This is a genomic window from Gaetbulibacter saemankumensis DSM 17032, assembly GCF_000425645.1.
GTDB lineage: Bacteria > Bacteroidota > Bacteroidia > Flavobacteriales > Flavobacteriaceae > Gaetbulibacter > Gaetbulibacter saemankumensis.
Genome location: NZ_KE384430.1, coordinates 346,028 through 403,698, shown reverse-complemented (window position 1 = coordinate 403,698; position 57,671 = coordinate 346,028). Strand labels below are relative to the sequence as shown.

Genomic DNA, 57,671 nt, shown 5'->3' with positions numbered 1-57,671 from the left:
TCTTGGAAATTGGATGATATGTATGCCGATAAAATAGTTGAGCGTATTTTGAATTCGGTTGAACTTAAAAAATCAGAGAGCTAATGTTTGAAGGCATCGAATTTGTAAATAAAGAGTTTTTCTGGTTATTGTTGGCATTGCCACTAGCCATTTTATGGTATATTATTAAAAACCAAAAGCAGACACCAGAATTAAAAATATCTAGTTTAAAAGGTTTTAAGCTTACCAATAGTTGGTTGCCAAAATTAAAACATGGTTTATTCGTATTACGAATTTTAGCTTTAGTTTTATTAATTATGGCTTTGGCCAGACCACAAACGGTTGATGTTTCAACAAGAACTAAAACCACTCGCGGAATAGATATTGTAATGGCTATAGATGTTTCGGCGAGTATGCTGGCGAAAGATTTATCACCTAACCGTCTTGAAGCTTTAAAAAATGTAGCAGCCGAATTTATTAAAGGCCGTCCAAACGATCGTATAGGTTTGGTAGAGTATGCAGGAGAAAGTTATACCAAAACACCAATTACCAGCGATAAGGCTATTGTATTACGTTCTTTGCAAAGTATAAAATACAATACGGTTATAGAAGGGGGAACGGCTATAGGTATGGGATTGGCAACATCCGTAAATCGTTTAAAGGATAGTAAAGCGAAGAGTAAAGTAATTATCTTATTAACTGATGGTGTTAATAATTCCGGTTTTATAGATCCTAAAATTGCAAGCGAATTGGCCGTAGAGTATGGAATTAAGACTTATACAATCGGATTGGGTACAAACGGTATGGCTTTATCGCCAGTAGCTATCGATCCAAGAACCGGGAATTTTCAATACGGACGTATTCAGGTTGAGATTGATGAGGAGCTTTTAAAAGAAATAGCTGAAGCTACCGGGGGTAAATACTTTAGAGCAACTAACAATAAGAAGCTCGAAGAGATTTACGAAGAAATTAATAAACTGGAAAAAACAGATATAGAAGAATTTAAATATTACAACTACGATGAGAAATACCGCGCTTTAGTAATATTGGCTGGTTTGTTATTACTGTTAGAACTACTCTTGCGGTATACGGTGTTTAGAAGTTTTATTTAGGTTTCAAATTAAAAGGGAATTCGTGTCACATGTAAAACACGAACAATAAAAAAGATACATGTATCAATTAGAAGAAAAAATATGGTTTTGGGTATTAGCAGTTATTCCAGTAATAGTGCTGTTCTTTTTGGTGCTTCAAATATGGAAATATAAAACCCAGAAAAAATTTGGAGATAAAGAATTATTAAAGCGTTTAAGTCCTAATACTTCCATTTTTAAGGGTGTTTTAAAAGTAGTGGTTTTAAGTTTAGCCTTCGCATGTTTAGCCATTGCTCTGGTTAATCCGAAGGTAGGAACTAAGCTGGAAACAGTAAAACGTGAAGGGGTTGATATTGTTTTTGCGGTCGATGTTTCTAAAAGTATGTTAGCAGAAGATATTGCGCCAAATCGATTAGAAAAGTCCAAGCAGTTGGTTACGCAGATAATTAATAATTTGGCAAGCGATCGTGTAGGTATTATAGCCTATGCAGGTAAAGCCTTTCCGCAGTTGCCAATTACTACCGATTATGCGTCAGCGAAAATGTTCCTTCAGAATATGAATACCGATATGTTGTCTTCACAAGGAACGGCCATTAGTGAAGCTATTAAGTTGGCGACAACTTATTTTGATGACGAAGAACAAACTAATCGCGTACTTATTATTATTTCAGATGGTGAAGATCATGGTGATGCCGCCGCTTCTGTTGCAGAACAAGCCAATCAGGAAGGTATTCGCATTTTCACCATTGGGGTTGGAGATGTAAAAGGAGGACCAATACCGGAAAAGCGCAATGGAGTCGTGTTAAATTACAAAAAAGATAGCCAGGGTGAAACGGTAATTACTCGTCTAAATGAGGAGACATTAAAGAATATTGCTGCTGAAGCTAATGGTGTTTATATAAATGGAAGAAACACTAATGAAGTGGTAGAAAGCATTCGAGAGATTTTAAATAACATGGATAAAACAGAATTTGAAAGCAAACAATTTGCAGATTTTAAAGACCAGTTTCAGTGGTTTTTAGGCTTTGGAATATTCTTTTTATTACTGGATATATTTCTGTTGGACCGTAAGACAGCCTGGTTACAAAAACTTAATTTGTTTAACGAAAACAATAATTAAGAGTCTAAAAGTCATTGGATTTAGAGGGTTATATTTTATAATATTTTTAACTGTCAAAAATACAGGGTTTTATACCTTAGAATTATAAAATTATTATGAAGAATATAGTATTAATCATTTTAACGTTAATTACATCGCTTGGATATGCGCAGGATGCAGCTATGGAAGAAACAGCAAAATTAGCTGCTAAAAGGGCTAATGCATATGTATACGAAGGAAATAATTTATTAAGTGATGAGGATTTTATTTCCGCAGAAATGGCTTATAGAAAAGCGGTTTCAGAACAACCTGCATCTGTTGCAGGAATCTATAACCTCGGTAATTCATATATAGAAAAGGGTAATTTTGAAGAAGCCTTATATCGCCATCAACAGGCAGCAAAAGTGGCGACTTCAAAAGAAGAAAAACACAAGACTTTTCATAACATTGGAAATATTCTGATGAAAAATAAGAAATGTAAAGAAGCGGTGGAAGCTTACAAAAATGCTTTGAGGAACAACCCTGCCGATGAGGAAACACGATATAATTTAGGTCTTGCTAAAATATGTGCCGAACAGCAACAAGATCAGAATCAGGACGACCAGGATAAAGACAATAAGGATAATCAAGATAATCAGGATAACAAGGATCAAAATAAAGATCAGGAAAACAAGGATAATCAGGATAATCAAGACAAGGAAGGCGACGATAAAAAGGATAATCAGGACGAAGGAGATCAGGATAAGAAAGATGGTGAAGACGAGAAAGATGATGAAGGAAAACCTAAAGATGAAAAAGAAGATCAAGGTAAAGGAGATGAGGAAAAGAAAGATCAGCCACAACAAAAACCTCAGCCTGGTAAATTATCACCACAACAGATAAAAAACCTATTGGAGGCCATGAATAATCAGGAAGAAAAAGTTCAGGAAAAGATGAATGCTGAAAAGAAAAAGGGCGTTAAAGTGAAAACTGAAAAAGATTGGTAATCCAAATAAAATTATAATAACGATTGTTGAATTAAGTATAAGTCAAAATTCGTTAATTAATCATGAAATTTATAAAACACACGATATTATTTCTCATTGTATTGACAACCAGTATGGTTGTAGCACAAGTGAAATTTGAGGCGAAAGTAAGCAAAGAACGATTAGGCGTTAACGAACGCTTACGTATCGATTTTGAAATGAATGAGGATGGCGATAATTTTAACCCGCCAGATTTTTCCAATTTTACGGTTGTAGGAGGGCCTAATCAGTCGGTAAGTAATTCCTGGGTTAACGGAGTGCGTTCTTATAAAAAGACCTACAGTTACTTTTTAGCTCCTAAGCAACGCGGTAATTTTACTATTCAGCAGGCAACCATTACTATTGATGGTGAAGTTTATAAAACTTTGCCTGTTAAGGTTGAAGTTACGGCAGCAGTCGATATTCCAAAGGATCCACACAATCCCGATTATATTGCCTCCGAGAATGTACATCTGGTAGCTGAAGTTTCAAAATCAAATCCTTATTTAAACGAAGCGATTACTGTAGTTTATAAGTTATACGTCTCGCCAACCGTAGCAGTCGATAATTGGAATGAACTGGATAGTCCGAGATTTAACGATTTTTGGAGTCAGAATATCAATACTCAAAATCAAAAGGTTGAGAATGGCATGTACAATGGGAAGGAATATCGATTCCTAGTACTACGAAAAACTGTATTGTATCCGCAGAAAACCGGGAAATTAAATATTGAGCCTTTAACCCTGGATATTGCTTTGCGTGTGCCAACAAACAGGCGTGATATTTTTGGAGGTATGCTAATGACACGTGTTAATAAAACGGTTTCAGCAGGAAATAAAACTATTAATGTAAAACCATTACCTGAAGCGGGGAAACCTTCAGATTTTACAGGAGCTGTTGGAAATTTCAATTTTGATGTGAATGCGAGTAAAAAGGAATTGAGCGCCTCGGAATCTCTTCAGTTACAAGTGAAAGTAAGAGGAAATGGAAATTTAAAATTATTCAAGCTTCCTAAGGTGTCTTTGCCGAGTTCTTTAGAGGTTTACGAGCCAGAACATAAGGAAGATGTTACAACAAATCTTTCCGGAATGCAGGGTAGTATTTCCGATAGTTATACCATCGTTCCTCAATATAAAGGCAAGTACCCTATACCGAGTATTTCGTTTTCATATTTCGATTTGAAGACTGAAAGCTATAAACGTTTGTCTTCAGAAGAAATTATTGTAGATGTATTGGATGGTCCAACAAATACTGCTGAAACGACCTCTGGCACTAGTAATTCAACCATTGGGAAACAACCTGTTGTTTTAAATAATGAGCAGTTTGCTTATATAAAAACTGATGCCACGTTTAGTAGCATGAACACCTCTGTGTTTTTTAAAACAAAAATGTTCTGGAGTTTATTGTTATTACCGTTTTTGGCTATTCCTCTGGCAATAGTTATTCGTAAGAAAAAGGCAGTTCGCGATGCAGATGTTTATGGTAATAAAATTAGAAAAGCCGATAAGCTTGCTAAAAAATACTTAAGTCATGCGAAGAAATCTTTAGGTTCTAAAGAGGCTTTTTATATAGCCTTAGAAAAAGCCTTGCATAATTATTTAAAAGCAAAATTATTTATTGAAACAAGTGAGTTTAGTAAGGAACGTATCAGTGATTTGCTTTCTGAAAAGGACGTGGAAGCGTCTGTTATAAAAGACTTTTTAGGTATTCTTGAAAGTTGTGAATTGGCACGTTATAGCCCTATCGATAATGTGACCATGCAAGAAGATTATGATAAGGCCGCTAAAACTATTTCATTAATTGATAAACAAGCACGTTAAGATGAAAAAGTTATTATACATATTATCGTTTTTGTTCGGTTTTGGAGTTTTTGGACAGAATCAAGAGCTGTTTAAAGCAGCCAATACCTTATATAATGAAGGTAAGTATGCTGAAGCTATAGATAAATATGAAGCTATTTTAGCGACTAAAAATGAATCGGCAGCATTATATTTTAATCTTGGTAATGCGCATTATAAACTAAATAATGTAGCGCCTAGTATTTATTATTATGAAAAGGGTTTGCAGTTAGAGCCTAACGATGATGAGATAAAAAATAATCTGGCATTTGCCAGAAATATGACTATAGATGCTATTGATGTACTTCCTGAAGCGGGTTTGCCAAAATTAATAAAGAATATAACCCATAGCTTTTCTTTCGATGCTTGGGCTAAAGTGGCCGTAGTACTCGTATTTGTGTTCGTAATTTTATTTTTAACCTACTATTTCGCTTATACTTCGTTGAGAAAGCGACTGGCATTTGTTGGTAGTTTAATAGCTTTAGCCTCGGTTTGTGTGTCTTTAGCCTTTGCTTTTCATAAATATAACTTAGATAAGCATGATAAACCTGCTATTATTTTTGTTCAGGAGAGTAAAGTGAAAAGTGAACCTAACAATCGTAGTGAGGAGGCTTTTAGACTTCATGAAGGTACTAAAGTACAGGTAATAGATACGGTTGCCGACTGGCAAAAAATAAAACTAGCCGATGGTAAAACGGGCTGGGTTTCTAAACAAGATATCAAGTCACTCTAAGGATTTTTAGTTTATCTTTATCCTGCTAAATTTTGTAATATGAATCTGGATAAAGTATTCGATAATAATGAACAATGGATTAAAGATAGGCTATCTCAAGATTCTGAATATTTCGAAAAATTGGGTAAAGGTCAAAATCCGGAATTATTATTTATTGGTTGTTCAGATAGTCGGGTTACGTCCGAAGAGTTAATGGGACTTGGGCCTGGTGAGGTGTTTGTACATCGTAATATCGCCAATATGGTTACAGGTACCGATTTAAATGTGATGTCGGTAGTGGAATATGCCGTGGTTCATTTAAAAGTAAATCATATTGTTGTGTGTGGGCATTACGCTTGCGGAGGTGTTAAAGCAGCTATGCAATCTGCAGATTTAGGGATTCTCAATCCCTGGTTACGAAATATACGTGATGTTTACCGCATTCATAAAAAAGAACTCAATGCTATTCAGGATGAAGATGTGAAATACAATCGCTTAGTCGAACTTAATGTGCAAGAGCAATGTGTCAATCTTATTAAAACGGCTGCGGTACAAAAAGCTTCACGTCAGAGAGGTTTAAAAGTGCATGGTTGGGTATTCGATGTGCATACGGGAAAGCTTATCGATTTAAAAATCGATTTTGAAAATATCCTAAAAAGTATCAGGGAAATCTATCATTTAGATTAATTAGATAATTGTATTTCGTGGGTCGTTTTCTTCCTCACCAATAGATTTTTTGTTTAATATGCTAGGGAATAATGTCGGCGCTAAAGCTTTGATTGGAGCGTAAAGCTCGGAATCATTTAAAGTATCTTCATCGGCAAAAGGCAAGCTTTTATTCATTGTGTCAAATACAATAAGTAACACGCTAAGAATTAAGCCAATTTTTAAAGCACCGAATACGCTACCCAAAAGTTTGTTTAAAATACCTAGAGCTGCAAAATCGGCTAATTTGGTAAGTGCTTTACCTGCTAGTGAAATAGTAAGTACAATGATGATAAAAGTTATAGCGAAAGCCACAATATTAATGGTTTTTTCGTCCCAATCTGTCAATTCGTATAAATAGTTTCCAGCAAAATCACTAAAGTGTATAGCTCCGTAAACGCCTGCAATTAAAGCTAGCAACGAGGCAACTTCAACAAATAAACCTTTTAAAAAACCGCGTATTAAACCAAATAATAGTAAGGCTAATAAAACAATATCTAAAACACTCATGGGTCATCGAATTTTGTCAAATATAAGTTAACTTTGCGACTTGTAATATTAAAGTATTTATTCAGTAAACAATTATGGCAAGAGACGAAGAATTAAAGCAACGATGGGAACTGGTTGTAGATAAATTATCCAATCAGTTTGCCGATGGAGACCGCTTGGATTTGGATGCCATCATTTATTTAATAGGTGTTCAGGAACTTGGTCAGCCACATTTACGCTTTAAAAAGGATCATAAATTGGATCTCATGCATATTGCCATTTGTCGATTACTTGAACCCTATGGGTATTACGAATTCGACTATTTCGATGACGATAAATGGCCCCATTATAAAGTAAAGGATAGCCTGCCTCATTTAAAAGCTGGTGAGCAGGCCATTTTAATGAAAGAGGCCATAGTAAACTACTTTTTGGAAAGCGAGTATATCGAATAGGTTTTTGGGCGTTCCCCTGCGGGTCGCGCTTTACATTTCAATCTTTTTGTTAGAAAACAAAAAGGATTTTCATTACAATCGCTAACGCATATACCTAAGACCTGGTTTTCATTATAAACTCGTGGTAAGCCTAAGTCATTTCAACAAAAAATAGTAAATTTGCCATCATTTTAAGGATGTTATGATAGATAAGATAAAAGAGCTTGTAGCCGAAGCGGAATCATTTAAAGCACAATCTAAAGAAGAGGTTGAGGCATTTAGAATAAAATATTTAGGTAAAAAAGGATTGCTTAATGAGTTTTTTGCTGAATTTAAGAATGTAGCAAACGACCAAAAAAAGGAATTTGGTCAAGCTATTAATACCTTAAAAAAAACGGCTGAGGCTAAAGTTAATACCTTAAAAGAAGAACTTGAAAGTAAGGAAGAAGTAAAAGGTGTTTATGGTGATTTATCACGTCCTGGTGAGCCTGTAAACCTTGGAGCCCGTCATCCTATATCTATTGTTAAAAATCAAATTATAGATATTTTTTCAAACATTGGTTTTAACGTGAGTGAAGGACCGGAAATTGAAGACGATTGGCATAATTTTACTGCATTAAACTTACCAGAGTATCATCCGGCACGTGATATGCAGGATACCTTCTTTATTCAAACAAATCCAGATGTGCTATTGCGTACGCATACCAGTTCGGTACAAGTGCGTTATATGGAAAATAATCAACCTCCTATTAGAACCATTTCACCGGGTCGTGTTTATAGAAATGAAGCTATTTCTGCACGTTCGCACTGCTTTTTTCATCAGGTAGAAGGTTTATATATAGATAAGGATGTAAGTTTTGCCGATTTAAAACAAACCTTACAATATTTTACAACACAATTATTTGGTAAGTCTAAAATTAGATTACGTCCGTCGTACTTTCCTTTTACGGAGCCAAGTGCTGAGATTGATGTGTACTGGGGTTTGGAAACCGAATCTGATTACCGAATAACAAAAGGTACCGGTTGGTTAGAAATTGGAGGTTGTGGTATGGTCGATCCTAATGTTCTTGAGAATTGTAAAATAGATTCTAAAGAATATACAGGTTTTGCCTTTGGTGTTGGCATTGACCGAATTGCCATGTTATTGCATCAAATTAATGATATTAGACTTCTAAGTGAAAACGATGTAAGGTTTTTAGAGCAGTTTAAATCTGCATTCTAATTCAGTTAAAATATAATTTTTAAGCCGATGATTATCATCGGCTTTTTTTTGTTCAAAAAACTTAACTTCGTTTAGTTCGGTTTTATCCGAACTATTTTTATTTTTACACAAAATTTTGGAAAGAATGGTATGTAAAGAACGAGAAGCACTGGTAGAAAAATTAGGGGTGTTTCTGGAAAATAAAGAACAACTGGCTCCTGTAGCGGCCCGAATTATGGCATATATCATTTTAAAAGGAAACGCCGGAACAACTTTTGAAGATTTGGTAACCAATTTATGTGCCAGTAAAAGTACGATTTCAACACATTTAAATTATTTAGCCGACCTAAAGAGGTTAAACTATTTCACAAAATCAGGTGATCGAAAAAAATATTATCTAATCAATAGAGAATCTGTGGTTCAAAATATTGATAAAATGGTTGGTATGTGGCATGAAGAACTGGATTTGCATAAGGAGATAAAAGCTTACAAAGAAAAAGCAAACAAACATTTACCAATAGAAGAGCAATTTGATATGGCTTTTCATGACATCTTTATGGTTTATTTAAAGGATGTTATAAATTCTGTCGCTGTGCTCAGAGATAAAATAATAAATAACCACTTAAAAAAACAATAAATTGAAAATGATAAAGAATAACTATTTTATATTGTCCACGGCATTGTTCATGATGTTTTTCGTTGCCTGTGGAAAAGGTAATAATCAGGGATCCCAAAGAGAATCTCAGGCATTACCCGTTCAAGTAGCTGCGGTTCCTCAAAAAGATGTTATTACCTATGTTAAATATCCAACAACTATAGAGGGGACTATAAGCAGTGAGGTGCGAGCTAAAGTTTCTGGATATATTCAAAAAGTATTAGTTGATGAAGGTGAGAAGGTAACTAAAGGACAGGCATTATTTAAATTAGAAACCCAGTCCTTAAGTCAGGATGCTGAGGCTGCAAAAGCTAATATGAATGCGGCTAAAGTTGAGGTAGATAAATTAATTCCCTTAGTAGAAAAAAATATTATCAGCCCAGTGCAGTTGGAAACGGCAAAAGCGAAGCTGGCTCAGGCAAAAAGTAATTATAAAAGTATTGTAGCTAATATCGGTTATGCAACGGTAACCAGCCCGGTAAATGGCTATGTAGGAGCCATTTCTTATCGCGAAGGAGCTTTAGTCAGTGCAAGTAGTGTGAAGCCTTTAACGACTGTAGCAAGCATGAATCAAGTTTATGCATTCTTTTCTATGAATGAGACAGCGTATTTAGATTTTCTTTTAAACACGGAAGGCGAAACCCGTCATGATAAAATTTTAAACTTTCCAAAAGTGAGTTTGCAATTAGCTAACGGACAAATGTACAATCTTAAAGGAGCGATTCAGACAGTAACCGGTCAAGTAGATCAAACTACAGGAGCGGTAAGTTTTAGAGCGATGTTCGAAAATCCTAATTTAATATTGGCCAATGGTAGTAGTGGTAGTATTGAAATTCCAACGACTTACCATAAAGTATATGTCGTGCCACAATCGGCTACATACGAACAACAGGGGCAAACATTTGTTTATATGCTGAATTCCGACAATACCGTATCCTCGAAGTTAATTACTGTAAAAGATAGAACTAACACACTTTATATTGTTGAATCAGGTATTAGTGCGGGTGATAAAATTGTGGTAAGTGGTATTGGTAAATTAAGAAATAAGATGCCAATTATTCCTAACGAGGTGGCTTTCGATAGTGTAGTAGAGCCAATAAAACCATTATTCCAGTAATATTTAGAAAGAAAGATAATCATGTTAAAAACATTTATAGAAAGACCGGTTTTATCAACCGTAATTTCCATTATCATTGTTATTTTGGGGGTTTTGGGTTATGCCGCATTACCGGTCGAACAGTATCCTGATATTGCACCACCAACCATTCAGGTAACTGCGACTTACCCGGGAGCGAACGCAGAAACTATTTTAGAGAGTGTTATCATTCCAATAGAAGAACAGATTAACGGGGTTGAGGGGATGACCTATATGACTTCTTCGGCAGATAATAATGGTACCGCGAATATTACCGTATTTTTTAATCAGAATATAGATCCTGATATTGCCGCCGTTAATGTACAGAACCGTGTGGCTCGGGCTAATCCGCTATTGCCACAAGAGGTAAAACAGACAGGGGTGCTAACTCAAAAGCAGCAGACATCGGCATTGATGTTTTTTTCTGTGTATTCTGAAAATGAAGACTATAATGCTACATACGTTCAGAATTATTTAAAAATTAATGTAATTCCAGCTATACAGCGTGTTAATGGGGTAGGAAATGTGAATGTATTTTCTAACCAGGATTATGCCATGAGAATCTGGTTAAAACCCGAGAGATTAGCGGCTTATAATTTAATTCCGGCAGAAGTTATGGCGGCATTAAAAGAGCAAAGTTTAGAAGCTTCGGCAGGCGCTTTAGGTCAGAATGATGGTCAGGCATTTACTTATAATATTAAATATAGTGGACGATTTAAAACGGAAGAACAGTATGAAGATATCGTTATTAAAGCTTTAGATAATGGTGAATATTTAAGACTGAAAGACGTAGCTACGGTTCAAATGGATGCACAGGGTTATGAATCTTTTGGGTTTACCGAGGGTTACCCAAGTGTAAATATGGGGATATACCAGACGGCAGGATCGAATGCTCAGGAAATTATCAAGGAAATTAAATCGGAGTTAATTCGTTTGTCAGCCGATTTTCCTGATGGCGTCAAGTATGTGATTAATTATGATACTAATGATTTCTTAACCGCATCGATGAATAAGGTTAGGAATACCCTTATTGAGGCTTTCTTATTGGTATTCTTAGTGGTTTTTATCTTTCTTCAGGATTTTCGCTCTACATTAATTCCGGCAATAGCAGTACCCGTAGCTATTATAGGGACATTCTTTTTTCTGAATTTATTTGGGTATTCGGTTAACTTATTAACCTTATTTGCATTAGTATTAGCTATTGGTATTGTAGTAGATGATGCCATTGTAGTAGTAGAAGCTGTGCACGCCAAAATTGATGAAGGCGAAAAGAATGCTAAAACAGCGACTTTAAATGCTATGCATGAAATTTCTGGGGCAATTATATCTATTACCCTGGTTATGGCTGCCGTTTTTATTCCGGTAACTTTTATTCAAGGGCCTACAGGTGTGTTTTACGAACAGTTTGGGGTAACCTTAATTGTAGCTATTCTTATATCGGCGGTAAATGCTCTAACCTTAAGTCCGGCTTTGTGTGCCTTATTCTTAAAGCCGCATAGTGAAGAGCATATAAACAAAAGTTTTATTCAGCGTTTTTATGATGCTTTTAATGCAGGATTTAATGCTGCAACCGAACGCTACGGAAGATCCTTAAAGTTTTTATCTCGCAATAAATGGATTACCATATTTATGTTGGTTTTATCGGGTGTAGGTATCTGGTGGACTGCAAATACAACTCCTACAGGATTTGTACCTTCAGAAGATAGAGGTATTATATTTATGAACATAGAATTACCGGCAGGATCTTCTATGGATCGCACGAGTATGGTTACTCAAGAGTTGTATAAACAAGCAAGCCAGCTTCCTGGAGTGAGAGGCGTAACGGTTATTAATGGACGAAGTTTAATAAGTGGTGCTGGGACTAATTATGGGTTAGGATTTGTTAAATTGAAAGACTGGGAAGAGCGTGGTGACGAAGGAGAATCGGCAAATGCCATTATCGGTAAATTATTTGGCATTGCGGCAACCATTCCAGAAGCTAATATCATTTTCTTTGCACCACCAAGTATTCCAGGCTTTGGGTTATCGGGTGGATTCGAAGTAAATTTATTAGATAAATCTGGTGGAAGTTTTGATGAATTAGATAAAACAACCAAAGAGTTTATTGGTAACTTAATGAAGCACCCAGAAATTCAATATGGGCAATCGTCATTTAACACCAAGTATCCGCAGTACGAAATGGAAATTGATGTCCCACTTGCGAAAAGATATGGAGTATCTGTAAGTAGCATTTTTTCAACATTACAAGGGTATATAGGTGGAATTTATGCAGCAGATTTTGCTCGATTTGGTAAGCAATATCGAGTGTATATTCAGGCGCTTCCGGAAGATCGGTCCGATAAAAGTGCTCTTAACGAATTATATATTAAAACAGGGAGCGGAGAGATGACGCCTATTACCCAGTTTGTGAGTTTAAAGCGTGTTTATGGTCCGCAATCGGTAACGCGTTTCAACTTATATAATTCAGCGAAAATTAATGGTGCTGCGAATCCAGGATTTAGTACAGGTGATGCCATTAAAATTGTAAATGAAGAGATTAGTAATCTGCCTAGTAATTACGAGGTAGCATATTCAGGTTTATCTCGTGAAGAAGTTAATGCAGGTAATCAAACCGTTATGATTTTTGTACTGGTGGTGATATTTGTATATTTCTTATTATCGGCACAATATGAAAGTTATTTGCTGCCACTTTCAGTAATATTTTCTTTACCACTAGGTATTTTTGGAGCCTTCTTTTCAACAAAAATGATGGGTCTGGAAAATAATATTTATTTCCAGATAGCCTTAGTTATGCTTATTGGATTATTGGCGAAAAATGCCATCTTAATTGTAGAGTTTGCATTACAGCGAAGACGAAAAGGTGAAAGTTTAGTTGATGCGGCTATTCATGGAGCTAAAGCACGTTTAAGACCTATTTTAATGACTTCGTTCGCCTTCATTTTGGGATTAATGCCATTGGTGTTAGCAAAAGGTGTAGGGGCTGAAGGAAATAATTCTATTGGTACCGGTGCTGCTGGGGGGATGTTAATTGGAACAATTTTAGGAATATTCATTATTCCAGTGCTATTCATTGTATTCCAGTGGTTACAGGAAAAAGTAACTAGTAAGCCCATTGTTGAAGAAACTAAAGTAGATTAATTATGAAATTGCACATAAAAAATTCGCTAATACAAAATGCGTTGGTTTTAACTGTAATTGTTACAAGCCTGCAGGGGTGTTTCGTGGCTAAAGATTATAAGAGACCCGAGTTCGAAGAAACTGAAAATTTATATAGAACGGATGCCCTTTCAACCGATAGTTTGTCTATGGCTGATGTATCATGGAAGGATATGTTTACCGATCCCTATCTGAGACAGTATATCGAGCAAGGGTTAGAAAACAATATTGATATTCGAGTGGCCATTGAACAAATGGATGTTGCCGAAGCTTATTATAAACAAGGGAAAGCGGCATACTTCCCTAGTTTAGGAGCTAAAGCGACTGCTACTCATCAGGAATTAGCTAAGAATAGTCAGTTTGGATCTTTCTTTAATGGATCGCTACAGCAGTTCGAGTTGTCGGGTAATTTATCATGGGAAGCCGATATTTGGGGAAAAATACGCAGTAATAAACGTGCGAGTGAGGCGGGTTATTTGCAAAGTGTAGCAGCTCATCAGGCAGTAAAAACTCAATTGGTAGCTAGCATTGCTTCTGTTTACTATCAATTGTTAGCTTTAGATGAACAATTAGCTGTAACCCGAAGAACAATTGAAACCAGAGCAAGCAGTGTAGAAACTATTAAGGCGCTTAAAGATGCAGGTCAGGTAAATCAAGTAGCGGTAGATCAAAATATTGCTCAGTATAACAATGCCAGAGCACTTGAGGTTGATTTAAAAGCCGCGGTTTTTACAACCGAAAACACCTTGAATCTTCTATTAGGAAGAGCCTCGGTTGTTATAGAAAGGGGTGCTCTTAATAATCAACATCTAGAGTCTGAAATTAATCTGGGGGTTTCAGCATTATTATTAAGTAATCGCCCTGATGTTATGGCTGCTGAATTCGGATTGATACAGTCTTTTGAAATGACTAACGTGGCTCGAAGTAATTTTTATCCATCGTTGACTATTACTGCAGCTGGAGGGTTACAGAGTTTACAACTGGATCAATTGCTTAGCGCGAACTCCTTATTCGCAAATATTGTTGGAGGATTAACACAGCCAATTTTCAATCAGCGTAAAATAAAAACGCAGAAAGAAGTGGCGGAAGCGCAGCAAGAGCAGGCTTTACTTCATTTTAAGAAGACCTTATTAGTTGCAGGGAACGAAGTGTCTAATGCTTTATATGCTTATAATGCGGAAACCGAAAAGTTTCAGTACCGACAAAATGAGGTTGAAGCTTTACGTCATGCCGAGACTAATTCAGAAGAGTTGCTACAAAATGGTTATGCTACATATTTAGATTTGCTAACCGCTAGACAAAGTGCACTAAATGCCGAACTGAATGTAATAGATAATAAATTGCAACAACTATTAAGTGTCGTAAATATTTATGAAGCACTTGGTGGTGGCTGGAAATAATACAAATATAAAAGTGTATAAATTTTAAATGAAGGACTTGGAGACAAGTCCTTCATTTATTAAAAGGGTTTATTATTTTTGCAGCGTGAAATTTGCAGCGTTTTAACTTTAAAGCGGCTTAAATGTGAGTTTCCTCTTTGTTAAACCAGTAACAGATATAAGATGAAAAAAGATATTGAAATTCCAAAAGTAGAAGGAGTGTATGTGGCCGTAGTGAATGAGTATAATGAGATTTATAAAACTCAGGACTGGAATGCCTACATCATAAACGATAAGGATGTAGATTTAGATGTTGTACTTATAGTTACTAATGGATATAATGAAGAAAAAATTTCTTCAACTTTCAGAAAGAAACTGGATAAATTACCAGCCAAAAGTTATGCTAAAATAGAATTACTTCAAGAAGCCTTGTTTGCCCTCAATAATCAGTTTAAAATTACTTTTTTCGAAGGCAACCAAATGTTCGAGAAGACCTATTTGTTTAGAAAAAACACCATCAATTTAAAAGCATTACAACCTGTGCCTTTAATGGATGTAAAAGGGGTGTTGGTTAAATAATTAATCGAGTTGCTCGGTTAATTTTTTAAATACTTTTTTAGGGTCTTTATTTTCATAAAGCACTTCGTAAACCGCATTAATTATTGGTAATCGTGTTTTCTTTTTGTTGTTTTCATTAAGTAGGTGCGCGCTTTTTGTTGCATAGTAACCTTCAGCAATCATACTCATTTCCATTTGTGCCGATTTTACGGTGTAACCTTTACCAATCATGTTTCCAAACATACGGTTACGTGAAAATACCGAATATCCCGTAACTAATAAATCACCCAAATAAGCCGAATTATTAATGTTACGTTTCATTTTATGCATTTTTTTAATGAAGCGTTTCATCTCACGTATAGAATTACTCATTAAAACACTTTGGAAGTTGTCTCCATATCCCAATCCATGCGCTATTCCGGCAGCGATAGCATAAATGTTTTTAAGCATTACAGCATATTCAACACCAATAATATCATCACTAATTTTAGTTTTTATATAATCACTGGAAAGATTGTTTGCTATACTTTGTGCTTTATAAGGATCGGCACAAGAAATAGTAAGGTATGATAAACGTTCCAGAGCGACTTCTTCGGCATGACAGGGTCCGGCAATAACGGCGATATTATCAAAAGGAATATTGTAATAATCATGGAAATGTTCCCCTACTAATAAACCAGATTCTGGAATAATACCTTTAACGGCAGAAACAATAACTTTATTTGAAATATCGATGTTTAGCTTGGTTAATTCTTCATGTATAAAGGCAGAAGGAATTACAAAAATTAAAACGTCGGCGTAATCCGCCATTTCATTGATGTCATTACTTAGTTTTAGTTGTTCCATATGAAATTCTACCGAACTTAAGTAATTGGGGTTATGCTGCTCTTTTAATAAATGTTCTTTAGTATATACACTGCGCATATACCAGCCAATTTCATTTAAATTTTCACTAAGCATTTTTACAATTGCAGTTGCCCAACTTCCAGCACCGAAAACGGCATACTTCAAAGGTTTATCCATAATTAATGATCCTTAATTTGTGGTCAAAAGTACATAAAATATTAATGATAGGAGGTGTTGTGAATATTAAGAAAGTATTTTTTGGCACAGGTTTTGAAAACGTAGAAGTATAATCTAAAAACGAGCGACTATGAAAAGGGTAAAATTACTTTTAATTTTAATACTATCGAGCAGCTTTTTAACATCTTGCTATAATGAAGTTGTAGTTGAAGAAGTGCCTCCAGTAACCTTATATGATATATTAGATTCTTATGAATTGTGGTATGTCGATATAAATAGTACCGTGGGTTATGGTGAAACACCATTTTTGCAGAAAGCTTTTACCATTTCTTTTCTGGGTAATGCCGTTTATGCCAATAATAATATTGTAGGTTTGGGTGATACAGGAAATGGTTTTGGTGTGAAAATTGGAAATTTTGATGCTTACGAGATGATTTTAGATGTAAATCATGTCATTGATGGCATTGAAACCTTCGACGTATATCAGGTAGATTATAATACCATAGAATTGTACAATCCGTATAACGATACCTCATATTTTCTTGATGGGTATCAACGTACCACATTCGATTATGATTTTGTGTATTACGACAACATTCATTATTTCTTACAGGAATATGTGGCTTGGGAGAAGACCTATACAAGTACTTTTGGCGTCATTAACGAATTTGATAGTGAAAATTATTTACAGTTTTTAGCTGGAGGCAATGATTCTACATTCTTTAGTTCTCAAGATCCCAATGGTACTAGTTTGGCTGATTTGATTTGGGATTATGAAGGTGTTTATGGGGTTGGAAATGTAGCTAATGATATGTATTTGAAAATTTTAACATTAGATTATGATTTCTTCAACAATGAATATTTCGAATTGAGCGTTATTAATGACAGAACGATAGAGTTGTTTCATCCAAGTTCTGAAACGGTTTATGAATTTACAGGTAGAAGTTATATTCAGTATTTAAAACAATTGGGAGGAAAAGGAAGTGTTACGCCTCCATCAAATAAAATGCGTAAGCATAGAAAAGATAAAGTAGCAAACCCACGAGATAATACTCGGGTTTAATAATACATATAGTTTTGGTTGGTTATTTAGTTTAGAAACCGCTTTAAAGAAAACTTCTTTGGGCGGTTTCTTATTTTACCTATAAAAATTCATTTCGTCTGCATATTTCCAAACGCTATCAGGTAACATGGGTTTTATATTTTTTCCCGCTTTAAATGCTTTTCTAATAAACGTTGAAGATAATTGCATGATTGGTGCATCTACGTGTTTAATTTTCTCGTGATTATCGAAACGGGTACTTATTTTATTTTCAGAAATTCTAGGGTAAATATAAAGGGTGTAATTTTCTAAAATAACCTCGAAATTTTTCCACTTATGAAAGCTTTTCAGGTTGTCTTCACCCATGATTAAAGCAAATTCAATTTTAGGAAATTTCTCCTGAAGATGCACTAAGGTATTTATGGTATAATTAGGTTGCGGTAATGAAAACTCAATATCGCAAGGCTTTAATTTATCGTATTCCTCGGTGGCACGATACACCATTTCTAACCGCTGATAATTATCAAGCAGACTTTCCTTTTTCTTAAAAGGGTTAAGAGGTGTTACTACAAACCAAACCTGATCTAAATCACTGTATTCTGCAAAGTGGTTGGCAATAACCAAATGGCCTATATGAATAGGGTTAAAAGAACCAAAATACAATCCTACTTTCATGGGGTTTAATCGCTTTATGAATTTACAAAATCCTTTACCAGATCATGTGTTTCTTTTAAGGCTTTTTCAAGGTTGTCGTTTACCACGATAACATCAAATAAAGGGGCTGTTGCGAGTTCGGCAGAAGCCTTAGCAACGCGCATATTGATTTTGTCTTCGGTTTCAGTTTTACGCTTTTTAAGTCGGATTTTAAGCTCGTCGATACTTGGTGGTTTTACGAAAATAGCTAAAGTTTGCTCTGGAAATTTACGTTTTATGCGTAACCCTCCAGATACATCTATATCGAATATAACATGTTTGCCTAAAGCCCAAATGCGTTCGACTTCAGATTTTAAGGTACCATAGAAATTATCACGGTATACTTCTTCCCACTCTAAGAAATCGTCGTTTTTAATATGGTTTTTAAATTCTTTTAGCGATAAGAAGTAGTAGTCTTTACCATGTTCTTCGGTGCCTCGTTTTTCGCGTGATGTTGCCGATATGGAAAATTCTAAATTTAAATCGTCGTAACCTAATAAATGTCTAACAATGGTTGTTTTCCCAGACCCAGAAGGAGCCGAAAATACAATTAGTTTACCTTGTTTCTTGTTATTTTCTTTTGTCAATTTTTTTACTTTAAGCACTCAGATTTCGCTGTGTGATATGTACTTTTTTTATAAAACGTTTAATAGCTGTTCCTTAATTTTTTCAAGCTCATCTTTCATCTGAACCACTAATTGCTGCATAGGTGCATAGTTGCTCTTTGAGCCAATGGTATTTATTTCTCGGCCCATTTCCTGACTTATAAAGCCTAGTTTTTTACCATTAGAATCTTCAGAATTTATAGATTCCAAAAAGTAGTTTAAATGGTTCTTTAAACGGACTTTTTCTTCGGTGATATCAAATTTTTCAATGTAATACACAAGTTCCTGTTCGAATCTGTTTTCGTCGTATTTTTCCTTTAGTTCTTCAACACCTTTAAGCAAACGTTCACGAACACCTTGAACACGTTCAGGGTCCATAGCAATAACTTGGTCTAGTAAAGCATCTATGATTTTAACGCGCTCATGAAAATCTTTTTCCAGTACTCTACCTTCGTCTAATCGGTGGTTGTTTAAATCATCGACTGCTTTATGAATTTCATTATTGATAAGTTGCCATTCATTTTCGTCAATTTCTTCGCGTACCGTATTTAAGGCATCTGGAAAACGTACGGCCATTTTTAATAATTCAATATCATTGCCATCGACTACTTTTCGTAATTGTTCGATATATTGTTTTACAACCGGGGTATTAATTTGTGTAGAAGTATCTTCAGCAGTGGCCTCTACATAAATTGAAAAATCTACCTTGCCACGCACCAATTTATCGGCTAGTAATTTTCTAATCGATAATTCCTTTTCTCTATAAATAGAAGGCATTCGGGCATTTAAATCTAAGTTTTTGCTGTTAAGAGATTTTAACTCTATCGTTACTTTTTTAGTAGGTAATTGCAATACAGATTTTCCATAACCTGTCATTGAATATATCATAAACGCGTGTTTTAAAGTTTACAAAGGTAATATTAAAACATAAAGTATAGAAAAACAGTGAGTAAATAGTTTGTGGTTACCTATTTGGAATGTGTTAATTAATTGTTACAAAGAAATAATTTAAGAAAATATGTGTTTGGTATCCCATGATGAAGAAATCCGGATGGAACAGAGCTATCAATTAAAAGAGTTAGGTGAAAATTCAAAAAAAAACAGAGAATATATAACACGAAGCAATGATTATGATGAAACAACTTATCAAACAACAAGTATTATAATTGGGGAGTTAACTAGTATATATTTGTATTTAGAAAAAGTTATTGTAAGTGGTGTGTTTTGTTTTGATGCTGTGGATTCAGAAGGAAATATTATTAAAGTGAGAGTAGGATGTTTTAATGGAGCCTTATAATTAGATGGACATTTTTGTGCTAATTACGAGTAAAAACCATGTGAAGAGAATAATGAATTGTTATTGCTAAAAAAATAAACCCCATGTTAATTATGTAATTAACATGGGGTTTTTCGTACTCAAGGTGGGAATCGAACCCACACTTCCGAAGAAACTGGATTTTGAATCCAGCGCGTCTACCAATTCCGCCACTTGAGCATTAGTGCGGCACAAAAATATATATTTTTTCTAGATTATGAATAAAAATACCTAGCAATATTCTTTTTAGGTTAAAATAAATGCCTAAATTTGCACTCGTTTAAAAAATAAGGGTGCTTGTGCACTATAAAACAACACGTTAAGTATGCCAATAGTTATAACCGAAGCCAAAATTTTTGCATGTACACAAAGTAAAGTACTTGGTGAGAAAATTGCGAAGGCTTTTGGAACTGAATTAGGAAATGTAATTACTTCAACTTATAGTGATGGTGAATTTCAACCATCTTATGAAGAGTCTATTAGAGGTACTCGTATTTTTATTATCGGATCTACAAATCCGAGTTCTGAAAACTTAATGGAAATGCTGTTAATGATTGATGCTGCAAAACGTGCATCAGCAAGACATATTACAGCTGTGTTGCCTTATTTTGGATGGGCGAGACAAGACCGAAAAGATAAACCGAGAGTGCCAATAGCAGCTAAGCTTGTAGCTAAAATGTTAGAAGCTGCAGGAGCCACTCGAATTATTACTATGGACTTACATGCCGATCAGATTCAAGGATTCTTCGAGAAACCTGTAGATCACTTGTTTGCTTCAACAATCTTTTTACCGTATTTACGTAGTCTTAATTTAGATAACCTAACAGTTGCCTCGCCAGATATGGGGGGGTCTAAAAGAGCTTATGCTTATGCGAAAGCCTTACATAGTGATGTGGTAATTTGTTATAAGCAACGAGCTAAAGCCAATGTTATTTCACATATGGAACTTATTGGCGATGTAAAAGGTAAAAATGTGGTGTTGGTTGATGATATGGTCGATACAGCGGGTACTTTAACAAAAGCAGCCGATTTAATGATGGAGCGTGGAGCACTTAGTGTGCGTGCCATTTGTACACACCCCTTATTATCTGGTAACGCATACGAGCGTTTAGAAAATTCTAAATTAGAAGAACTTATAGTAACAGACTCTATTCCTGTGAAGCCTTTAAGCGACAAGATTAGAGTGTTAAGTTGTGCAGATTTATTTGCTGGGGTTATGGAGAAAGTGCATAACAACAAATCTATCAGTTCTAATTTTGTAATGTAATTTAATAATTAATATAAATAGAAAATGAAATCAATTACAATCAACGGATCTCAAAGAGAAAGCGTGGGCAAAAAAGCAACAAAAGCCTTACGTAATGCTGGTCAGGTTCCTTGCGTATTATACGGAGGAGATAAGCCAGTTCATTTCTCAGCAGACGAAATCGCTTTCTCAAAACTTGTATACACGCCTAATGCGCATACAGTTGTGATTGCTTTAGAAGATGGTACTACATTTAATGCTATCTTACAGGATATCCAATTTCACCCAGTAACAGATAAAATCTTACACGTAGATTTCTATCAGTTATTCGAAGATAAAGAAATTACTATGGAAATTCCAGTAGTATTAGTAGGTAACTCTCGTGGTGTTAAAAATGGTGGTGTTTTACGTAAGAACAAACGTAGCTTAAGAGTAAAAGCTTTACCAGCTAACCTACCTGACTTTATCGAGGCTGATATTACACCATTAAAAATTGGTGGTAAATTATACATCACTACTTTAGAAAATGATGCTTACAAATTCATGCACCCAGATAACACGGTTGTATGTCAGGTAAGACGTTCTAGAACTTCAGTAGATGTTGATGATGAAGATGAAGATGAAGTAGAAGCAACTGCAGAAGTAGCAGCTCAAGAATAAATAAATCCTTTCATAGGATAATAATAAAAGCATTCTGTATTATTCAGAATGCTTTTTTATTTTTACCGAATACACAGTATTGTATGTTTCGGTGTTTAATTAATTTATTTAGTAAGAAAGAAAAAGAAACGCTTCAAAATATGAAGAAGTATTTAATTGTGGGGCTAGGTAATATTGGTGAAAAATATGCCAATACACGACATAATATCGGGTTTAAAGTATTAGATGAATTTGCCGCTAAAGAAGATTTTATATTTGAAACTCAGAAGCTGGGAGATAGAGCCGAATACAAGTTAAAGGGACGAACTTTTATTTTTATAAAGCCAAGCACTTATATGAACTTAAGTGGAAAGGCCGTGTTATATTGGTTAACTAAAGAAAAGATTCCTTTAGAAAACTTACTGGTTATTACCGACGATTTAAATTTGCCATTTGGTAGTATTCGCTTAAAAGGCAAAGGAAGTGATGGTGGACACAACGGACTGAAGGATATTCAGGAAAAACTAAATACCACAAAATATAATCGGTTTAGATTTGGAATTAGCGATGCTTTTTCCAAAGGGCGCCAAGTGGATTATGTTTTGGGAGACTGGACCGAAGAGGAATCTGGCAAACTAGGAGCACGATTAGATAAGTCTATAGAAGTGATTAAATCATTTGGGTTGGCCGGTATGGCAACAACTATGAATGCTTTTAATGGAAAATAAATGAGGAGGGTTTTAGGTCCTCCTTTTTTATTATTCTATAATTATTTTTTTAGTCGAATTTCTTGGTCCATCACTAATATTTAAAATATACATTCCGGATTGTAAATGATTAAGGTTTATGGATTCATTAAAATCAATGACGTCTGTATATTGCTCTATATATATTAAGCGTCCTCTTAAATCAAAAATTTCTAAATTAACATTACTGGCTTTACTGTTTTTAAAAGTAACTGTAAACTCCCCATGATTAGGGTTAGGAAATACTTTTAAATCTTTTTGAGTATTCTCAAAAGTAGTGTTTGATAGTGAAATGGTTGTCGTACATAATTTTATGGACCAAGATTCAAGGGTTCCAGTGTCTTCTGCCGCTAAGTCTACAATACCAAGAGTCCAATTTCCGGAAGGATTTTCGCCATTGAAAATACTAAGAGGGTTTACCGGTTTGTAGGTTTCGTTATTTTCAGAATTATTACAATCTAAAGTATTGGCATCGTCATCAAAAGTGATATTTAAACTACCGGCCCCACAATACCCTGCTGTTAATAAATTGGTTTGAGAGTTCTGTGGACTTAACAAAGTAATTTGTAAATCACCTTTATAGGTATGATTAATATCGACAGAAACATTTATATCGCTTATAGTAGTAGATTCAGATACAGCTATGGTACTCGTGCTAAATTCGGTACTGTTATCAGTAATAGGGAGTGGTAAATTACTGCCACCCTCATAAACTGTACAAGTGGTTGATATAGTATATCCAAGAGCAAAATTTTCTTTATTTATAGCAAAGAAAATATTTTCCGAAGGGTCCGCTTCAACCATAATTCTGCAATAAGGAGCAGCAATATTAGCAGGAAAGGTGACATCGGCACTACCATCGTTGGCAGTTGTAGTTAAAAGGGTTGGGTAGGTTAATCCGCCATCGGTTGATAATCTTATATTTACTTGTGATGTATTAATAGGATTTAAATCTGTATTGGCAACATCCCAAGTTATGGTTTGCGTGCTGCCTTTCGGGTAACTTAATGTGGCATCGTTTTGAGAAGTCACTTGAAAAGGGCCGTTGGAATTTACGATTGAAATTACCATACCGTCGGCATCAGTTTGTCCGCCTCTGGAATCATTATCTCTAACCGTAAATTGAAAATTCATACTTCGATTAACTGAAGCTAATTTTTCCCAGGTAGTCGATCCGTTTGAGGTAGCCAAATCCTCTAGATTTGGAATATATCTTACGGGACTGGAGCTTGGCGGGTACGATCTCACTAAAGGACCTGAGGTGTTGCTTTCTGAAATACTGCCTTGGCTTGGAGCTAAATCAAACTGTTCCCAGGTATAAGTATGAGAGCCGGTACCATCAGCATCCATAGAAGAACCTGTTAATTTATAAGGCGTGGAAACAGGAATGCTGTAGTTGTTGCCCGCATTAGCTGTTGGTGCTGTATTTCCTGTAGCTGTTTCGGTGTCGCATACACTACTTGTTCCTCCTGTAATATTAGTCCATATCATCTGGATGCTCTTTTGATGAAAATAATCATCGCCATTTGTTTGAACATTTTCTGGAGTGCATAATCCTGCATAACTCATAATAGTACTTCCGCTTCCAGGCTCATAAGCATTTGAAGCAGACCATTCGGAGGCTGGATCACAACTGCCGCTATCAGCACTCCAGGTATGTGGCGCCCCAAATTGGTGCCCCATTTCGTGGGCAACAAATTCTACATCGAATACATCACCTACGGGATTTTCTAAGCCCGTGATTCCTTTAGCTTTATTGTTGTTGTTACATGGTGAATTTAGCATAGCGATGCCTCCAAAACTGGTGCTAAATAAATGTCCAATATCGTAATTTGCAGAGCCAATGGCAGTGTCAATAATAGATTGGTTTTGGTCTAGCATGGCGTTTGAAGCAGTATTATCATAACCATCTGGTTCTGAAAGAAAAATTATGTCGCGGTTGTTAATCATAATTATTTCAATCGACAAATCTCTTTTAAAAATTCCATTAACACGATTCATCGTTACAGCCATAGCAGCAATAACAATGTCTTTTTTTATATCTATATTTCCGCCATTATATCCATTGGCATTTATGTGGTAGTTAGCATATTCTTGAGTGCATGCCAAAGCTAAATCGTAAGAGCGTAGAATGCCGTCGTTGGCATTCATTGCGCTAGATGATTTATTTGATAATTGATTTTTAGAAGCAGATGGATTATCAATAAAATGACAGGTAAAATCTTTTGTGAAATTTTTTAAATCAGTTTTTTTATAAACCACGTAGTTTTTTCCGCCGTAAGAAACAGGGTCAATAAATTCAGTACTTTTGTTAGCATACATGATCATAGAATGTAAACCCTTAGGAGTCATGCTAAGTCGAATCTTCGTTCCTGGATTTTTAATACTTTCACCCTCATAAGTTCGAATATTTGGAAAGCTTGCTTGAAAAGTAGGTTCTAAAATTGACGATTCAACTATTCTAAAAGGCTCGAAGTCGTCTTGAGTATTTGGAACACTTATTATTATGTTTGAGGTTGATGGGTTTTTGAGGTTGGCTGCATTTGCTAGAATACTACGCATGTTTTCAGTGTTTAATTCGTAGTAATTGGATTCTTCAATTATTTTATGTTTCCCAGTTGCGGCTTTTCCCTGCATCGCAGATGATTTCGATATTTTGATCCAAAGCGGATTGTTGCTTTGTGCCGAAGCAATGAAAATTGACATCGTAAATATGAAAAAAAATGCAGTGTGAAGGGGGGTGATCAATTTCATTTATAGCAACTTGGTTTGTTTTTGGTAATGCAATAATTTAATAAAAATAGCTTCTAAAATTATCAATTACAAAAAAATGATATTATTTTTAGATAGATGCTACCAGGTGTAGGAGAATTTTGATTTTAATGATGTTCGCCTAATTATTTCAAATGGTGTGTGAATTTAATAATCAATCTGCATTTTGAAATCATATTTTATTACGGATATTCACCTAGTATTTAACTTGGTTAATTGGTATCTATCTTTGCGGTTACAGCTTTTATAATTAATTTTACGCAAAACTTTTTAGCTTGAAAATTTGCCATACGTTTAACAACGAATCAATAGTAGGTACTGTAGTTACTATAGGAACTTTCGATGGTGTTCATATAGGTCATCAAAAAATAATTAAACGCTTAATTAATACCGCAAAACAATCTGGGTTAAAGTCAGTAATTTTAACTTTTTTCCCCCATCCGCGCATGGTTTTGCAAAAAGATTCGGGTATAAAACTTATTAATACGATAAGCGAGCGACGTAAAATTTTAGAAGATTCCGGATTGGATTGTTTGGTGGTAAAAGAGTTTACTCAAGAATTTTCAAGGCTTTCGGCCGAAGATTTTGTAAAACAAATTTTGGTGGAGACGTTAAAAGCAAAAAAAGTAATCATCGGTTATGATCACAGATTTGGCCGAAATCGAAATGCTGATATTAATGATTTAAAAGCTTATGGAGAAACCTATGGCTTTGATGTTGAGGAGATTTCCGCTCAGGATATTGATGATGTGGCTGTTAGTTCAACTAAAATTCGAGCGGCTTTAAGCGATGGTGATATAGATAAGGCTAACGCTTACTTAGGGTATAACTTCTGTCTTTCTGGTAAGGTTATTAAAGGTAAGGCATTGGGTAGGCAATTAGATTATCCAACGGCCAATATTAAAATTGAAGATGATTATAAACTTGTACCAAAACATGGCTCATATGTTGTTAGGGCCTATATAAATGATGATTTGGTTTATGGTATGATGAATATTGGAACCAACCCAACGGTAGCGGGAAATCGTGAAAGTATTGAGGTACATTTTTTTAATTTTAATGAGAATCTTTACGATCAACGTATTCAAATAGAATTGTTACATCGTATTCGGGATGAGCAAAAATTTGAGTCGGTCGATGCTTTAAAAAAACAACTTCAAAAAGATAAAGAAGCCTCGATGAAGTTTATAGAATCACATAAGAAATAACTAAGATTTTAGGCTTAAAAGCAGCTTAAGTATTGGTGTAATTCATTAAATTTGTCCCTTAAATTTTAAAGACATGTTACAGGTCCCTTTTATTAGAGAAAATAAAGATTTGGTTATTGAAAGGTTAGCAAAACGAAATATTGATGCTGCCGAAATGATAAATAATATTATTGCTTTTGATGAAGACAGACGTCGAATTCAGGCAGAATTAGATAACACTTTAGCTGAATCCAATACTCTATCCAAAGAAATCGGTAATTTGTTTAAATCTGGTGAGGTTCAAAAAGCGAATGAACTTAAAGCAAGGACCAGTGAGCTTAAAGAATCTTCAAAAGAGCTTACAGAAGCCTTAAATAATAAAGCAAACGAACTTAATGAATTGCTTTACAAGGTGCCTAATGTGCCAAATGACATCGTTCCAAAAGGTGGCACAGATGCCGATAACGAAGAGGTTTATCGTGAAGGAGATATTCCTGAGTTGGATAGCGATGCCCTACCACATTGGGAATTAGCGAAGAAATATGATATCATTGATTTCGAATTGGGTAATAAAATTACTGGTGCTGGTTTTCCGGTTTACAAAGGTAAGGGAGCGCGTTTACAGCGAGCTTTAATTGCTTATTTTTTGGATAAAAATACGGAGGCTGGATATAAGGAATATCAGTTGCCACATCTAGTTAATGAAGCCTCAGGCTTCGGTACGGGACAGTTGCCAGATAAAGAAGGTCAGATGTACCATGTTACGGCCGATAATTTATATTTAATACCAACGGCTGAGGTTCCGGGAACAAATATCTTTAGAGATGTTGTTTTAAACGAAACTGATTTGCCTATTGGTATTACAGGTTATACGCCATGTTTCCGTAGGGAAGCTGGAAGTTATGGTGCTCATGTACGTGGTTTAAATAGGTTACACCAGTTTGACAAAGTTGAAATTTTACGTGTTGAGCATCCGAGTAAATCTTATGACGCTTTGGATGGTATGGTTGAGCACGTAAAATCGATACTTCAAGAACTAAAATTACCTTATAGAATATTAAGGCTATGTGGTGGCGATTTAGGTTTTACTTCGGCTCTAACTTACGATTTCGAAGTATTTTCAACGGCACAGGATCGATGGTTAGAAATTTCTTCAGTGTCTAATTTTGAAACCTTCCAGGCAAATCGATTAAAGTTGCGTTTTAAAAATAATGAAGGTAAAAATGAGTTGGCGCATACGTTAAATGGTAGTTCGTTGGCATTGCCAAGAGTACTAGCGGGTATTCTGGAGAATTATCAAACTAAAGATGGAATCGTAATCCCAGAAGTTCTTCAGCCTTATACTGGATTCAAAATTATAGATTAAAACATTTTTAAATATATATGTAAAAACCTACAGATGTTGTATGGTTTTTGTTTTTTAATCGATAAAGTGTTGGTAAAATACGTTTTTTAACGATTTTCTGTCAGTTTCTTTTGAAAATTAATTTTATTTCAGGAAGTTAGAGGTACCAAATCTATTTAACCTGCTAACCATGAAAAATATTAAGCGCCTTGTAATTTTGGTTACATTAATTTTTTTCGCAAGTAAAGTGTTATTTTCAGACTTTGAATTTTTTAAATCTGAAAACAATACGATTGCCGTTGTGAGTAATGATTAATGAACTCCTTTAGTTTTTAAGTTGTAAAGTTTTATTGAAATTTTAAAACTCGCACAGTTGTGGGTGTTTAAGATTGTCCCCAATCAAATATTACATCGTTTTTAATTTTAGCGGTTAATAATGAAACATTTATTTTTGGTTGGTTAAGGCCCGAATTTTTTCGGGCTTTTTTATACTGTCATTGCAATATCTCCTCAGAGCATTTATTATATTTACATTATGAGATTAGTCTTTATTCTATTAATGTTGATTGGGGTGTCGGTTTATGCGCAAAATGAGGCGCTGGCAACAGAGTATTTTAAAAATGGTGATTTCGAGAAGGCGTTGTATGAGTATAAACGGTTGTACGCCCAGTCGCCCTCCAACATAAACTATATCTATCAGGTTATTGCCACGTATCAGCAGTTAGAGCAGTATGATGAAGCTGAAGAATTTTTGTTGAACTTGATGGCAAGAATAAATTATCCTGCTTTTATGGTAGAATTAGGCTATAATTACCAGCTTAAAAATAATTCGGAACAGGCAAATACTTACTATCAGCAGGCATTAAAAAGCATTGATGATAAACCAAGCAATGTCTTCTCGGTGGCTAAAACGTTTCAAAATCATTCGTTATTAGATGAAACCATTGTGGCCTATGAGAAGGCTATGCTGTTAAACCCCGATTATAATTTTAACCTTCAATTAGCTAAGTTGTTTGGAGAACAAGGTAATATCGAAAAAATGTTTACACGTTATGTTGAGTTTGCCGAGTTAAATCCTATTGCATTATCCACAATAAAACGTTCTATTAATGAATTTATAAGTGAAAATGGCGACAACGTGAACAACCAGCTATTAAAGAAAATATTACTCAAGAAATTACAAGTTGAGCCCAAGTTATTATGGAATGAATTGTTGAGTTGGTTGTTTATTCAGCAAAAAGATTTTAATAAGGCATTTATTCAAGAAAAGGCTATTTATAGAAGACAGCCGGAGAGTTTAAATAGAATTGAGGAACTGGCATTAATAGCTTTAAATGAAGGAGAAGACGATATGGCGAAGTCTATTTTTCAATTCCTAATTGAAACCTCGCAAGAACTTGATGTATTGTTACATGCCCATTTTTACTTATTAGATATAGAAACAAAAAATAGTTCTAAAGATGCATATGAAGTTATTGATAGTAAGTATCAGAATTTGTTTGTAGAGTTTGGTAAGAATCCTCAAACCCTTAAACTTCAAATTGCCTATGCTCATTTTTTGGCTTTTTACAGAAACGATTCTAAGAAGGCAACATCATTTTTAGAAGACACACTTAATTTATCGTTATCGTCTTTGCAAAAAGCAGAAGTAAAATTAGAACTGGGAGATATTTTAGTGTTACAGGAACGGTTTAGTCAGGCACTTATTTATTATACACAGATTCAAAGGAATCTGAAAAACAGTACCATTTCTCAGGAGGCCCGGTTTAAAGTTGCAAGAGCAAGTTATTATAAAGGGGATTTTAAATGGGCGGAATCTCAGTTAAAAATATTAAAATCGTCTACTTCTCAGTTGATCGCTAACGATGCTTTGGATTTAAAATTACTGATTACCGATAATAAATATGGCGATTCACTTCAAACGGCATTGAAACTTTATGCGAAGGCCGATTTGTTAGAATTTCAGAATAAAAAGGAAGAGGCTTTAAGATTACTCGATACTATTATAGACTATCATAAAACCGAACTAATAATACCTCAGGCCTTATTTAAGCAGGCTAAATTGTTTGTAGAAAAATCGGAGTTCAATAAAGCTGTAACAAATTATGAGGCCATTATAGAAAACTATCCTGATGGCATTTTGGCTGATGATGCTTACTTTTTTTTAGCTGAAATTTATGAGCGGGAATTAGATCAACCGGACTTGGCTAAACCTTTATACGAGCAAATTATATTTAGTTATGCGGATAGTATTTTCTTTGTTGAAGCCAGAAAACGCTATCGGGCTCTGCGTGGTGATTCAATAAATTAGCAGATATGGTAGCAGAAACCGAACGACTCATTTTAGAAAAGTTAACTCCAGACGATGCCGCTTTTTTTTTGAAACTTGTAAATACACCAAATTGGTTAAAATATATTGGAGATCGACAGGTATATTCTTTAGAAGATGCTAAGCAATATCTTTTAGATGGGCCTATTAAAAGTTATGAGGATAAAGGCTTTGGCTTTTATAAATTACTTTTAAAGTCGGCGGATAATATAGCTATTGGAACTTGCGGTTTAGTAAAACGTGAAGTGCTAGAAGATGTCGATATTGGGTTTGCTATGTTGCCAGAATATGAGGGGAAAGGCTTTGGTTATGAGTCGTCACAAGCAGTAATTGAGTTAGCTAAGAAGGAATTTAATATAAACAGACTTGTTGCTATTACCCTCCCAATAAATGCAAAATCCATTAAATTGCTTGAAAAACTGGGTTTGGAGTATGAAAAAAGAGTTAAACCTTTTGAAGATGACGAAGAACTCTTGTTATTTGCAAAAATATTATAATTATGTACATATATAACGTTACTCTAAACATAGATGAGTCTATTCATGAAGAATGGTTAGAGTGGATTAAAGAACATATCCCACAAGTATTATCAACAGGAAAGTTCGAAAAGGCTACACTTACAAGAGTTTTGGTAGAAGAAGAAATGGGAGGTGTTACCTATTCGGTGCAATACAAAACCAATTCACGCGAATCCTTAGACGCCTATTATAAAGAAGATGCCGATCGATTAAGAAATGAAGGTTTAAAACGATTTGCAGATAAAGTACTCTCTTTTAGAACCGAGCTTCAAATTATCGATGAGTATTCTGTAAGTTTTAATAAGCCAGAATAATCCTGGCTATTTTATTAATAACCCTTAAAGCCAATTGGCCGTAATATTTTATATATTCGCAATTAACGGCATTTTAAGCTAATATCCTTAAACGTGGCAAATAACTCAAATCAACATCAGGTAAAAGCGAAAAAGCATCTGGGGCAGCATTTTTTAAATGACGAATCGGTAGCAAAACGCATTGCAGATACCCTTAGTTTAAACGGGTACAAAAATGTTCTAGAAATTGGTCCTGGAATGGGAGTGCTCACTAAATATTTGCTTAAAAAGGATATAACGACCTATGTTATAGAAATTGATACCGAATCGGTAGAGTATCTTCAGGCAAATTACTTAAATCTGGCACCTCGAATTATCGAGCGTGACTTTCTAAAGTACGATTTAAATGAGGTGTTTCACCACGAGCCTTTAGCTATTATTGGTAATTATCCATATAATATTTCTTCGCAAATTGTTTTTAAAGCCTTGAATATGCGGGATCAAATTCCAGAATTTTCAGGAATGTTTCAAAAAGAAGTGGCTCAGCGTATTTGTTCAAAAGAAGGTAGTAAAGTTTATGGGATATTATCGGTATTAACACAGGCCTTTTACGAAGCCGAATATTTATTTACCGTACCGCCAAATGTATTTAACCCCCCGCCAAAGGTAGATTCGGGTGTATTACGATTAACTAGAAAAGCAGATTACAGCTTGCCATGCGATGAAGCTTTATTTTTTAAAGTAGTAAAAATGGCATTTCAGCAGCGAAGAAAAACCATTCGTAACAGTTTAAAAACCTTGAATTTAAGTGATAGTTTAAGGGAAGATAGTATATTTGGGAAACGCCCGGAACAATTAACTGTTCAGGAGTTTATTCATCTTACACAATTAATAGAGAAAGACCAAAAAAATTAAAATTTGTCTGAAGAAATAGATAACATACAATTTGAGTTAACCGAAGATTTAATAAATCAGGTTGAGAGTCTTATTCGTCTAAATCGGGATAAGGAACTTCAAAAGTTTCTCAGTGAATTTCACTATGCCGATATAGCTGAAATTCTTGACGAACTCGAACTTGAAGAGGCTGTCTATGTTATTAAACTTTTAGATTCCGAAACCACGGCCGATATCCTGATGGAACTCGATGAGGATAATCGGGAGAAAGTCTTAAGAAATCTGTCAACAAAGGAAATCGCTGATGAAATTGGTGAACTGGATACCGATGATGCTGCCGATATTATTTCAGAATTACCTGAAGACCGTCGTCAAGAGGTTATCTCACAAATTGAGGATGAAGAGCACAAGGCTGAGATTACAGAACTTCTTAAATACGACGAAAATTCTGCGGGAGGCCTTATGGCTAAGGAGTTGGTAAAAGTTTATGATACCTGGACGGTTGCGGGTTGTTTGCGTCGAATTCGCGGGCAAGCAAAAGAGGTAACGCGTGTTCACTCAGTGTATGTAGTCGATAAAAAAGATAAGTTGGTTGGACGATTGTCTTTAAAAGATCTTATCGTGGCAAAAAACGAGCAAAAAATTGCTGATATATTTATTTCGAGCGTCGATTGGGTTAATGTTCATGACGAAGCTGAGGATGTAGCTCGTGTCATGCAGAAATATGATTTAGAAGCTATTCCTGTAGTAGACGATGAACAGAAGCTACTCGGTAGAATTACCATCGATGATATTGTCGATGTTATGAAAGAAGAAGCCGAAAGGGATTATCAGTTAGCCGCGGGTATTTCGCAAGATGTCGAGGCAGATGATAGTATTTGGAAACTTACTAAAGCACGTTTACCATGGCTTTTAATTGGTATGTTCGGAGGTATTGGAGCTGCAAGTATCATTAATGGTTTTAGCGATGCTATGATAAATTTTCCTGCCTTATTAATGTTTATTCCGCTTATTCAGGCAACTGCTGGAAACGTTGGGGTTCAATCTTCAGCCATTGTGGTGCAAGGTTTGGCAAACGATACTATTGATGGTCGTATTATTAGTCGCCTTTTAAAAGAATTTGCTTTAGGTTTGGTTAATGGGCTAGCCATTGCTTCCATTGTATTGTTAATAAGTCATTTTGCTTTTCAGACCAGTTATTTAGAATCTTTAACCATTTGCGTAGCACTTATAACCGTTATTATTATGGCGGCTCTTATAGGTACTTTTATTCCAATTTTTTTAGATAAAAGAGGGATTGATGCCGCGGTAGCTACCGGACCATTTATTACCACAAGCAACGACGTTTTTGGTATTTTTATTTACTTTTTAATAGCAAAATTCATTTTGGGATTTTAATATTTGGGCGTTACCCTAGCGGGGCGGGCTTTCACGACTCGCTTTCTGCGAATAGCTCAAACAAATCGTTCAATCCCTAACGCAAAACTTTGTAATTTTGCATTCTAATTTCAATTTATGAAAATACTTCATCTCGATACCAATCACGAATTATTAATAAATCAACTAAACGATTTAGGGTTCATAAATCATGAAGATTATACGTCTTCAAAAGCCGAAATCGAGTCGAAAATGGCGCACTATGATGGTGTTGTTTTGCGTAGCCGCTTCACAATCGACAAACAATTTTTAGATGCCGCAAGTCATCTTAAATTTATTGGTCGTGTAGGAGCTGGTCTGGAGAACATAGATTGTGAGTATGCTGAGTCCAAAGGAATAGAGCTTATAGCTGCTCCCGAGGGTAATCGTAATGCGGTAGGCGAGCACACCTTGGCAATGTTATTATCGCTTTTTAATAAACTTAATAAGGCTGATTTAGAAGTAAGACAGGGGTTGTGGTTACGTGAAGATAACCGGGGCATAGAACTCGACGGTCGTACCGTGGGTATTATTGGTTACGGTAATATGGGTAAGGCTTTTGCTAAAAAATTACGAGGCTTCGATGTTGAGGTTTTATGCTATGATATTAAAGAAGGCGTGGGAGATAAAAATGCCAAACAGGTATCGCTACAAGAATTTCAGGAAAAGGTTGAGGTAGTAAGTTTACACACGCCACAAACACCATTAACATTGAGGATGATAAATAATACGTTTATTTCGGGCTTTAAAAGGCCGTTTTGGTTTATCAATACAGCTCGGGGGAAAAGCGTTGTGACTTCCGATTTAGTTTCAGCGTTAAAATCGGGGTCAATTTTGGGGGCTGGCTTAGATGTTCTGGAATACGAAAAGGCCTCTTTCGAAAACTTATTTTCATCGGAATTGCCAGAGGCATTTCAATATTTAATTGAAGCTAAAAATGTTATTTTAAGTCCACACGTTGGTGGTTGGACCGCTGAAAGCAAAGAAAAATTGGCTCAAACTATTGTAGATAAAATAAAGGCTAAATTTTGTTAAACATTAATTAGACTTCTTCCTCACTGGTAAGGTGTTTACGATGTTGAACACCCCATTTTATAGCTCTTTAATTACGGGATCTAAGGAATTACCATATTTGGGTTAACGAGTATTCCACAACTACTGGTACGGAGTCTTGAACGGTTCGTTTTACTAAATGGTTCATTTCTAAATCACGCAGTTCTTTAGAAAGCATCCTGTCAGTGATTTTAGGAATTTATAACTGAATTACATTAATATCAACTTTAAATATTATAAAGGTCGCATTTAGCGATCTTTTTTGCTTTACAGTATTTTATAATTAGAAAAATAAGGGATTGCTGTAATAAGCAATATTGAGAATATTAATAATAAAATTCGGTTGGATTATGGATAATGATGGTAATAAAATTGAACTTTGGGAGCTAATCGGTAAGGCTTTTTCGTAATTTCGTTAAATAACCTTCCAAAACTTTAATTATTGAATTACTTCGATATTCTTCAATCTTTTAATCTGTCGGGATGGCATTGGTTGGCGGTGGCCTTTGCGGTCTTTGTTTTAGGACTTTCAAAAGCGGGAATAAAGGGTGTTGGGATTATAATAATTTTAATATTAGCTTTCGTTTTTGGAGAAAAGGCATCGACTGGTGTTTTATTGCCAATGCTTATAAGTGCCGATATTATTGCCGTAATATATTATAATAAACATGCACAATGGGATTATATAAAAAAACTCATGCCGGCCATGGTAATTGGGGTGCTCGTTGGTGTTTATGTAGGTAATGATATTTCTGAACAGCTGTTCAAGCAAATTATGGCTATAATTATAATTGGTTCGGTATTTATAATGTTTTATACCGAAAAACGACAATCACTTATAGTGCCTAAAAATAGATGGTTTGCTGGTATTATGGGCTTTCTTGCTGGGTTTTCAACTATGATAGGAAATTTAGCCGGGCCAATAGCGAATATTTATTTTCTTGCAACAAGATTACCCAAGAATGAATTTATTGGTACAGCGGCGTGGTTGTTTTTTATAATCAACCTCTTTAAGCTTCCATTTCATTTTTTTGTTTGGAAAACGGTAACCTTAGAAACTTTAGTTTTAAACTCCGTATTAATACCTGCGGTGTGTATTGGATTTTTCTTTGGAGCCCGAATTGTAAAACGTATTTCAAATTTAAATTACCGCCGTTTTATTCTAATTGTAACAGCTATAGGAGGCGTAATAATGTTATTTAGATAGTATTAGAAATTATATCGAATTCAATTTTTTATTAACTTTAAACTTTAATCAAAAATTAAAAATATGTCCGAGGATAAAAATTTAAACGACGACCTTAAAGACAAAGCGAAAGAATTCGCTGAAGAGGCAAAAGAAACCGCCAAAGAATTTTCAGAAAGTGCTAAAGAGACCTTTAGCAGTCAGGAAAATAAAAAGGTATTAGCAGGCGTTTTAGGAATCCTTTTTGGAGGATTAGGAATTCATAAATTCGTGCTTGGTTATAACAAGGAAGGTATTATACTTTTAATTGCTTCAATTTTAACTTGTGGAATAGCAAGTATAATTGGATTAATTGAAGGAATCATATATTTAACCAAATCTGATGAAGAATTTTACAATACCTATCAGGTTGGTAAGAAGCCTTGGTTTTAATTAAAATATAAAAAAAATCCCAAAATGTATTTTTGGGATTTTTTTATGAATTTATTTATCACCGTTATTCATAAATTTTTTTTCTAATTCTTGCTGAAACTCTTCCATTACGGGACGCACAGTGCTTTCCGGTAAGTCGGCTATTTTAATATACATCAACCCGTCTACCGCGTTATTAAATAATGGATCCACATTAAATGCCACGAGTTTAGCATTTTGCTTAATATACTTTTTAAGTAGTACTGGCAAGCGTAATGCTCCTGGTTCGACTTCATCGATAATTTTATCGAATTTATTTAAATCGGCTTCAGTTTCGTCGAAAACAAAATCTTTGTCAGCATCTTTTAATTTTACTTTGAATTCCTTTTTCGGACGCACATATTGGGCTATATATGGGTCGTAGTAATGCGATTTCATAAATTCTATCATTAACGATTTAGAAAAATTTGAAAATTGATTACTAATACTAACCCCTCCAATTAAAAACTTGTGTTCGGGGTAACGTAATGTAATATGTACAATGCCTTTCCAAAGTAAAAATAAGGGCATGGGTTTTTGCTGATAATCCTTTATAATGAAAGCACGCCCCATTTCTATGGACTGGCTCATCATTTTATATAATTCAGGTTCAAATCTAAACAGGTCTTGAAGATAGAAACCGTCTATACCATAGCGTTCAAAAATTTTAGAACCTAATCCCATCCTATATGCGCCGGCAATTAGTTTGCTTTCATTGTCCCATAAAAACATATGATGGTAGTACGTGTCGAAAGTATCTAAGTCTATGGCTTCATTAGTGCCTTCACCCACTTCTCTAAAAGTTATTTCTCGTAGGCGTCCGATTTCACGTAAAATGTTTGGTATTTTATCTGCAGGAGCTAAGAACACTTCATAGTTTTTACTAACTAGAAGTCTTGCGTCTTCATCTCTCAGGGCATTTACTTCTTTTTCCATTAAATCCTTTGCTATAGGCGTAACAATACGTTTAGGAACTTTCGGAGTTTTTAATGAAGTAGATATATTGTTTAAAATTTTAGGCTTTTCCTCAAATGCGTTAGAGAGCATATAGGTTTTTCGTCTTAGGAATTCCGAGAATTCTTCTAACGAAGCATGTTCTTTTTGGTCGGCAACCGAAATGGGTCTACCTATGCGTACTTTTATGGTACGTCTTTTTTGTGTTAATAGTTCAGAAGGTAGTTTTGCCGTACGTAGCGTATCACTAATTTTTGAAAGCTTATAAAAAAGTTTGCTGTTTTTAGCATGAAAGTAGATAGGAACTACTGGTACTTCAGCTTTTTTTATAAGTTTTATAGCGGCTTCTTCCCAGGGTTTATCGACTACCAGTTTACCATCTCTATAGGTTGAAACCTCACCAGCAGGAAAGATGCCCAGAGGGTGCCCTTCTCGTAAGTGTAATATAGAATTTTTGAACCCGGCAAGACTAGATTTTACATCTTTTCTGTCTTCAAAAGGATTAACGGGCATTATAAATGGTTTCAATGGCTCAATTCTGTGCAATAAAAAATTTGCTATTATTTTAAAATCTTTGCGTTGTTCAATCATTAATTTTAAAAGTAAGATGCCATCAATGCCACCTAGTGGGTGGTTGGAAACCGTAATGTAGGCGCCGTCTTTGGGTAGTCGTTTTAAATCTTCCTCAGGGATTTCGAACTTAATTTTAAAATCATCTAAAATAGCATTTAAAAAAGGGAGTTCGTTAAGGTGTTTATTGCGATTATAGATTTTGTTTAAGGTTGATATTTTCAAAACTTTCATAAGTAACCAGCCAATAAATGTTCCTATAAAACCATAGTTACTTATGTTAATTACACTGGCGACCTCTTTGGCGGTCACTAAGCCGGTATTTTGTTGTTTGGTCATGAATATAAAGGTAGTAAATAAACTATTTACTTACTATTTGTATAGTTTCCTGAGTTAATTGTTTTAATAACACTGTTTTATCTGCTTCAATTTTGTCTATGACATTTTGGGTATAATGCCGAATTGTGTACAGTGATACATTTTCGGTGCAATTTACTTTAAATTTTGCTTTTAAATGAAGTAATAATTCATCAAGATTATTATAAATATTATCAACGCATACAGAAAAGCTAATGGCTGAATTTTGAATGAGATCCACTTTCATCTTGTATAAATGTAGTAAATTAAATATTTCACTAATGTTTTCTTCTACTATATACGAGAAGTCTAAAGATGATAGCGATATCAATACCTGATTTTTTTTAACAATAAAGCATGGCATCATCGGGTTAAGCGTTTCATTCTTGCCAATTCTTGTTCCGGAAGCATCTGGATTTAAAAATGACTTAACAAGTAAAGGGATTTCCTTACGTTGTAATGGCTGCAATGTTTTAGGGTGAATCACCGAAGCTCCGTAAAATGCTAATTCAATAGCCTCTCGATAGCTTATTTTATTAAGGAGTTTAGCGTTGTCGAAATAACGCGGATCGGCATTAAGTACTCCGGGAACATCTTTCCAAATAGTTACACTATCGGCATTGAGGCCGTAGGCTAGAATAGCGGCCGAATAGTCACTTCCTTCACGCCCTAATGAGGTTGTGAAATTGTTAGGGTCACTCCCTATAAATCCTTGAGTAATATTAAGTGAGTTAGTTTTTAAATTTGCTGAAATTAGTTTTTGTGTAGTTTCCCAATTTACATGGGCGCTTCTGTAATTAGTGTCAGTTTTAATAATATCTCTTGCATCGAGCCAATTATTTTTGATGTTAATGCTATTTAAATAAGCACTAATTATAGTGGTTGAAACTAATTCACCATAACCGATAATTTGGTCGTATACAAAATTATAATCGGGTGATTTATTACTTTTTAAAAATTGTTTAAGCTCAATAAACAGTAAATTGACCTTCTCATAGATGGAGTGCGTTTCATCTTCAAAGAGGTCGAGCAGAATCTCATTGTGATATTTAATAACCTCTTGAAGGGCACTTTGTAGTTCTGTTTTATTTTCGAAGTAATTTTTAATTACTACTTCCAGGGCATTGGTTGTTTTTCCCATGGCCGAAACCACTATAACAGTGTTGTTATACCCTGTTTTCTTTAATACTGAAGCTAAATTAATGACACCCTTAGCATCCTTAACTGAAGCACCACCAAATTTAAATATCTGCATTTTAGAGTTTTGAAATATAGTTTTTTATGCCTTCTTCACTTAATTGCACCACATCCCAATCGCGCATCACCTTGGCACCCTTGTTTTCGTAAAAGCTAATAGCCGGTTCGTTCCAATCTAAAACTTCCCAGTTAATACGTTTTACACCTAAGCTATGGCCGTATTTAATAACTTCATTTAACAACGCTGTGCCTAATCCCGAGCCGCGCATGTTTTCGCGCACAATTAAATCTTCTAAATGCAAGGCGCGACCTTTCCATGTAGAATAGCGATTATAAACAAGTGCAATGCCTTCTATTTTATTATTTATTTCACCTACAAAACACTGGAATTGGGGTGTGTTTCCAAAACCATCGGTTTCTAAATCTTTTACTGTAATTTCAACTGCACCAGGCTCTTTTTCATAAATGGCTAACTCTTTGATAAGTTGGAGCACCTCCGGCATATCTGATTTTTTAGATTTTCGTATGTTAAAATTCATATGCTTTAAAATTATCCCAAATATAGTTTAAAGTTTAATAATTAATTATTGAGCAACGAAAACGTTGTAGTTCGTGAAAAAATACCTTTATTTTGCCCTATAATCTTAATTTAAATATGTCACATAAAAAACAAACATTAGGGGAATTTATTATTGAAAACCAGGCCGCATTTAAGTATTCGTCTGGAGAATTGTCAAGTTTATTGAATTCGCTTAGGCTCGCAGCAAAAGTAGTTAATCATGAAGTGAATAAGGCAGGATTAGTAGATATTATTGGAGCTGTGGGAGATGTTAATGTGCAGGGAGAAGATCAACAAAAATTAGATGTTTATGCCAACGATAAATTTATTCAAACCTTAACAAAAAGAAATATTGTTTGTGGTATTGCTAGTGAAGAAGAAGATGATTTTATTACAATTAATAGTCAAGATGAGCAACATCAAAATAAATATGTGGTATTAATCGATCCGCTTGATGGTTCTTCTAATATAGATGTAAATGTGTCGGTAGGGACCATTTTTTCAATTTATAGACGTGTAACACCTGTTGGGACACCAGTGCAAGTTGAGGATTTTTTACAAAAAGGAAGTCAGCAGGTGGCTGCGGGTTATATTGTATATGGAACCTCTACTATGTTAGTATATACGACTGGAGCAGGAGTTAATGGGTTTACCTTAAATCCTGCAATCGGATCATTTTATTTATCACATCCAGATATGCAGTTTCCTGTAAATGGGAATATCTATTCAGTAAATGAAGGGAATTATATTCATTTTCCACAAGGTATAAAGAATTACATAAAGTATTGCCAGGAGGAAGAAGGCGATAGGCCTTATACATCACGCTATATAGGGTCTTTAGTTTCAGATTTTCATAGAAATATGATTAAAGGTGGAATTTATATGTATCCGCAAAGTTCTAAAAACCCGAAGGGGAAGTTGCGTTTGCTATATGAATGCAATCCTATGGCGTTTTTAGCTGAGCAAGCTAATGGTAAAGCTAGTGATGGTTTTAATAGAATTATGGATATACAACCAACAGAATTACATGAACGCGTGCCGTTTATCTGTGGAAGTAAAAATATGGTGGAAAAAGCCGAAGAATTTATGCGTGCTGCAAAGTAATATTTACTTAAAAACTAAAAAAGCGAACTTATAAGTTCGCTTTTTTAGTTTTTAGCATTTGTTTTTATCCAGCGAATGCAGTCATCGAAAGTTTCAAATATATGTTCTTTAGGAATTAGATCGGGGATAATATCAATACGCTCCATCATATATTGTGGTTGATTCTGTAAATCGACAAATAAAGCTAATATTTTATTTTTATTCAGTTCCTGCAGGACGTCCTCTAAAGCATAAAGTCCAGACTGGTCTATATATTGCATGCGATCCATTCTAATAATTACTTTTGAAGCTGTTTTAGGGATTTGATTTGCTAAACTTTGAAATTCACTAGTCGATCCAAAAAATAATGGTCCTTTTATATGCTTAATAAATACCTCTTCTTTAAGTTTTTCAGGAAAGTTAATTTCGTCATTCCATCGTTCTTCTTTTAAGGGCTTTACGTCCGAACGTTCGGCAGTTAAATCACCTATTTTTTTCATGAACATTAAAGAGGCAATAACTAGACCGATGCCAACTGCGTAAACCAGATTCCAGAAGGACGATAGTAAGAGAACAATTAGCATAACCATAACTTCAGAACTAAATTTAATAGGGCCAATTTTAAGATCTTTTGGTAAACTTGGTATGGCTTTAAGTCCTTTATAGTCCATAACACCTATGCCTACAGTAATTAGAATGCCCGAGAGCACCGCTGCTGGTATTCTAGATGCGACGGGACCTAGACCTAATAGTATAACAAAAAGCATTAGGCCCGCTATCATTCCGGAAAGTTTTGTTTTTCCTCCAGAATTAATGTTTACAACGGTTCTAATGGTGGCACCAGCACCAGGAATGCCTCCAAAAATAGCCGCTATACTATTTCCAATACCTTGGCCTACTAATTCTTTATTAGGTTGGTGTTTGGTTTTGGTCATATTATCGGCTACAATACTTGTTAATAAAGAATCTATAGCACCTAGTAGAGCTAGCGTAAGAGAAGTAAAGACAAATGGCGTTAGATAGGCTAAATTAAAATTTGAAAAAATCTCTAAATTTAGAGAGGGTAGTCCCGAAGGAATTTGTTCTATAGGACGATAATTTAAGTTAAATACAACAGCTACCCCTGAAACAATAACAAGAGCGACTAAAGTGCTAGGTATTTTTTTTGTGATTCGTTTAAATCCATAAATAATAATAATGGTTGAAAGCGCTAAGAAAAACTCGAGCCAATTAATAAATTGCAAAGCTCTTGGTAATGTTTTTAAGGTTCCCAAAACACCTGAGGCATCATTTTTTGCAAGAGTTTTAGATTCTTTAAATATGTCGTCTTCGGTTATATTATTGGCACGATTAACTGTTTCTTTAAAGTTTTCTAAAACCAGTATGCCTTCTCCGGCCTCTTCTTTAAGAATATTTTCTAGAATTAATTCTTGGGCTTTGGGTTTAAATTCATTAACAAATTCTAAATCCTCCTTGGGGTAATACCCAATAGATGGTAAAAGTTGCGTAATTAGAATAATGACTCCTATGGCTGTCATGAATCCTGACACCACGGGGTACGGAATGTATTTTATGTATTTCCCTAATCCTAATAGTCCTAAACCGATTTGCATGAGTCCCGCTAATAGGAACACAGCTAGGATGGTTGGTAGTGCTTTTGATATATCGCCATCATTAACAGCAATAATACCAGCGATAACTACCATACTTACGGCTGTCATAGGTGCTGTTGGACCCGAAATTTGGGTATCTGTACCACCAAAAAGTGCAGCAAAAAAACTAATAAAAATGGCACCATATAAACCTGCACTCGGCCCTAACCCTGATGAAACACCAAAAGCCAGAGCTAAGGGAAGAGCAACAATTCCTGCTGTAATGCCACCAAAGGCATCACCTTTTAGATTAGAAAATATATTTTTCATGCAGAGAATGTTTAAGTTTTTTATTACATAAAAAATAGCAAAAAAAAACCATTACAAAAAATGTAATGGTTTATATATTTGATTGTTTCTAATAGTGGTAATTAAAATCCTATTCAAAGAATTTAACAGCTCCTGTATTAATATCATACATAGCTCCAACAATCATAATTTCACCATTTTTTTCCATTTCAGAAAGAACAGGGCTTTCAGCATGAATTCTGTCGATAGTAAGTTTTACATTCATGTGTGCGACATTGTCAACGAACTCAACGTTTTTCGAATTTCTTAAACTGGCATCACTGGGTTCGTGTACAGCTTTAACAGCTGGTTTAATTTTACTCAGCATGCTTGTTAAGTTACCTAATTTGGCGTCATCACAAGCTCCTTTTACAGCACCACAACTCGTGTGACCTAAAACAACAATGAGTTTGGTCCCTGCTAATTTACATGCAAACTCCATGCTACCAAGAATATCTTGGTTCACAAAATTTCCAGCAATACGAACGCTAAAAATATCGCCCAAGCCTTGATCGAAGACTAATTCGGCAGAAACGCGGGAATCGATACAACTTAAAATAGTTGCAAATGGAAATTGTCCCTCACTAGTATCGTTTACTTGTTCCAGTAAATTACGATTAGCTTTAAGGTTTTGCTGAAATCGTTGGTTACCTTCTTTTAGAAATTGTAATGACTTTTCTGGAGTCATTGTGGCTTGTGTTTCTTTTGTATGTGCTTTCATAATGTTTTTTACTAATTATCTTTTTAAAGTTGTGTATTATTTGTGAATAATACTGAAATATCGATCGCTTTTAAAAATTGCTTAAAATTGTTGGTTAAAGAATTAGTCTTGCTGCGATCTATATATAACATGTTAATTTTATTTTTATTAATATAATTAGCAATAGAGTTAACGGCATTAGTCCCATTTTCGAAAACAAAATCTACAGTGTTGGCAGTGCTTTGTATAGAATTATTCTTGCTATTATTTATATTAAAGGTTTTAATTGGTGTTTCAGTTTTATTAATTAATTCGGATAAAATTTTGCTTTTGAAACTGTTTGGTGTTGGATTTAGAATGCCTAAAGATAATATGTTCTTTGGTTCTAAGGTATGTTCTTTTCCAGCAATCAATACGGTGCCATTATATGTTTTCAGAATGAAGGAAACAATATCATCACCAATTAATTTTATAGCAGATGATTGTCTTTTGCCTAAAACGATAATGTCTGGTTTTGAAGCCTTAAAATAACCTTCTAATTCATGTTTTACATTGCCAATAATAAGGTCATAATGAATGTTTACATCATATTTGTCAGCATAGTTACTAGTAATTGTTTTAATTTTATTTTCTGTTTCCCTATAGGTTGCATTGATGGTTCTAACTGCGGTTAGTTGGTTATGACTATCAACGACCTCTGTTGGTTTTTTTACATGAAAAAATTCAATATCAGCCTCAATTAATTTCGAAAGGCTAATAGCGCTTTTTAAAGTAGTTTTGGTAGATTTTTTTAAATCTGAAATAACGAGTATCTTATTTTTTTTCATAGCGCAACATTTTATAATCCCATAGCTGATTTAGGTCTTGTTCTAAAGAATTCGATAAAACTTGGAGGATTTTCTACAACACCACGTTTGGAGACTAGCTTGATATCTATATTTCGTTCTTTAGCCTTTAAACCAAAGTCTTCGAGTATTTCAATTATATCATTGTCTAGATATCTTGTTTTTAATAGATTTATTTCTAAATAAGTATCTCTAGGTAAACTGTCCAATTCTTTTAAAATGGCACCCTTATTAAAGAAGGTCACTTCTTCGGCAAGTGTCATTTTAATTTGATGTTTGCCATTGCTTTTATCTTCAATATGAAGGAAGTGTGAATTTTGGTAACTTTTCAGTAAAATAACAATAATACCTACTAGCAATCCAAGGCCAATACCATATAGTAGATCAATAAACACGATTCCTAATACGGTAACAGTAAAAGGTATTGATTGCTTCCAGCCTAAATCATACATTTGTTTGAACAATTTTGGTTTGGCTAATTTATAGCCTACAATTAAAAGTACGGCTGCTAAGACCGAAAGGGGTATCATATTTAATAGGCGGGGTATCAGAATTACTGAAATAAGAAGTAAGAATCCATGAATAATAGCAGAAAGTTTAGTTCTACCTCCGGATTGAATATTCGCAGAACTTCTTACAATAACTTGTGTTATTGGTAAACCACCAATAAGACCAGATATAATATTTCCTGTTCCTTGAGCTAATAATTCTCTGTTTGTGGGTGTAACATTTTTGTGTGGGTCTATCTTATCGGTTGCTTCCACACAAAGAAGAGTTTCCAAACTGGCCACTAATGCAACCGTAAATCCAACAACCCAAACGTCAGGGTTGGTAATTACAGCAAAATTTGGAAAGCTAAATTGTCCGAAAAAAGAAGTTAAATCTTCAGGTATTGGAACGCTTACCAGATGATTACTCGAAATACTTAGTACGTCATGGTTTTCGGTTATAATAAAATAAATAATTCCTAATGCCACAGCTACAAGAGGTCCTTGAATAATTTGAAAAAATTTTCCTTTCTTTGAAAGTACTTTATCCCAAAGCAGAATAATTCCTAAACCGAGTATGCCAACGATTGTTGAACCTGGAGCGATGTATTTAAAGGTTTTAAATATTTCAGAAAAAGTATTTTCTCCATCCAATTGTAAAAAGGCAAAATCGCCTTCAGGATCGGCATCGTAGCCAAAAAAATGTGGTATTTGTTTTAAAATAATAATGATGCCAATGCCTGTTAGCATGCCTTTAATAACGGATGAAGGGAAGTAATATCCTATAACACCAGCTTTAAGAACCCCAAAAACGATTTGTATAATCCCTCCTAATACAACGGCAACTAAGAAGTTTTGATAACCGCCAAGTGTACCGATGGCAGTTAATACAATGGCTGCAAGTCCGGCCGCAGGCCCACTTACACCTATGTTGGAACCACTCAGGCTACCAACAACAATGCCTCCGACAATTCCCGCAATTAATCCTGAGAATAGAGGTGCCCCACTGGCTAAGGCGATACCAAGACATAAGGGTAAGGCTACAAAGAATACTACAATACTGGCTGGTATATCATTTTTAATATAATTAAACATATATAATAAGTTTGTCATCTTAGGTAAACCAAGATGTATTGATTAATAATAAATTAATGACTTAAAAAGTTTAGAAACTAAGAATATATGTTTTGGTCGGGTGGAGGTGAAATTAAATTAAGATGAGGTTTTGGGTATATCCCATACATGTATCTGAAAACCTCATATTTACGAAAAGAGAAGCTTGTTAGGGAATCATGGTTTATTAATGAAAACGGCGATATAAGATTTTTACTTTTTCCGTTTTCTTCTTCTTCAGAAAAAGAATAGAATACTGAAGTGTCAAATGTGTCATCAAGAGCAATAATAACCGATGGCGCAGAGATTTGTGCCATAAACAGTGCTGTAAAGAATATTGCGATTGACTGTTTAATCATTTGTTAGTTTGTTAAAGTGTCGTCGTATTTAAATAAATAATAATTAATGATGCTAAATATAATCTAAAAAAAATAGATTAAAAAAAACACGTCGCAATAATTAATAAAAATTAGAGCGACGTGTACATATTTATATTGGTTATAATTACATAGCAACTAAGTCTCCAGACATGTCTTTTGTTGGTAGGTTTGATTTACCCATTAAATAGATGTCTACCTGTCTGGCAGCTTCTCTGCCTTCTGAAATAGCCCAAACAATTAATGATTGTCCACGGCGCATATCTCCGGCCGTAAAGATGTTCGGTGTGTTTGTTTGATATTTTCCATACTCTGCTTTGTAATTAGAGCGGGTATCTTTTTCAATACCTAATTTATCGGCTAAAGTACTTTCAGGTCCTGTAAATCCAAGTGCTAATAAAGCTAAATCACAAGGCCATGTTTTTTCCGTTCCTGGTACTTCAATTAATTGTGGACGCTCACCTGGAACCATTTTCCATTCAACATTTACTGTTTTCAAAGCAATTAATTTATTGTTGTCGTCAGTAACAAATTCTTTGGTATTAATAAGCCAATTACGTTCAACACCTTCTTCATGTGATGACGATGTTTTTAATTGTAATGGCCAGAATGGCCATGGTGTTTGTGGGGAACGGTGTCCCGGTGGTTTTGGCATAATTTCGAAATTAGTAACCGATTTAGCACCATGACGATTAGAAGTGCCTATACAGTCGGAACCAGTATCACCACCACCAATAACGATAACATCTTTGCCAGTAGCCATAACTTGGTCTTTTACTTCCTTACCAAAAAGTACCTTAGTTTGCTGAGTTAGGAAGTCCATAGCCTGAACAACACCATCAGCATCAATACCAGGAGTAGGTAAACTACGTCTTTCCGTTGCACCACCACATAGAACAATAGAATCGAATGTTTTTAATTCTTCGACATCATAATTAACACCAACATTTACGTCGGTCTTAAATACGATACCTTCGGCTTTCAAGATTGCTAAGCGACGATCGATAATTTCTTTTTCCAGTTTGAAATTTGGAATACCGTAACGCAATAAACCTCCGATTTCATCATCACGTTCGAAAACGGTTACTGTGTGTCCGGCACGGTTTAATTGTTGAGCTGCTGCTAAACCAGCAGGGCCAGAACCTACAACTGCCACTGTCTTACCGGTGCGTGTTTTTGGAGGTTGAGGTTTAATCCATCCTTCTTGAAAAGCACGCTCTACAATGTTTTTTTCAATATTTTCTATTGATACGGGATCTTCAATAATACCTAATACACATGATTTTTCACACGGAGCAGGGCATAAGCGTCCTGTAAATTCAGGGAAGTTATTCGTGGAATGTAATAACCATGAGGCTTTTTGCCACTCACCTTGATGGACCATATGGTTGAAATCTGGAATTAAATTACCTAGTGGACAACCACTATGGCAAAAAGGGATTCCACAATCCATACAACGCGATCCTTGTTTTGTTATTTCAGCTTCACTTAATGGAACTGTAAACTCTTTATAATGTTGTACACGGTCTTTTACAGGTGTGTACGTTTCATCTTGTCTTTCAAATTCTTTAAATCCTGTTACTTTTCCCATGACACTATGCTATTTCTAATTCTTCTACCATTTGTTCTTCAGTCTCTAATCTTTTTAAAGCGCGCTTGTATTCTGTTGGCATCACTTTTACAAAATTACTTAAGCTGTTTTCCCAGTCTTCAAGTAGTGCTTTTCCTCGAGAACTATCTGTGTATAGTATATGTTTCTCGATGTAAGATTTTAATTCTTCCTGATCTTGAGTAGACATGTCTTCAAACTCTATGGTTTCAGTGTTGCATAAACCATTAGTAAATTTATTTTCTGGGTCATAAACATAAGCAATTCCACCGCTCATACCAGCGGCAAAGTTTCTGCCTGTTCTGCCAAGAACCACAATGCGTCCACCCGTCATATATTCACAACAGTGGTCTCCTACGCCTTCTACTACGGCTGTTGCTCCTGAATTACGCACTGCGAAACGTTCACCGGCAATACCGTTTATATAGGCTTCTCCTTCTACGGCACCGAATAAACAAACGTTACCAACTATGATGTTGTTTTCAGCAATAAAATCGGCTTTTACAGGTTTTTTCACGATAAGTTTAGCGCCAGATAGTCCTTTACCTAAATAATCGTTGGTATTGCCTTCTAACTTGAATGTTAATCCATGTGCACCGAAGGCTCCAAAACTTTGTCCTGCCGATCCTGTGAAATTAATATTTAAGGTGTCTTCAGGTAAACCTAGGTGGCCGTAAATCTTAGAAATTTCATTACTTACTATGGCTCCTACCGTACGATCTGTATTATGAATCGGGTAAGCTAAATCCATTTTTTCTTTTCTATATAAAGCTCTGTGTGAGTCTTTCAAGATGGTAAAATCTAAAACACTATCTAAGTTATGATCTTGTTTTTCGGTATTTCTTACCGTCATTTTGTTATAAGATGCTGGACGATGTAAGATAGCTGATAAATCTAAACCACGCGCTTTGTAATGTTTAATGGCTTTATTCGCATTAATTTTATGCGTTTGACCAACCATTTCAGCTAAAGTTCTGAATCCTAATTGCGCCATAATGCTTCTTAATTCTTCCGCTACATAGTAGAAGAAATTAATAACGTGCTCTGGGGTACCCTTAAAGTTTTTACGCAACTCTTTGTCTTGAGTGGCAATACCAACTGGACAAGTATTTAGATGACATTTACGCATCATGATACATCCTGAGGCAACTAAAGGCGCGGTTGCAAACCCGAATTCCTCAGCACCTAATAAAGCAGCGATAGCAACATCACGTCCTGTTTTTAATTGTCCGTCACATTCTACCACAATACGACTTCTTAAGTCATTTAGTACCAATGTTTGTTGTGCTTCTGATAAACCAAGCTCCCAAGGAAGACCAGCATGTTTAAGTGATGTTAGAGGCGATGCTCCAGTACCCCCATCGTAACCAGAAATTAAAACAACATCGGCTTTAGCCTTAGCAACACCGGCAGCGATGGTGCCAACACCAACTTCTGATACTAATTTTACATTAATACGAGCTTCTCGGTTCGCATTTTTCAAATCGTAAATTAGCTGCGCTAAATCTTCAATCGAGTAAATATCGTGATGTGGTGGTGGCGAAATCAATCCAACAAAAGGTGTTGAATTACGTGCGGCTGCAATCCATGGTAATACTTTTTCTCCAGGTAACTGTCCACCTTCACCAGGTTTCGCACCTTGTGCCATTTTAATTTGAATTTCTTTAGCGTTGGTTAAGTAATGTGAGGTTACACCAAAACGACCAGAAGCCACTTGTTTGATAGCGGAATTACGACTGTCTCCATTTACATCTGGATGGAATCGTTTTCTGTCCTCTCCACCTTCACCAGAATTCGATTTACCTCCAATACGGTTCATCGCAATGGCTAAGTTTTCGTGAGCTTCTCTGGAAATCGATCCGTAAGACATAGCGCCCGTTTTAAAGCGTTTTACGATTTCTGTCCAAGGCTCTACTTCTTCAATTGGAATCGGGTCTAAATTATCAAATTCAAATAAACCACGGATGGTCATTAAGTTTTCAGACTGTTCGTTTATTGCTTTTGCATAAACATCGTAACTTTTTTGGTCGCTTAAACGTACAGCTTGCTGTAATTTAGCCACGGTAGTTGGGTTAAACATATGACGCTCTCCATTACGTCTCCAACGGTAGTCGCCACCTATATTTAAACCTAATTTTTTATCAATTTTATTATCTGGATACGCTTGCTTGTAGCGTTCGTTAATTTCTCGTTCTATCTCGTATAACCCAATACCTTCGATTCTAGAAGCGGTATATGGGAAGTATTTTTCAACAAATTGGGAGTTGAAACCAACGATTTCAAAAATTTGAGAACCTCGGTACGAATGTAACGTTGAGATTCCAATTTTATTCATGATTTTTAGTATTCCTTTGCCAATGGCTTTATTGAAGTTTTCAACAGCTTTGTCTTCGTTAAGATTTTCAATAAATCCTTCTTTTACCTGCATACGTATAATTTCATTAACCATATAAGGGTTAATTGCACTGGCGCCATAACCGAATAAGGTCGCAAAATGATGTGGTTCACGTGGCTCTGCAGATTCGATTATGATATCGAAGTAAGAACGTTTACGTAAGCGGTTTAATTGGTGGTTAACATAGGAACAAGCTAATAAAGCAGGTATAGGAGCGAAGTCTTGGTTGACGCCTCTATCAGAAAGAATGATAATGTTTGTTTTTCTATCTAATGCTTTTTCAACTTGTGTAATAATGTCTTCAAGAGCTTCCTCTATACCATTTAATCCCTGTTTTTTAGGGTATAACATTTGGATAGTTTCAGCTTTGAATCCTTCAATAGAAATGGTTCTTATTTTTTCTAAATCCGCATTTGAAATTACTGGGTTTTGAATACGTAATTTTCTACATTGTCTTTCGGTGATACTGAATATGTTACGGTCTTTACCTAAATTAAGGCTGATGTCAGTAACTATTTCTTCACGAATTCCATCCAATGGAGGATTCGTAACCTGCGCAAATAATTGCTTGAAGTAATTTGAAATTAGCTGAGGTCTGTCTGATAAAACAGCTAAAGGAGTATCGATACCCATGGAGCCTAAAGCTTCCTTACCAGCTACGGCCATGGGGGTTATAACCTCTTGTATATCTTCGAAAGTATAGTTAAATAGGCGCTGTCTTGTTTTAATGTCGATTGTTTCTATCGGACAAGTTTCGTTAGTGTAAGGTACGTCTTTAAGATGCAATCTTGTTTTATCTAACCAGGCTTTATAAGGGCGTTCAGAAACAATTTTATCTTTTATTTCTTCATCTTTTATAATGCGACCTTCGTTCATGTCTACCAAGAACATTTTACCCGGCTCCAGTCTACCATGGCTTTCAATATCTTCAGGAGCTATGTCTACAACCCCAATTTCTGAAGACATAATAAGTTTACCACTTTTTGTAACGGTATATCTAGAAGGTCTTAGTCCGTTTCTGTCCAATAAAGCTCCAATGTAATCACCATCGGTAAATGGAACCGATGCAGGTCCATCCCAAGGCTCCATAATACAAGCGTTATACTCGTAAAAAGCCTTTCTGTCTTCAGACATGGTTTTGTGTTTTTCCCAGGCTTCAGGAATCATCATCATCATTATTTCAGGCAATGAACGGCCAGTGTGTGTTAATAATTCAACCACCATGTCCATAGATGCTGAGTCCGACTTGCCAGGAAGAATTATTGGGAATAGTTTATCAATTTGTGGTCCGAAAACATCACTTTTCATGATTTCTTCACGTACACGCATACGACTTACATTACCTCTCAAGGTGTTGATCTCGCCATTCTGACACATAAAACGGAATGGTTGAGCTAATTCCCAAGTAGGCATGGTGTTGGTTGAGAAACGTTGGTGCACCAATGCTAGACGTGTTACTAAATCGATTTGTTGTAAGTCGGTATAGTAAGGTCCAATGTCCTCGGGCATAATAATACCCTTATATATTAATGTTGTGGTTGATAAACTTGTAACGTAGAAATAGTCACTTTCAGAAATTTTAGAAGTACGAATTTCATGTTCTGTTATTTTACGAGCGGCATAAAGTTTCGCCTTGAAATCTGTTTCTGAAATATCTTCAGATTTTCCAATAAAAATTTGTTCAATTTTAGGTTCGGAAGCTAAAGCAATTTCCCCTAATTGTGATGAATCAACAGGAACTTCTCTCCACCCTAAAATAGTAAGCCCTTGTGCTTTTATTTCCCTTTCAAAGGTGTTTTTACAAAATGTATATTGATTTTTGTTTTTTGGTAAAAATATCATCCCAACGGCATAGTCTCTCGGTTCTGGAATAGAAAAACTACAAACGCGTTTAAAATAATCGTGTGGAATATCTATTAGTAAACCGGCACCATCTCCTGTTTTTCCGTCGGCACTAACACCGCCTCGATGTTCTAACTTTACAAGAATCTCTAACGCATCGTGAATGATTTGATTTGTCTTCTCACCTTTAAGATTACAAATGAAACCAGCTCCGCAGTTTGCGTGCTCATATTCAGGTAAATACATTCCTTGTTTCTTCAGCATAATCAACAATATTTGGATTTAAAATGTCACTTAATTAGCGAATATATGTATAGATTTTAAATAAAAATAACCGCTAAATAATTATTCCGATTTTATGATATAAGTTAATATAAAAATAATTATCTGTCAATAAATATGGGGATTTTTAATAAATATTCAATGCGTAAAAATGAGTGTTAAATGAAGATTAGTGAATTAATGCTAATGAATTTTAGTAGAAATAGAAATAATGTTATTTAAAAAGGGTAAATGTTGACGATTATTCAAAGAATTTGTTTGTTGAAAACACAAAAAATCAAATTATTTTAATGTAACCCCTAAAAAAAAGGGGTTAAAATTAGAATTTTGATAAAAGTGAGTTATTGACCCCTTAAAAATATGGGGTTTAAATCTTTTTGATATAGATTTACTCCATTCTTAAGGAAAAATTAACCAATAAATTAACTTAAAAATTAACATTATGAAAAAATTAATCACCCTTTCAATGCTACTTATGGTATCGGTATTATTTGCTCAGGAAGATGAAAAACCTAAGTTATCAATATCAGGTAGTGTAGATGCCTATTATCAAACTTATCTAACTGCTCCGGATAATGAAGGCGTATCTTTCGGTACTGCTTTTGCGGAACAATCAGGATTTGCATTAGGTATGGGGAATCTTATAGCAAGTTATGAAGGTAATAAGGTAGGTGCTGTACTTGATCTTGTAACTGGACCAAGAGGAGCAGGTGCTACATTTAATTCTGATATTATTGATGGGATTGTGAATCAAGCATATGTTTACTGGAACGTATCTGAAAGTACTACCTTAACATTTGGTAGATGGAATACCTTTTTAGGTTATGAAGTTATCGCTCCGGCAGCTAATTTCAACTACAGTTGTTCTTATTTATTTTCAAACGGGCCTTTCTCTCATATGGGATTAAAAGCAGACTTTGCTTTATCTGATGATTGGAGCATCATGTTAGCTGTAACCAATCCATGGGATACTAATAATGTGTCAATGACGGGTGAATACGCATTCGGTGCTCAAGTAGGTTTCTATGGACAATTTCTTAACTTATATTATGATAGTGGAGAGAATGACGGTCTAGGTTTTGAGATAGACTATACAGGTGGCTTTGATTTAGCAGATTCATTCTTCTTAGGAATCAATGGTGCGTATAACGATAATGACGGTGCTGGATTTTATGGAGCTGCTTTATACCCACAATACTCTTTTACTGATTCTTGGAGCCTTGGTCTAAGAGGAGAGTATTTTGGATACCATGATAAAGATGCTGATGATTTACCAAGTGTATTTGCAGCTACTTTAACCGGAAGTTATACGCTTGAGAACTTAATTATTAAGCCAGAGGTAAGATTAGATTCTTGGTCTAATGATATGCCATATATCGATAATGATGGTATGGCTTCGGATAATTTAGCAGCCTTTACACTTGCTGCTATCTATTCTTTCTAAGAATAAAACTTTAAAACTTAATTTTCTAAAGAGAATAAAGTAAGGATTAAACTAACCAACGGCTTTATTCTCTTTAATTAACCCTTAAAACTATATTATTATGTCATTATTAAATGTGCCACTTTTAATTCAAGACACTGCTGCAATCGAAGGTGATATGGGGATGTTATGGATGCTTATTTCAGGTATCTTAGTATTCTTTATGCAGGCAGGTTTTTTCTTAGTTGAGTCAGGTATGACAGATTCTAAGAATGCAGTAAACATTGCAATGAAGAATTTTCTTGATATTGCCGTAGGTTCTTTAGCCTTCTGGTTTATTGGGTATTCTTTAATGTATGGAGCGGATATTTCTGGAGGAGGATTTCTTCACTGGGGAGGTTTAATCTTCTCTCAAGGCGCTGCAGATTTATTTTTCCAAACAGTATTTGCTGCAACTGCCGCAACAATTGTGTCCGGAGCTATAGCTGGTAGAACAAAATATACTACGTATGCGATCTTCAGTATCATCTTAACAGCTATTATTTATCCAATCGCTGGTGGTTGGGAATGGAATGGTGGTTGGTTAAACGCTGAATGGATGCCTGCTGAATTTATCGATTTTGCCGGATCTTCTATTGTACACTCTGTAGGAGGATGGGCGGCACTTGTTGCTGCTTGGATGGTAGGACCAAGAATTGGAAAATTCTTAAACGGTAAGCCAGTTGAAATGCACGGCCATAACCAAATGTATGCTACTTTAGGTGTGTTTATCCTTTGGTTAGGATGGTTCGGATTCAATGGTGGTTCTCAATTAGCATGGGGTGGCGACGATGCAACTGCTGCATCTCAAGTCGTTTTAGTAACTAACTTAGCTGCTGCTGCTGGAGCTTTAAGTGGATTGTTATTTACTTGGATCAAAAATGGTAAACCAAATTTAGGAATGACATTAAACGGGGCACTTGCCGGTTTAGTAAGTATTACTGCTGGTTGTGGTAACATGACTGAAGGTGGGGCTGTGTTAGCTGGATTATTAGGTGGTGTTCTTGTGGTATTGTCTATAGGGTTCATTGAAAAAACATTAAAAATTGATGATGCTGTAGGAGCTATTTCAGTACACGGTGTTGCCGGAGCTTGGGGAACTTTAGTGATAGGTCTTTGGGGTGTAGATGGTGATACAGGTATTGGATTATTTAATGGAGGTGGTGCTTCACAATTAATTGCGCAGGCAATTGGTGTAGTAGCTTATGCGGTTTGGGCCATTGTGTTATCATACATATTCCTTACTATTATTAAGAAATGTTGTGGTGGCTTAAGAGTAACAGAGGCTGAAGAGATTGCTGGTCTTGATATTTCTGAGCACGGAACAATTGCTTACGCAGGTAAGAGACAAAGAGAAATGGAATAAGCATAATTATTTCTAAATAAAAATTTAAAGGATGTCTTATTATATAAGGCATCTTTTGAATTTTTAAGTATTAGAGAAATTATATGAAAATGGAGACAAAATTATTTTCTTATATTCAACTAACTAATCAATATTAATAAGATATAAAATGAAAAGAATTGAAGCAATTATTAGAAAGTCAAAATTTCGCGCGGTTAAAGACGCTTTACACGAAGTAGGGGTAAACTTTTTTTCTTACTGGGATGTTACTGGATTAGGTAATGAGAAAGAAGGGCATGTTTACAGAGGAATTTCTTATAGCACTAGTGATATTCAGCGTCGATATTTATCTATTGTCGTGAATGATGATTTTGAAGAGGTAACTATTAAAGCAATTTTAAATTCAGCTGCAACAGGGGAAGTAGGAGATGGTAAGATATTTGTTTCCACTATAGATGAATGTTACAGAATAAGGACAGGAGAAAAGGGAGGAGATACTTTAAAATAACAAGCAACTAATTATTAAATAATTATTATGGAATTACTTACAACAAATAATGTATGGATGATGATCTGTACAGCACTAGTTTTCTTCATGCATTTAGGATTTGCATTTTTGGAAATTGGATTAACAAGACAAAAAAATACAATCAATATATTATTTAAAAACATTTTTATTATTACCATAGGTCTATTATTGTACTGTTTGGTAGGGTTTAATTTAATGTACCCTGGTTTTGCAGAAGGTTCTTCAGGAATATTTGGATTTGCCGGGTTTGGGTTAGATTCACCTACTGTTGATGGAGTGTTAGATTTAACATATAACGAAGGTTATACCTATTGGACAGATTTCTTATTTCAGGGGATGTTCGCCGCAACAGCAGCGACTATTGTTTCAGGTGCGGTAGCCGAGCGTATTAAGATTTTACCTTTTATGATATTTACCGTTGTATATGTAGGGTTTGTGTATCCTATTGCTGGTTCTTGGAAATGGGGAGGTGGCTTTTTAGATATGTTAGAAACTCCATTCTATGATTTTGCAGGTTCAACGCTAGTGCATTCAGTTGGTGGATGGGCTGCTGTAGTTGCTGTTTGTTTATTAGGAGCAAGAATAGGTAAATTTAAAGATGGAAAACCACAGGCTATTCCAGGACATAATATTCCTATGGCTACAGCTGGTGTATTAATCTTATGGTTAGGATGGTTTGGATTTAATGGAGGCTCTGTGTTGTCTGCCGATCCGACCTTAACATCATTAACTTTAGTGACCACATGTTTGGCTGCAGCCGCTGGTGGAGTTGTAGCGATGCTAGTGTCTACCGCTATGTATAAGAATCTAGACTTAACAATGTTTCTAAATGGTATATTAGGTGGTTTAGTCGGTATTACTGCGGGTGCTGACCAAATGAGCCCAACAGATGCTATTATAATCGGTGCAGTTGCAGGTGCTTTAATTGTTTTGGCGGTTAGTTTCGTTGATAATAAATTGAAATTGGACGATCCCGTTGGTGCTATAGCTGTGCATTTAGTGTGCGGTATTTGGGGAACTTTAGCGGTTGGAATCTTTGGAAATCTTGCTGGAGTTGATCAGTTTATAAGTCAGTTAATAGGTGTTGCTTCTTATGCTGCTATATGCATAGTTTCAGCATTCGTAATTATATATACTTTAAAGAAAACAATGGGTATTAGAGTTTCGGAACGTGAAGAATTAGAAGGTTTAGATGGACATGAGCATGGTATGGATGCGTATCCTGATTTTAGATTGAATGAGCATTAAGATTTAGAAAAGAATAAATATTATGCTGATGCCTTGTCTTTTATAGATGAGGCATCTTTTTTTGAGTTAGTATAGCTAAATGTTGAGTTTCAGTTATAATGATTAAGTTTATAAAAGTATGTAAATAAAAAAGCCTTCAATTTTAATTGAAGGCTTTAATTTATGGTAATAAATAAAAAGTTTTTTTAAGCAGAGTTTCTACTGGCATTAATGTTTCCAAATAAAGAGCGTGTCACTATTTTTGCAAATATTTCTAACTCTTCACCGTCTTTTACGCCTGCTTTATCAAGTTCCTGAATTTTCTTTAAGGCATATTGTTGAATAGTAAGTAATGGTAAAACAATAGACTCTCGTACTTCAATTGAAGCTTTTCCAGAAGGTTCGTTTTCCATTAATTCTTCATACCCAGTAAGCTTTAATAAAATAGATTTTGTCTTCTCGTATTCGGTGTAAATAATGTTCCAGAATTCTCCAAATTCTTCATCTTTAGCCATGTATTTGGTTAAATCAAAGAACGATTTTGTTAGAGACATCATACTGTTTTCAAGTAAGGTCTTAAAGAATTTAGAATTTTTATAAAGCTGTTCTACTT

General features: G+C 35.1%; 52 protein-coding genes and 1 tRNA gene (2 of these 53 running past the window's edge). 34 read left to right on the top strand and 19 right to left on the bottom strand.

Annotated elements, in window-relative coordinates:
* From H611_RS0108420 to H611_RS0108390, 7 genes are all read left to right on the top strand, one after another.
* On the top strand, window positions 1-84 hold the final stretch of the coding sequence (locus H611_RS0108420; RefSeq protein ID WP_051238767.1) for a hypothetical protein. The gene continues 1,542 nt to the left of window position 1, outside the view; only the last 84 of its 1,626 coding nucleotides appear in the window; its start codon lies off the left edge, out of view; it ends in the stop codon at window positions 82-84.
* Window positions 84-1,091: a vWA domain-containing protein gene (locus tag H611_RS0108415; RefSeq protein ID WP_027137946.1), complete on the top strand. Its 1,008-nt coding sequence runs from the start codon at window positions 84-86 to the stop codon at window positions 1,089-1,091. The genes H611_RS0108420 and H611_RS0108415 overlap by 1 nt, the downstream gene beginning before the upstream one ends.
* Window positions 1,092-1,149: 58 nt before the next feature.
* Window positions 1,150-2,190 (top strand): vWA domain-containing protein, encoded by a 1,041-nt coding sequence (locus H611_RS0108410; protein WP_027137945.1) that lies wholly within the window; start codon window positions 1,150-1,152, stop codon window positions 2,188-2,190.
* A gap of 95 nt (window positions 2,191-2,285) precedes the next feature.
* Complete coding sequence (locus H611_RS0108405) at window positions 2,286-3,155, top strand: tetratricopeptide repeat protein (RefSeq protein WP_027137944.1); 870 nt, start codon at window positions 2,286-2,288, stop codon at window positions 3,153-3,155.
* Window positions 3,156-3,217: 62 nt separating this feature from the next.
* Window positions 3,218-4,993: a BatD family protein gene (locus H611_RS0108400; RefSeq protein WP_027137943.1), complete on the top strand. Its 1,776-nt coding sequence runs from the start codon at window positions 3,218-3,220 to the stop codon at window positions 4,991-4,993.
* A gap of 1 nt (window position 4,994) precedes the next feature.
* Window positions 4,995-5,744: an SH3 domain-containing protein gene (locus H611_RS0108395; protein WP_027137942.1), complete on the top strand. Its 750-nt coding sequence runs from the start codon at window positions 4,995-4,997 to the stop codon at window positions 5,742-5,744.
* A gap of 39 nt (window positions 5,745-5,783) precedes the next feature.
* On the top strand, window positions 5,784-6,410 hold the full coding sequence (locus tag H611_RS0108390; RefSeq protein ID WP_027137941.1) for a carbonic anhydrase: 627 nt from the start codon (window positions 5,784-5,786) through the stop codon (window positions 6,408-6,410).
* On the opposite strand, the gene H611_RS14150 is transcribed toward H611_RS0108390, so the two are convergent.
* Window positions 6,411-6,938: a CvpA family protein gene (locus tag H611_RS14150; protein ID WP_035483688.1), complete on the bottom strand. Its 528-nt coding sequence runs from the start codon at window positions 6,936-6,938 to the stop codon at window positions 6,411-6,413. It abuts the gene before it with no gap.
* Window positions 6,939-7,012: 74 nt separating this feature from the next.
* Here H611_RS14150 and H611_RS0108380 point away from each other — a divergent pair, with 74 nt between their 5' ends.
* From H611_RS0108380 to H611_RS0108345, 7 genes are all read left to right on the top strand, one after another.
* Window positions 7,013-7,369 carry a hypothetical protein gene (locus tag H611_RS0108380; RefSeq protein WP_027137940.1) on the top strand — a complete coding sequence of 119 codons (357 nt, stop codon included), beginning with the start codon at window positions 7,013-7,015 and terminating at the stop codon, window positions 7,367-7,369.
* A gap of 181 nt (window positions 7,370-7,550) precedes the next feature.
* Window positions 7,551-8,570 carry a phenylalanine--tRNA ligase subunit alpha gene (gene pheS / locus H611_RS0108375; protein ID WP_027137939.1) on the top strand — a complete coding sequence of 340 codons (1,020 nt, stop codon included), beginning with the start codon at window positions 7,551-7,553 and terminating at the stop codon, window positions 8,568-8,570.
* Window positions 8,571-8,694: 124 nt separating this feature from the next.
* Window positions 8,695-9,186: a transcriptional regulator gene (locus H611_RS0108365; RefSeq protein ID WP_316928846.1), complete on the top strand. Its 492-nt coding sequence runs from the start codon at window positions 8,695-8,697 to the stop codon at window positions 9,184-9,186.
* A 7-nt stretch (window positions 9,187-9,193) separates the two neighbouring features.
* Window positions 9,194-10,321, top strand: coding sequence for an efflux RND transporter periplasmic adaptor subunit (locus H611_RS0108360; RefSeq protein ID WP_035483686.1), 1,128 nt, complete (start codon window positions 9,194-9,196; stop codon window positions 10,319-10,321).
* Between the two features lie 21 nt (window positions 10,322-10,342).
* Window positions 10,343-13,477: an efflux RND transporter permease subunit gene (locus H611_RS0108355; RefSeq protein WP_027137936.1), complete on the top strand. Its 3,135-nt coding sequence runs from the start codon at window positions 10,343-10,345 to the stop codon at window positions 13,475-13,477.
* Window positions 13,478-13,479: 2 nt separating this feature from the next.
* The gene (locus H611_RS0108350) at window positions 13,480-14,895 is read left to right on the top strand and encodes an efflux transporter outer membrane subunit (protein WP_027137935.1); all 1,416 of its coding nucleotides are present in this window, start codon (window positions 13,480-13,482) and stop codon (window positions 14,893-14,895) included.
* A 162-nt stretch (window positions 14,896-15,057) separates the two neighbouring features.
* Window positions 15,058-15,453, top strand: coding sequence for a hypothetical protein (locus H611_RS0108345; protein ID WP_027137934.1), 396 nt, complete (start codon window positions 15,058-15,060; stop codon window positions 15,451-15,453).
* On the opposite strand, the gene H611_RS0108340 is transcribed toward H611_RS0108345, so the two are convergent.
* Window positions 15,454-16,455 carry an NAD(P)H-dependent glycerol-3-phosphate dehydrogenase gene (locus tag H611_RS0108340; protein ID WP_027137933.1) on the bottom strand — a complete coding sequence of 334 codons (1,002 nt, stop codon included), beginning with the start codon at window positions 16,453-16,455 and terminating at the stop codon, window positions 15,454-15,456.
* A gap of 130 nt (window positions 16,456-16,585) precedes the next feature.
* Between H611_RS0108340 and H611_RS0108330 the strand changes: the two genes are divergently transcribed.
* Window positions 16,586-17,518, top strand: a complete 933-nt coding sequence (locus H611_RS0108330; protein WP_027137932.1) for a hypothetical protein — start codon at window positions 16,586-16,588, stop codon at window positions 17,516-17,518.
* Between the two features lie 75 nt (window positions 17,519-17,593).
* Here the strand turns inward: H611_RS0108330 and nadD are convergent, their stop codons facing one another.
* The 3 genes from nadD to H611_RS0108315 are packed head-to-tail and all read right to left on the bottom strand — an operon-like array spanning window position 17,594 to window position 19,683.
* Window positions 17,594-18,172 (bottom strand): nicotinate (nicotinamide) nucleotide adenylyltransferase, encoded by a 579-nt coding sequence (nadD, locus tag H611_RS0108325; protein ID WP_027137931.1) that lies wholly within the window; start codon window positions 18,170-18,172, stop codon window positions 17,594-17,596.
* Between the two features lie 14 nt (window positions 18,173-18,186).
* Window positions 18,187-18,777 carry a guanylate kinase gene (gmk, locus tag H611_RS0108320; protein ID WP_027137930.1) on the bottom strand — a complete coding sequence of 197 codons (591 nt, stop codon included), beginning with the start codon at window positions 18,775-18,777 and terminating at the stop codon, window positions 18,187-18,189.
* A gap of 48 nt (window positions 18,778-18,825) precedes the next feature.
* Window positions 18,826-19,683 (bottom strand): YicC/YloC family endoribonuclease, encoded by an 858-nt coding sequence (locus tag H611_RS0108315; RefSeq protein WP_035483682.1) that lies wholly within the window; start codon window positions 19,681-19,683, stop codon window positions 18,826-18,828.
* Between the two features lie 130 nt (window positions 19,684-19,813).
* On the opposite strand from H611_RS0108315, the gene H611_RS0108310 reads away from it, so the two are divergent.
* Window positions 19,814-20,092: a hypothetical protein gene (locus H611_RS0108310; protein ID WP_157515070.1), complete on the top strand. Its 279-nt coding sequence runs from the start codon at window positions 19,814-19,816 to the stop codon at window positions 20,090-20,092.
* 116 nt (window positions 20,093-20,208) lie between these two features.
* Here H611_RS0108310 and H611_RS0108305 read toward each other — a convergent pair.
* Window positions 20,209-20,290: transfer RNA gene (locus H611_RS0108305), tRNA-Leu, on the bottom strand.
* Between the two features lie 145 nt (window positions 20,291-20,435).
* Between H611_RS0108305 and H611_RS0108300 the strand changes: the two genes are divergently transcribed.
* The 3 genes from H611_RS0108300 to pth all read left to right on the top strand — a co-directional run bounded on the left by H611_RS0108300 (window position 20,436) and on the right by pth (window position 22,723).
* Window positions 20,436-21,377, top strand: coding sequence for a ribose-phosphate pyrophosphokinase (locus H611_RS0108300; RefSeq protein WP_027137927.1), 942 nt, complete (start codon window positions 20,436-20,438; stop codon window positions 21,375-21,377).
* Between the two features lie 24 nt (window positions 21,378-21,401).
* Complete coding sequence (locus H611_RS0108295; protein ID WP_027137926.1) at window positions 21,402-22,016, top strand: 50S ribosomal protein L25/general stress protein Ctc; 615 nt, start codon at window positions 21,402-21,404, stop codon at window positions 22,014-22,016.
* Window positions 22,017-22,156: 140 nt separating this feature from the next.
* A complete protein-coding gene (gene pth, locus H611_RS0108290; RefSeq protein ID WP_157515069.1) occupies window positions 22,157-22,723 on the top strand; it encodes an aminoacyl-tRNA hydrolase in 567 nt (188 codons plus the stop codon).
* A gap of 30 nt (window positions 22,724-22,753) precedes the next feature.
* On the opposite strand, the gene H611_RS14145 is transcribed toward pth, so the two are convergent.
* The gene (locus H611_RS14145; RefSeq protein ID WP_027137924.1) at window positions 22,754-25,447 is read right to left on the bottom strand and encodes a T9SS type A sorting domain-containing protein; all 2,694 of its coding nucleotides are present in this window, start codon (window positions 25,445-25,447) and stop codon (window positions 22,754-22,756) included.
* A gap of 341 nt (window positions 25,448-25,788) precedes the next feature.
* On the opposite strand from H611_RS14145, the gene H611_RS0108280 reads away from it, so the two are divergent.
* From H611_RS0108280 to H611_RS0108240, 8 genes are all read left to right on the top strand, one after another.
* Window positions 25,789-26,721, top strand: a complete 933-nt coding sequence (locus tag H611_RS0108280; protein WP_027137923.1) for a bifunctional riboflavin kinase/FAD synthetase — start codon at window positions 25,789-25,791, stop codon at window positions 26,719-26,721.
* A 73-nt stretch (window positions 26,722-26,794) separates the two neighbouring features.
* The gene (gene serS, locus H611_RS0108275) at window positions 26,795-28,066 is read left to right on the top strand and encodes a serine--tRNA ligase (RefSeq protein ID WP_027137922.1); all 1,272 of its coding nucleotides are present in this window, start codon (window positions 26,795-26,797) and stop codon (window positions 28,064-28,066) included.
* Between the two features lie 514 nt (window positions 28,067-28,580).
* Complete coding sequence (locus H611_RS0108265) at window positions 28,581-30,356, top strand: tetratricopeptide repeat protein (RefSeq protein ID WP_027137921.1); 1,776 nt, start codon at window positions 28,581-28,583, stop codon at window positions 30,354-30,356.
* A 5-nt stretch (window positions 30,357-30,361) separates the two neighbouring features.
* A complete protein-coding gene (locus H611_RS0108260; RefSeq protein ID WP_027137920.1) occupies window positions 30,362-30,871 on the top strand; it encodes a GNAT family N-acetyltransferase in 510 nt (169 codons plus the stop codon).
* A gap of 2 nt (window positions 30,872-30,873) precedes the next feature.
* On the top strand, window positions 30,874-31,206 hold the full coding sequence (locus H611_RS0108255; protein WP_027137919.1) for a DUF4286 family protein: 333 nt from the start codon (window positions 30,874-30,876) through the stop codon (window positions 31,204-31,206).
* 93 nt (window positions 31,207-31,299) lie between these two features.
* Window positions 31,300-32,100, top strand: a complete 801-nt coding sequence (gene rsmA / locus H611_RS0108250; protein WP_027137918.1) for a 16S rRNA (adenine(1518)-N(6)/adenine(1519)-N(6))-dimethyltransferase RsmA — start codon at window positions 31,300-31,302, stop codon at window positions 32,098-32,100.
* A gap of 3 nt (window positions 32,101-32,103) precedes the next feature.
* Window positions 32,104-33,477 (top strand): magnesium transporter, encoded by a 1,374-nt coding sequence (gene mgtE, locus H611_RS0108245; protein WP_027137917.1) that lies wholly within the window; start codon window positions 32,104-32,106, stop codon window positions 33,475-33,477.
* 117 nt (window positions 33,478-33,594) lie between these two features.
* Window positions 33,595-34,530: a 2-hydroxyacid dehydrogenase gene (locus H611_RS0108240; protein ID WP_027137916.1), complete on the top strand. Its 936-nt coding sequence runs from the start codon at window positions 33,595-33,597 to the stop codon at window positions 34,528-34,530.
* Window positions 34,531-34,618: 88 nt separating this feature from the next.
* Here H611_RS0108240 and H611_RS14660 read toward each other — a convergent pair whose 3' ends face one another.
* Window positions 34,619-34,738: a winged helix-turn-helix transcriptional regulator gene (locus tag H611_RS14660; protein ID WP_262486405.1), complete on the bottom strand. Its 120-nt coding sequence runs from the start codon at window positions 34,736-34,738 to the stop codon at window positions 34,619-34,621.
* A gap of 252 nt (window positions 34,739-34,990) precedes the next feature.
* Between H611_RS14660 and H611_RS0108235 the strand changes: the two genes are divergently transcribed.
* Window positions 34,991-35,755 carry a sulfite exporter TauE/SafE family protein gene (locus H611_RS0108235; protein WP_027137915.1) on the top strand — a complete coding sequence of 255 codons (765 nt, stop codon included), beginning with the start codon at window positions 34,991-34,993 and terminating at the stop codon, window positions 35,753-35,755.
* A gap of 63 nt (window positions 35,756-35,818) precedes the next feature.
* A complete protein-coding gene (locus H611_RS0108230) occupies window positions 35,819-36,166 on the top strand; it encodes an NINE protein (protein ID WP_027137914.1) in 348 nt (115 codons plus the stop codon).
* A gap of 51 nt (window positions 36,167-36,217) precedes the next feature.
* Here the strand turns inward: H611_RS0108230 and H611_RS0108225 are convergent, their stop codons facing one another.
* The 3 genes from H611_RS0108225 to H611_RS0108215 are packed head-to-tail and all read right to left on the bottom strand — an operon-like array spanning window position 36,218 to window position 39,801.
* Window positions 36,218-38,047, bottom strand: a complete 1,830-nt coding sequence (locus H611_RS0108225; protein WP_027137913.1) for a GNAT family N-acyltransferase — start codon at window positions 38,045-38,047, stop codon at window positions 36,218-36,220.
* Window positions 38,048-38,069: 22 nt separating this feature from the next.
* Window positions 38,070-39,320, bottom strand: coding sequence for an aspartate kinase (locus H611_RS0108220; RefSeq protein WP_027137912.1), 1,251 nt, complete (start codon window positions 39,318-39,320; stop codon window positions 38,070-38,072).
* 1 nt (window position 39,321) lies between these two features.
* Window positions 39,322-39,801: a GNAT family N-acetyltransferase gene (locus H611_RS0108215; RefSeq protein ID WP_027137911.1), complete on the bottom strand. Its 480-nt coding sequence runs from the start codon at window positions 39,799-39,801 to the stop codon at window positions 39,322-39,324.
* Between the two features lie 116 nt (window positions 39,802-39,917).
* On the opposite strand from H611_RS0108215, the gene fbp reads away from it, so the two are divergent.
* Window positions 39,918-40,925, top strand: coding sequence for a class 1 fructose-bisphosphatase (gene fbp / locus H611_RS0108210; protein WP_027137910.1), 1,008 nt, complete (start codon window positions 39,918-39,920; stop codon window positions 40,923-40,925).
* A 44-nt stretch (window positions 40,926-40,969) separates the two neighbouring features.
* Here fbp and H611_RS0108205 read toward each other — a convergent pair whose 3' ends face one another.
* From H611_RS0108205 to gltB, 7 genes are all read right to left on the bottom strand, one after another.
* On the bottom strand, window positions 40,970-42,826 hold the full coding sequence (locus H611_RS0108205; RefSeq protein ID WP_027137909.1) for a SulP family inorganic anion transporter: 1,857 nt from the start codon (window positions 42,824-42,826) through the stop codon (window positions 40,970-40,972).
* 109 nt (window positions 42,827-42,935) lie between these two features.
* Window positions 42,936-43,565, bottom strand: a complete 630-nt coding sequence (locus tag H611_RS0108200; protein WP_027137908.1) for a carbonic anhydrase family protein — start codon at window positions 43,563-43,565, stop codon at window positions 42,936-42,938.
* Window positions 43,566-43,588: 23 nt separating this feature from the next.
* Entirely contained in the window at window positions 43,589-44,371 is a 783-nt protein-coding gene (locus H611_RS0108195) for a universal stress protein (RefSeq protein ID WP_027137907.1), read from the bottom strand.
* An 11-nt stretch (window positions 44,372-44,382) separates the two neighbouring features.
* On the bottom strand, window positions 44,383-45,972 hold the full coding sequence (locus H611_RS0108190) for a SulP family inorganic anion transporter (protein WP_027137906.1): 1,590 nt from the start codon (window positions 45,970-45,972) through the stop codon (window positions 44,383-44,385).
* Window positions 45,973-46,049: 77 nt separating this feature from the next.
* Complete coding sequence (locus H611_RS0108185; protein WP_051238766.1) at window positions 46,050-46,349, bottom strand: hypothetical protein; 300 nt, start codon at window positions 46,347-46,349, stop codon at window positions 46,050-46,052.
* A gap of 145 nt (window positions 46,350-46,494) precedes the next feature.
* Window positions 46,495-47,958: a glutamate synthase subunit beta gene (locus H611_RS0108180; protein ID WP_027137904.1), complete on the bottom strand. Its 1,464-nt coding sequence runs from the start codon at window positions 47,956-47,958 to the stop codon at window positions 46,495-46,497.
* Window positions 47,959-47,962: 4 nt separating this feature from the next.
* Window positions 47,963-52,477, bottom strand: a complete 4,515-nt coding sequence (gltB, locus tag H611_RS0108175) for a glutamate synthase large subunit (RefSeq protein WP_245574784.1) — start codon at window positions 52,475-52,477, stop codon at window positions 47,963-47,965.
* A 460-nt stretch (window positions 52,478-52,937) separates the two neighbouring features.
* Here gltB and H611_RS0108170 point away from each other — a divergent pair, with 460 nt between their 5' ends.
* From H611_RS0108170 to H611_RS0108155, 4 genes are all read left to right on the top strand, one after another.
* Window positions 52,938-53,939 (top strand): outer membrane beta-barrel protein, encoded by a 1,002-nt coding sequence (locus tag H611_RS0108170; protein WP_027137902.1) that lies wholly within the window; start codon window positions 52,938-52,940, stop codon window positions 53,937-53,939.
* A gap of 100 nt (window positions 53,940-54,039) precedes the next feature.
* On the top strand, window positions 54,040-55,323 hold the full coding sequence (locus H611_RS0108165; protein ID WP_027137901.1) for an ammonium transporter: 1,284 nt from the start codon (window positions 54,040-54,042) through the stop codon (window positions 55,321-55,323).
* 148 nt (window positions 55,324-55,471) lie between these two features.
* Window positions 55,472-55,810, top strand: a complete 339-nt coding sequence (locus H611_RS0108160; protein WP_027137900.1) for a P-II family nitrogen regulator — start codon at window positions 55,472-55,474, stop codon at window positions 55,808-55,810.
* A gap of 27 nt (window positions 55,811-55,837) precedes the next feature.
* Window positions 55,838-57,079 (top strand): ammonium transporter, encoded by a 1,242-nt coding sequence (locus H611_RS0108155; protein ID WP_027137899.1) that lies wholly within the window; start codon window positions 55,838-55,840, stop codon window positions 57,077-57,079.
* 185 nt (window positions 57,080-57,264) lie between these two features.
* On the opposite strand, the gene H611_RS0108150 is transcribed toward H611_RS0108155, so the two are convergent.
* Window positions 57,265-57,671, bottom strand: the end of a protein-coding gene (locus H611_RS0108150) for a phosphoenolpyruvate carboxylase (RefSeq protein ID WP_027137898.1). The gene runs 2,182 nt beyond the window's last position; only the last 407 of its 2,589 coding nucleotides appear in the window; the start codon falls outside the window, past its right edge; it ends in the stop codon at window positions 57,265-57,267.

Coding starts and splice junctions, on each gene's coding strand:
- H611_RS0108415 (WP_027137946.1), top strand. CDS start 84: ATGTTTGAAGGCATCGAATTTGTAAATAAAGAGTTTTTCTGGTTATTG.
- H611_RS0108410 (WP_027137945.1), top strand. CDS start 1,150: ATGTATCAATTAGAAGAAAAAATATGGTTTTGGGTATTAGCAGTTATT.
- H611_RS0108405 (WP_027137944.1), top strand. CDS start 2,286: ATGAAGAATATAGTATTAATCATTTTAACGTTAATTACATCGCTTGGA.
- H611_RS0108400 (WP_027137943.1), top strand. CDS start 3,218: ATGAAATTTATAAAACACACGATATTATTTCTCATTGTATTGACAACC.
- H611_RS0108395 (WP_027137942.1), top strand. CDS start 4,995: ATGAAAAAGTTATTATACATATTATCGTTTTTGTTCGGTTTTGGAGTT.
- H611_RS0108390 (WP_027137941.1), top strand. CDS start 5,784: ATGAATCTGGATAAAGTATTCGATAATAATGAACAATGGATTAAAGAT.
- H611_RS14150 (WP_035483688.1), bottom strand. CDS start 6,938: ATGAGTGTTTTAGATATTGTTTTATTAGCCTTACTATTATTTGGTTTA.
- H611_RS0108380 (WP_027137940.1), top strand. CDS start 7,013: ATGGCAAGAGACGAAGAATTAAAGCAACGATGGGAACTGGTTGTAGAT.
- pheS (WP_027137939.1), top strand. CDS start 7,551: ATGATAGATAAGATAAAAGAGCTTGTAGCCGAAGCGGAATCATTTAAA.
- H611_RS0108365 (WP_316928846.1), top strand. CDS start 8,695: ATGGTATGTAAAGAACGAGAAGCACTGGTAGAAAAATTAGGGGTGTTT.
- H611_RS0108360 (WP_035483686.1), top strand. CDS start 9,194: ATGATAAAGAATAACTATTTTATATTGTCCACGGCATTGTTCATGATG.
- H611_RS0108355 (WP_027137936.1), top strand. CDS start 10,343: ATGTTAAAAACATTTATAGAAAGACCGGTTTTATCAACCGTAATTTCC.
- H611_RS0108350 (WP_027137935.1), top strand. CDS start 13,480: ATGAAATTGCACATAAAAAATTCGCTAATACAAAATGCGTTGGTTTTA.
- H611_RS0108345 (WP_027137934.1), top strand. CDS start 15,058: ATGAAAAAAGATATTGAAATTCCAAAAGTAGAAGGAGTGTATGTGGCC.
- H611_RS0108340 (WP_027137933.1), bottom strand. CDS start 16,455: ATGGATAAACCTTTGAAGTATGCCGTTTTCGGTGCTGGAAGTTGGGCA.
- H611_RS0108330 (WP_027137932.1), top strand. CDS start 16,586: ATGAAAAGGGTAAAATTACTTTTAATTTTAATACTATCGAGCAGCTTT.
- nadD (WP_027137931.1), bottom strand. CDS start 18,172: ATGAAAGTAGGATTGTATTTTGGTTCTTTTAACCCTATTCATATAGGC.
- H611_RS0108315 (WP_035483682.1), bottom strand. CDS start 19,683: ATGATATATTCAATGACAGGTTATGGAAAATCTGTATTGCAATTACCT.
- H611_RS0108310 (WP_157515070.1), top strand. CDS start 19,814: ATGTGTTTGGTATCCCATGATGAAGAAATCCGGATGGAACAGAGCTAT.
- H611_RS0108300 (WP_027137927.1), top strand. CDS start 20,436: ATGCCAATAGTTATAACCGAAGCCAAAATTTTTGCATGTACACAAAGT.
- H611_RS0108295 (WP_027137926.1), top strand. CDS start 21,402: ATGAAATCAATTACAATCAACGGATCTCAAAGAGAAAGCGTGGGCAAA.
- pth (WP_157515069.1), top strand. CDS start 22,157: ATGAAGAAGTATTTAATTGTGGGGCTAGGTAATATTGGTGAAAAATAT.
- H611_RS14145 (WP_027137924.1), bottom strand. CDS start 25,447: ATGTCAATTTTCATTGCTTCGGCACAAAGCAACAATCCGCTTTGGATC.
- serS (WP_027137922.1), top strand. CDS start 26,795: ATGTTACAGGTCCCTTTTATTAGAGAAAATAAAGATTTGGTTATTGAA.
- H611_RS0108265 (WP_027137921.1), top strand. CDS start 28,581: ATGAGATTAGTCTTTATTCTATTAATGTTGATTGGGGTGTCGGTTTAT.
- H611_RS0108260 (WP_027137920.1), top strand. CDS start 30,362: ATGGTAGCAGAAACCGAACGACTCATTTTAGAAAAGTTAACTCCAGAC.
- H611_RS0108255 (WP_027137919.1), top strand. CDS start 30,874: ATGTACATATATAACGTTACTCTAAACATAGATGAGTCTATTCATGAA.
- H611_RS0108240 (WP_027137916.1), top strand. CDS start 33,595: ATGAAAATACTTCATCTCGATACCAATCACGAATTATTAATAAATCAA.
- H611_RS0108230 (WP_027137914.1), top strand. CDS start 35,819: ATGTCCGAGGATAAAAATTTAAACGACGACCTTAAAGACAAAGCGAAA.
- H611_RS0108225 (WP_027137913.1), bottom strand. CDS start 38,047: ATGACCAAACAACAAAATACCGGCTTAGTGACCGCCAAAGAGGTCGCC.
- H611_RS0108220 (WP_027137912.1), bottom strand. CDS start 39,320: ATGCAGATATTTAAATTTGGTGGTGCTTCAGTTAAGGATGCTAAGGGT.
- H611_RS0108215 (WP_027137911.1), bottom strand. CDS start 39,801: ATGAATTTTAACATACGAAAATCTAAAAAATCAGATATGCCGGAGGTG.
- fbp (WP_027137910.1), top strand. CDS start 39,918: ATGTCACATAAAAAACAAACATTAGGGGAATTTATTATTGAAAACCAG.
- H611_RS0108205 (WP_027137909.1), bottom strand. CDS start 42,826: ATGAAAAATATATTTTCTAATCTAAAAGGTGATGCCTTTGGTGGCATT.
- H611_RS0108200 (WP_027137908.1), bottom strand. CDS start 43,565: ATGAAAGCACATACAAAAGAAACACAAGCCACAATGACTCCAGAAAAG.
- H611_RS0108195 (WP_027137907.1), bottom strand. CDS start 44,371: ATGAAAAAAAATAAGATACTCGTTATTTCAGATTTAAAAAAATCTACC.
- H611_RS0108190 (WP_027137906.1), bottom strand. CDS start 45,972: ATGTTTAATTATATTAAAAATGATATACCAGCCAGTATTGTAGTATTC.
- H611_RS0108185 (WP_051238766.1), bottom strand. CDS start 46,349: ATGATTAAACAGTCAATCGCAATATTCTTTACAGCACTGTTTATGGCA.
- H611_RS0108180 (WP_027137904.1), bottom strand. CDS start 47,958: ATGGGAAAAGTAACAGGATTTAAAGAATTTGAAAGACAAGATGAAACG.
- gltB (WP_245574784.1), bottom strand. CDS start 52,477: ATGCTGAAGAAACAAGGAATGTATTTACCTGAATATGAGCACGCAAAC.
- H611_RS0108170 (WP_027137902.1), top strand. CDS start 52,938: ATGAAAAAATTAATCACCCTTTCAATGCTACTTATGGTATCGGTATTA.
- H611_RS0108165 (WP_027137901.1), top strand. CDS start 54,040: ATGTCATTATTAAATGTGCCACTTTTAATTCAAGACACTGCTGCAATC.
- H611_RS0108160 (WP_027137900.1), top strand. CDS start 55,472: ATGAAAAGAATTGAAGCAATTATTAGAAAGTCAAAATTTCGCGCGGTT.
- H611_RS0108155 (WP_027137899.1), top strand. CDS start 55,838: ATGGAATTACTTACAACAAATAATGTATGGATGATGATCTGTACAGCA.